Genomic DNA, 57671 nt, shown 5'->3' with positions numbered 1-57671 from the left:
CAGCACCCCACGATCGGCGCCGCGCTGGCCGCGGCCGTCGGTCGCCCCGGAGATCACTGATGTTCATCCGCGACGCCGACAAGGCCGACCTCCCCGCCGTCCTCGCGATCCACAACACCAATATCGCGTCCTCGACCGCGATCTGGGACACCGACGAGGTCGACCTCGACGACCGCCTCATCTGGTTCGCCGATCGCACGGCCGCGGGCATGCCGATCCTGATCGCCGAGATCGACGGCGAGGTCGCCGGGTACGCCTCCTACGGCCAGTGGCGACCGAAAACCGGCTACCGCTTCTCCGTCGAGAATTCCGTCTATGTCGCCGAGCGCTTCCAGCGTCGCGGCGTCGCCACCGCGCTGCTCACCGAACTCATCGCGCGCGCCACCGATTCCGGCCGTGTGCACGCCATGATCGCGGCGATCGAATCGAGCAATACCGGTTCCGTCGCCCTGCACGAGCGCTTCGGCTTCCGCACCGTCGGCGAACTGCCGGAAGTCGGCCACAAGTTCGGCCGCTGGATGGACCTGACCCTGATGCAGCGCACCTTCGCGCTGGACGTCTGACCAGCCGACCCGCGCGTCCCGACCGGTCTTCACCTTCGGTGGCCCGTGGGCGTAACGTCAGGACGGTGAACGACACGCGCCCCACCGCGTCCGCTCGATTCGATTCGACCCCGATCGTGGTCGAGGATCTCGGACTCATCGAATACAACGCCGCCTGGGAGCTGCAACGGCAGATCGCCGACGAGCGCGCCGCAGGCGAAGGTGCCGACAAGCTCTTCCTACTCGAGCACCCGTCGGTCTACACCGCGGGCCGCCGCACCGAGACCGAGGACATGCCGATCGACGGCAGCCCGGTGGTGCAGGTCGACCGCGGCGGCAAGATCACCTGGCACGGCCCTGGCCAGCTCGTCGGCTATCCGATCATCCGGCTGGCCGAGCCCGTCGACGTCGTGCAGTACGTGCGCCGGCTGGAAGAGGCCCTGATCCAGGTGGTCTCCGGGCTCGGGATCGAGTGCGGCCGGGTCGAGGGCCGCTCGGGCGTGTGGCTCCCCGCCACCGAGTGGTTGGCCGAACGCAAGATCGCCGCGATCGGCGTGCGCGTGCAGCGCGGCGTCGCCCTGCACGGCATCTCGCTGAACTGCAACTCCGCGCTCGACGGCTTCCAGGCGATCGTGCCGTGCGGTATCAAGGACGCCGGCGTCACCACGCTGACCCGCGAGCTCGGCCGCGAGGTCACCGTCACCGAGATCAAGCCGCTCGTCGCGGCCGCGATCGTTGCCGCGCTGGACGGCGAAATTCCCGTTCAGCCGCATGACATTGATCGCACCACCACCGCCGCGACCGTCGTCGCCCCGAGCGTAGAGTCGGTGCGGTGAGCTCCGTAGACGCCTCTGCCCCCGCCGGACGCAAGCTGCTGCGCATCGAAGCGCGCAACGCGGAGACCCCGATCGAGCGCAAACCCAAGTGGATTCGCACCCGCGCCACCATGGGCCCGGAGTACACCGAGCTCAAGGGCCTGGTGAAACGCGAAGGCCTGCACACGGTCTGTGAGGAAGCGGGCTGCCCCAACATCTTCGAATGCTGGGAAGACCGCGAGGCCACCTTCCTCATCGGCGGTGAGCAGTGCACCCGTCGCTGCGACTTCTGCCAGATCGACACCGGCAAGCCCGCAGCCCTCGACCGCGACGAGCCCCGCCGTGTCGCCGAGAGCGTCCAGGCCATGGGCCTGCGCTACTCCACCATCACCGGCGTCGCCCGCGACGACCTCGACGACGGCGGCGCCTGGCTCTACGCCGAGACCGTGCGCGCCATCAAGGCGCTCAACCCCGGCACCGGCGTCGAGCTGCTCATCCCCGACTTCAACGCCGACCCCGACCAGCTCGCCGAGGTCTTCTCGACCCGGCCCGAGGTGCTGGCGCACAACTTGGAGACGGTGCCGCGCATCTTCAAGCGCATCCGCCCCGCCTTCCGCTACGAGCGCTCGCTGGCCGTGCTCACCGCCGCCCGCGAGGCCGGCCTGGTGACCAAGTCCAACCTCATCCTCGGCATGGGCGAGACCCCGGAGGAGGTCACCGCCGCGATGCGTGACCTGCACGAGGCGGGCTGCGACATTCTGACCATCACCCAGTACCTGCGCCCGTCCCCGCGCCACCACCCGGTCGATCGCTGGGTGAAGCCGGAGGAGTTCGTCGAGCACTCCAAGGTCGCCGAGGAGCTCGGCTTCGCCGGTGTGATGGCGGGCCCGCTGGTCCGTTCCTCCTACCGCGCCGGCCGCCTCTACGCCCAAGCCATGGCGCACCACGGCCGCGAGATCCCCGAGGCGATGACCCACCTGGCCCAGGAAGGCACCGCCTCCCAGGAAGCCAGCTCGGTCCTGGCCCGCTACGGCAGCTGACGGTGCCGGGCCAGGGCTCGGTGAGCCCTGGCCCCTCAGTAGACTAAGGGTCCCCTCACCCCCTGGAAGGACCCATGTCGAAGTTCGAGAACGTCTCCGTCGTGAAGAAGGCCAACGTCTATTTCGACGGCAAGTGCGTCAGCCACAACATCGAGCTGCCCGACGGCACCTCGAAGTCCGTCGGCGTGATCCTGCCCGCCACCCTGACCTTCACCACCGGCGCCCCCGAGATCATGGAGCTCATCGAGGGCGAGGCGAAGGTGACCCTCCCCGGTGAGTCCGAGCCGAAGGTCTTCCGTGGCGGCGAGTCGTTCTCGGTCCCCGGCAACAGCGCCTTCGATATCGAGGTCGTCGAAACCCTGCACTACGTCTGCCATTTCGGCTGATCGTCGGCACGGCGAAGGGCGGCGGCTTCCCGGAGCCGCCGCCCTTCGCCGTCGGCGCGTTCAGCTCGAGCCGGGAGCCCCGATCTGCGCACGGCACGCACGCCAGAGGGCGACGGCGTCGGCATCGGTGTAGTGGGTGCCGGACCGCAGGTGCAGCGGGCGGATCCGGCGATCGTGCCAGAACTGGCCGGACGGCAGCGTGTTCCGGGTGGCGGCGAGCCAGACCGCCGTGTCGGCACCCTCGGCCGGGGTCCGCAGCAACGGCCGGGTCAGCCGGCGGAACCGGGGCAGCGCGTCCGCGATACCGGGGGTGTCGACCCATCCGGGGTGCACCGCGTGCGCGCCGATCCGGTCCTCGGCCAGCTCGACGGCCAGGAGCGGGGTCAGCGCGACCTGCATCCGTTTCGTCCGCGCGTACGCGACAGCGCCCCGATATTCGCCGCGCCGGTATTCCGGATCATCGACCGCCAAGGGCTGGGCGTACATCCCGCCCGAGGACATGAGCACGACCCTGGCCCCCCGCGCCGCGGCCAGCAGCGGGCGGACCAGCTCGGTCAGCAGCAACGGACCCAGCACATGGGTGGCGAAGGTGAGTTCGTGACCGGTGCTGGTCTCCCGGCGTTCCGGCGACAGCACCCCCGCATTGTGCACGAGGACATCGATCGGCGTCTCGCCGAGCGCGGCGGCGCAGCGCCGCACCGAATCGAATTCGGCGACATCGCATTCGACCACCGTCACCGTGGCGTCGGGGTGCCGTTCGCGCAGCCCGGCCGCCGCGTCCGCTCCCCGCCGCGCGTTCCGGACCGCGAGCACGACCGAGGCGCCCAGCTCGGCCAGTCCGTCGGCGATGGCCAGCCCGATCCCACTGTTGGCGCCGGTGATCACCACGCGCCGTCCCCGCATCGCGTCGGCCGGTGGATCGTCGTCCGGCCAGGCACGTCGGCGCAGGGCGATGCCGAGGCGGCTGTACCCGGGCAACACGGTGCGGTCCAGGAGCGCATCGACGCGCGATGGCTCGAATTTCGCATCGTTACTCACGTCATTAGCGGTCACTCCCCCATGGTACCGCTAGAAACGATGCATAAACGCTTCAATCGGTCCGGGGTGGGGGTTACAGTCGAACTATGGGCATCGACTGTTCGACAGTGGTCTCCGCACCCCGCGACGAGGTCTTCGCCTGGTTCGCCCGGCCCGGTGCGTTCACCCGCCTGGCGCCGCCTTGGCAACCGGTCCGGCTGCTCAGCGAGGCCGACGACCTGGCGCGAGGCGCCGCCGTGCTGGGTCTGCCGGGCGGCCTGCGCTGGGTCGCGCGGCACGATCCCGCCGCCTACGATCCGCCGCGCCGCTTCGCCGACGCCGTCGCGGTCGACGGTTTCGCCTCCGCGCCGGTCGGCCGCCTGCTGCGGTGGCGGCACACCCACGACTTCACCGCCGTCGACGACGAGCACACCCGCGTGGCCGACCACGTCGACACCCCACTCCCCACCCGCCTGCTGCGCCCGATGTTCGACTATCGCTATCGCCAGCTCGCCGACGACCTCGCCGCCCACCGCGGCGCCGCCGAGCGCGGCTTCACCGCGCGCACCATCGCGGTCAGCGGCGCGACCGGCCTGGTCGGCACGGCGCTGTGCGCGTTCCTGTCCACCGGCGGTCACGACGTCGTCCGGCTGGTGCGCCACGCCCCGTCCGACCCCACCGAACGCCGGTGGGACCCCGCCGATCCCGCGCCCGACCTACTCGACAGCGTCGACGCGGTGGTCCATCTGGCGGGTGCGCCGATCGCGGGCCGGTTCACCGAGGAACACCGCCGCGCGATCGCCGACAGCCGCATCGGCCCGACCAGGGCGCTGGCCGAGGCCGCGGCGCGCGGCGGCGTCGGCACGTTCGTCTGCGCCTCCGCCATCGGCTATTACGGCTACGACCGGGGCGACGAGATCCTCACCGAAACCGCCGATCCCGGCGACGGCTTCCTCGCCGAGGTGGTCACCGGCTGGGAAGCGGCGACCGCACCGGCCGCGGCCGCCGGTGGGCGGGTGGTCCAGGTCCGCACCGGCATCGTCCAGTCACCCGCCGGTGGCACATTGCGCTTGCTGCGTCCCCTGTTCGCGGCGGGCCTCGGCGGCCGCATCGGCGACGGCACCCAGTGGCTGTCCTGGATCGGCCTGGACGATCTGCTCGACATCTATCACCGGGCGCTCTGGGATGATTCGCTCGTCGGTCCGGTCAACGCGGTCGCCCCCGATCCGGTCCGCAACAGCGACTACACCGAGGTGCTGGCCCGCGTCCTGCATCGGCCCGCCCTGCTCCCGGTCCCCTCGTTCGGCCCGGCGCTGCTGCTGGGCAAGCAGGGCGCGCGGGAGCTGGCCGCGGCAAGTCAGCGAGTGTCCCCGGCCCGGTTGTCCGAGGTGGGTCACCCCTTCCGCAGCCCCGACCTCGAACAGACCCTACGCCACCTGCTCGGCCGCTGAGCCGAATTCACGCTCGCGCGAGCACGAACTGGCCGACGTCGAGATACCCGGAGCGGAAACCCGCCTCCGAGTACGCCAGATACAGCCGCCACATCCGCACGAAGGTCTCGTCGAACCCGAGCGCGTCGATCTCCGCCCGCGCGTCCTCGAACCGTTCCCGCCACGCGCGCAGGGTGCGCGCGTACTGCGGGCCCATGGAGAACTTCTCGCGCACACGCAGATCCGTACCGCGCGTGACGGATTCCTCGATCGCCCGCACCGACGGCAGGAACCCGCCGGGGAAGATGTACTTCTGGATCCAGGTGTAGGTGTGCCGGGTGGCCAGCATGCGCTCGTGCGGCATGGTGATGGCCTGGATCGCGGCCCGGCCGCCCGGCGCGAGCACCCGGCCGATGGTCGCGAAATACGTGTCGAGGTACTCGTAGCCGACCGCCTCGATCATCTCCACCGACACCACGGCGTCGTAGGTGCCGCGCACCCGGCGGTAGTCGAGCAGGTCCACCCGCACCCGCTCCGCCAGTCCCGCCGCCGCCACCCGGCTCCGGGCCGCCGCCTGCTGTTCCGACGACAGCGTCACGGTGTGCACCCGCGCGCCACGCGCGGCTGCCCGGACCGCGAGTTCGCCCCAGCCGGTACCGATTTCGAGCAGCCGGGTACCGGATCGCACGCCCGCCCGGTCGAGCAGCCGGTCGATCTTCGCGCGCTGGGCGGTGGCGAGATCGTCTGACGGATCGGTGAACAGCGCGGCCGAGTAGGTCATGGTCTCGTCGAGGAACAGCCCGAAGAAGTCGTTGGACAGGTCGTAGTGCCGGGCGATGTTGCCGCGCGTGTTGTCCTCGGAATTGCGTTCGGTGGCTGGATGTCCGGCGACGTAGAGACGGCGCAACCGGGCCAGCGCACGCGGCACCAGCTCGTCGATGTGGGCGGCGAGCACGGTCAGCACGCCGACGAGATCGGGCGCGTCCCAGTCACCGGCCATGTACGACTCGCCGAACCCGATGAGCCCGGCGGCACCGACCCGGGCCGCGAAGTCACCGGGACGGTGCAGGACCAGGCACGGCACCCCGGTGGGCGAGCCGACGACGGTGCCGTCGGGATAGCGCACCGCCAGCGGCAATCGCCGGGTCAGGCGGCGGACCAGCACGTCCACAGCCAGCGCCGACACCCCTGCCCGCAGGCCGCGCGGAACAGCGAGGTCGGGCCACCGGTCGCACTCCGGCAGGGCGGGATTCGCGGTGGTGTCCACGGTCGTCATCGGAGCGCCTCCTCGGGCACGGCCACCGGACGCGGCACGACCGGCAGTCCCCTGGCCCAGAGCAGCACGCCCTGCCACCGGATACGCGCGGCCACGAGCAGTGGCGGAATCGGGTCGGTCAGTACGGCGCGCACGATCGCGCCGGTGGTGGCGGGCACGCATCGGCCCGCCATGGTGGCGACGAAGATCGGCCGGTCGGTCACCAGCGTGATCGACACCCGCAGCGCGGAGTCCGGCTCCGGCACGTGCAGCCGGTATTCGCCCGCCACCGGGTTGAACGGCGAGACGTAGAACTCCTTGCCGACTCGCGCGCGACCGTCACCGTCGGGCCGCAGCAGGTAGCGATGCGCGCCGCCGTAGGTGTTACGGACCTCGGCGATCACACACACCGGCGCGCCGTCACGATCGCGGCACCAGTACAGCGTCAGCGGATCGAAGACGTATCCGAACGCTCGCGCGCCGGCCAGCATGAGCACCCGACCACCCCGCAGATCGATGCCCTGGGTCGCGAGGTATCCGTCGACGGCGGCTCGCAGTGAGCCGCCGCGTTCGCCCAGGTGGTCGCCCGCGTCGAAGCCCGCGAACGGCCGCAGCCACCAAGGCAACCGGGGCAGCCGGTCCAGATCGACCAGCCAGCTGTGCCCGCGATAGCGGAAGGCGTGCCGGATCGGCGCCAGCCGGGTGTGCCGGATGTCGGTGCGGATCAGGCGAGCGGTCACGAGGCCGCCACCAGTCCGGGCATCGGTCCCGTCCAGCGCCCACCCAGCCGCTCGGCGGCGCGCAGTCCCGACAGCGCCCCGTCCTCGTGGAATCCCCACCCGTGGTACGCGCCCGCGAAAGCCGTGCGCGCGCAACCGAGTTCACCGGCGCGGGCGCGCGCGGCCACCGATTCCGGGGTGTAGAGCGGGTGTTCGTAGGTCATGGTGTCCAGCACCGCGCCGGGATCGATCCGGTCGCCGTCGCCCAGGGTCACCAGGAAGCGCCGGTCGCCGGTGTCGTCGAGACGCTGGAGCCGGGTGAGGTCGTAGGTGACCAGGACGCGGTCGGGTTCGGCGGTGCAGGCGGGCAGGCGGTAGTTCCAGGACGCGCGAGCACCGGCGGCCCGCGGTAGGAGACGGGAATCGGTGTGCAGGACCGTGTGATTCACCGAGTACGGCATCGCGGAGAGAATGTCGCGTTCGGCGGCGGTCGGCTCGGCGAGCAGGGCCAGCGCCTCGTGCGGATGGGTCGCGATCACCGCGGCGTCGAAGTCGTCGACGCCGTCGTCGGCGGTGCGGACGGTGACCCCGTCGGGATGGCGGTGCAGCGCCCGGACCGGGGTCGCGACCTGCACCCGGTGCAGGCGTTCGGCGACCGCCGCGACGTAGGTCGCCGATCCCCCGGTGACCGTGCGCCAGGCTGGTGAGCCGAACACCGTCAGCATGCCGTGGTGTTCGAGGAAGGTGAACAGGTAGCGGGCCGGATAGCGCAGCGCGGTGCGCGGATCGCAGGACCAGACCGCCGAGATGAGCGGCGCCAGGAAGTGGGTGCGGAAGTAGTCGGAGAATCCGGCGTCGGCCAGGAACTCGGCCACCGTGCGTTCCGTCGCCCCGATCGTGGCGAGTTCGGCGCGGGCCAGGCGGTGGAATCGCGGCACCTCGGTGAGCAGCCGCAGATACCGTCCCCGGACCAGCTGCCCGGGGCGCGGGAACAGTCCAGGCAGCCCGCGCGCGCCGGCGTATTCGAGCCCGCAGCCGTCGCAGCGCACCGACATGCTCATATCGGTCTCCCCGGTGGCGATGCCGAGTTCGCCGAACAGCCGCTGCAACGTCGGGTACGTGCGGTCGTTGTGCACGATGAACCCGGTGTCCACGCCGAGCGTTTGTCCGTTGCCCGCGATCACGCGGTGCGTATCGGCGTGCCCGCCGAGACGGCCCTGCGCCTCGAACAGCGTGACCTCGGCCGAGCGCGCGAGCACCCAGGCGGCCGTCAGCCCGGCGACGCCGCTGCCGATCACCGCTACCCGTCGATGCCCGTTCGATGCGTTCATGCGATTCCTCCGGTCGTCCCCGGCCAGCGGATGGACGATCCACCCACGGTGAATCAATTATGCATCGTTTGGTGCGCGGCGGCCAGTGGCCCTCAGCGCAACACCTCGACCGCACCCGCGAGCGAGGCGACCCGCGCGACCGCAGGCGGCAGCAACGCCGCGTCCCAGCCCGGGCCGCCGGCGAAGACCTGCGCACCCGCGTCGAGACCGGCCAGCACGGCCGAGGTCAGCGCGGTCGATTCCCGCTGCGACCACAGCAGCAGCGAGGTCGGGCCCGCGGGCCGGGCCAGCGCGCCGACCAGCGCGACGGTCGGCACATCGGCGCCGAGCATCCGGGCGCCCACCCCCTGCTCGGCCAGCGCCGCGCGCAGCACTTCCAGTGGGAGCGAATGGGTCTCACCGCCGGTACAGGCGAGGACGACGGTCCGATCGACGACCACGGGGGGCGCCTGCACCCGCTGCATCACCGCCGCGATCGACCACGACAGCAGGTGCTCGACATCGATGCAGTTCTCCCCCGCACCCTGACGCGCCACGATGTCGGCGAAGGCGGGCCTGCACAGCTCGTCCCAGGTGCGGACCACGCCGTAGGCGCGCACATGCGCCTCGACCAGGTCGACCGAGATCGAGGAGTCCAGCGCGAACGCGGCGTCGAGCAGCTCGGCGCGGCTACCGACCAGCACCGCGGGTCGCCCCCGCGCGGCTGCCGCCGCCCCCGCCGGGCTGGCGCCGTCGCGGATCAGCCTCAGCATGCGTTCGAGCAGGGCGATATCGGCTGCGGTGTAGAGCCGATGCCGACCGGGCCGGTCCTGCGCGGGTCCGATGGCGTAGCGGCGATTCCAGCTGCGCAGGGTCGCGGTCGGGATGCCGAGACGATCCGCGACCGCGCGCACCGTGTATCCGGCCGCGTCGGAGACAGGGGCGGAACCGGCGGGCATCGGTCCATTCTGACTGATGCCGCTCCGCCCGCGCGTCACGGCCGGGCGGCGGCGGGTCGCGACGGCCACCCCAGCGCCGTCGTCCCGGCGCCCAGCAGGCCCCAGACCAGCGGCACCGCGATCGCGGTGCGACGTAGACGGGGATCGACCGCCGTGCCGAGGACCAGCGCGTCGGCGAGATCGGCCGCGATCCGCACCCCCGCGGCGGCCCGGGCGACGCGGGCGTCCGGCGCCAGCGCCATGGCCGCGCCGGAGATCGCGTCCCGGCAGCCGACCATGCGGGCCGACGCCCGGCTGCCCGGCCGGTCGGTCTCCCATCCGCACGGCCGCAGCAGCACCTCGGGCCGGACGGCGACACTCACGCCATAGGCGGCGGTAGCCAGGCCGAGCAGACGGAACGGCCACTGACGTTTCATCGGAGACTCCTCTCGCGAGATGCATCAATTATGCATCATTCACTGGTAGCCTGTCAGTATCACCGATCCGAGGAGTTCCCGTGCGCATCGCCCGTTCCATCGTTTCGCTCCGTCTGCCGCTGCTCGCCTGCGCGGCGGTGGCCGCCGTGGCGCTGGCACCGGCCACCGCCTCCGCCGCGCCCCCGGCCCCGGTACCGTCGCTCGACGTCGAGCGCTATCTGGGTGTCTGGCACCAATTGGCCGCGATCCCGGCCCCGTTCAGCCTCGCCTGCGCGGGCGACACCACCGCCACCTACACCCTCGACGACTCCGGTGACGTCGGCGTCTACAACCGCTGCCGCACCTGGTCGGGCGGCACCAACGAGATCTGGGGCACCGCGACGGTGACCGATCCCGTCACCAACGCCCAGCTGCACGTCTCCTTCCCGGGCGTGCCCGGCCAGGATCAGCGCACCGGCGCTACCAACTACATCGTCACGGCCCTGGGCCCGGACTACTCCTGGGCGGTCGTCACCGACCCCAGCCGGCTGTCCGGCTTTGTCCTGTCCCGCACCCCCGCCGTCGACGCCGCCACCTGGAACGACATCGACGCGGCGATCGTGGCCGCGGGTCAGAACCCCTGCTTCTACCTGACCACCCCGACGACCGGCGGCCGTTCCGACATCACCCCGCTCTGCGCCCGATGACCGTCGCGATCGCGCTGTTCACCCGCGATCTGCGCACCGCCGACAACCCGGTCCTCACCGCCGCGCACCGCGAGAGCGACGCCGTCGTCCCGCTGTTCGTCGTCGACGACCGCATCGTGCCGGACCGCTGTCCCCCCAACCGCGCCGTCTTCCTCGCCACCGCATTGGCGGAACTCGACGAGCGACTGCGCGGCATCGGCGGCCGCCTCGTGGTCCGGCGGGGCGAGGTGACCGAGGTCGTCGCCCGCATCGTCGCCGACACCGGCGCCCGCGCGGTGCATCTCGCCGAGGACGTCAGCGCCTATGCCACCCGCCGCGAACAGGCCCTGCGGGACCGCCTCGCCGGAACGGACTGCGCGGTGCGCACCCACAGTGCGGTCGTCACCGCCGCCGACCCCGCCGTCCTCACCCCCGCCACCGGCCGCGACCACTACGCCGTGTTCACCCCCTACTTCCGCCGCTGGGTCGACGCCCACCAGCGCCACCCGCTCGGGACCCCGCGCGACCTGACCGTTCCCGAGGTCACGAGCGACCCTCTGCCGACCCACCGCGACCTGTCCGCCGGCGACCCGTCCCCGAACTGCCCGCGAGGCGGCGAGACCAGCGGTCGCGTCCTGCTGCACAAGTGGCTCGCGGGCCCGATCGAGGACTACGCCGCCCGCAACGACGACCTCGCCGCCGACGCCACCTCTCACCTCTCACCCCACCTGCATTTCGGCTGCCTCTCCCCCGTCGAGATCGTCCACCGAACCGACCTGTCCGACCCCGGCGGCCACGCTTTCGCCCGCCAGCTCGCCTGGCGCGACTTCCACCACCAGCTCCTGGCGGCCCGCCCCGACACCGCCTGGACCAGCTACCGTCCCGGCCCGTTCGCCGTGCGCGCGGACCCCGACGCCGTGGCCGCCTGGAAAGAAGCCAGAACCGGCTACCCGATCATCGACGCAGCCATGCGCCAGCTCGTCACCGACGGCTGGCTCCCCGGTCGCGCCCGCCTGATCACCGCCTCCTTCTTCGCCAAATCCCTGCGCCTGGACTGGCGCATCGGCGCCGCCCACTTCCTGCACTGGCTCGTCGACGCCGACCTCGCCAACAACCAGCTCAACTGGCAGTGGGCCGCGGGCACCGGCACCGACACCCGCCCCAACCGAGTCCTCAACCCCCTCCGCCAAGCCGACCGCTACGACCCCGACGGCACCTACGTCCGCACCTGGCTCCCCGAACTGGCCCACCTCGACGGCCCCACCATCCACCGCCCCTGGCGCGCCGAGATCCCCCACTCCGTCTATCCCCCACCGCTACTCGACGTCGCGGGCATGTGACCTGCGCGGACATCACTCGCCCCGCCGATGTCGGTGTGCCTTGCTAGTTTTCGCTCGTTCCACACCGCACGAGCTCAGCGAGGATCCATGACGACCGCCGAAACCACCTACCTGGAACTGTCCGACGACACCGGTTCCTCGCACAAGTTCTACGAGGTGATCGTCACCGGCACCCAGGTCAACATCCGCTTCGGCCGGATCGGCGAGCAGGGGCAATCCAAGGCGAGCTCGTTCGCCACCGCGGAGAAGGCGAAGTCGGCCGCGCAGAAGAAGATCGGCGAGAAGGTCCGCAAGGGCTACGCGCCCGCCGTGATGGGTGGACGCCAGCGCCGCGCAGTGACCCGCCGCGTGATCACCAGCCAGCGCTCGACCGCCAAGAGCGCCCCGGTCCTGTGGCGCTTCGACTCCGGCGCGGCCGCGTTCGGCATCTTCGTCGACGAGCAGCGCTGCTGGGTCGGCAACGAGAACGGCGAGGTCTACACCCTCACCCCCGAGGGCGTGGTGACCAACCGCTACCAGCTGCCCGACGGCGTGAAATGCCTGGTGGCCGACGACTTCTGGATCTACGCCGGCTGCGACGACGGCCGCGTCTACGACCTGTCGGGCAAGGTCCCGCGCGCCGCCTACGACGTCTCGGCCACCGACGTCTACTGGCTCGACATCCATGACGGCATCCTCGCCGCCTCCGACGCCGCGGGCGGGCTGACCGTCATCGACCACGAGGAGGAATCCCTGTGGTCGGCGCGCAGCACCGGCAACTCCGGCTGGATGGTGCGCCTCGACGCGACCGGTGTCTACCACGGCCACAGCGCAGGCGTCACCAAGTACCATCTGGAAACCGGTGCCACCCAATGGCATTCGCCCACCCGCGGCTCGGTCCTGTTCGGCTGGCAGGAAGCCTCCGACGTCTACGCGGGCACCGGCGCCAATCGCGTCGAAGAGATCACCAAGCAGGGCGTCACCACCCGGGCCTACCAGTGCGACGCCGCCGTCTTCTCCTGCGCCGCCTCCCCCGACGGCCGCTACGTCTTCGCCGGGGACTCGCACTCCTCGGTCTACTGCTTCGACGCCACCGGCACCCGCCTGTGGAAGCTGGCCACCGGTTGCGGTTCGGCCTACTCCATGCAGTACCACGACGAGAAGCTGTACCTGGTCACCACGTCCGGCGCCCTGGCCTGCCTCGACGTGAGCGAATCCGCCATCCGCGACGCCGACCAGGGCGTGCTCCCCAGCACCGTCTCGGTCAAGGCCCCCGAGATCTCCGCCGTCACCGCCTCCAGCACCCTCGAGGTCACCACCGACGCGGGCACCGGCATCGTCGTCGAATGCGTCGAACACGGCGGCTCCCTGCGCGTGCACGTCGTCAGCCCCGGCTACGAACGCGGCTGGAACGTCCAGTTCCCCCGCGACATCCGCCGGCCCGGCACTCGCTACGTCGTCGACGCCGTCACCGAATCGGCTCGCGGCGGCTTCTACCGCGTCCGCGGCGACATCCGCCGCCTCAGCTGAGCGGCACGCCGGCCGGCGGAACCGTGAGGTTCCGCCGCCACGACTCCGCTCAGAAACTCTTGTGCGGCACCCCGACCGTGAGCCCACCGTCGACGACGAATTCCGCACCGGTCGAATACGACGACTCGTCCGACGCCAGATACGCGACCAGGGCCGACACCTCGTCGGGCTCGGCCGCCCGCTTCACCGGAATCTGCAGGAAGTCCGCCGGGATCCCCTCGGTCATCGGCGTGCTGATGAACCCGGGATGCACCGAATTCACCCGGATCCCCTGCGCCGCCAGTTCCAGGGCCGCCGACTTGGTGAGCCCGCGCACCGCGAACTTCGTCGCGGTGTAACCGTGCAGCCCCGGGCTGCCGCGCATCCCCTCGACCGAGGAGATGTTCACGATCGACCCGCCGTCGGTCATCGCGGGCACCGCGGCCTGCATCCCGAGGAACGTCCCGGTCAGGTTGATGTCGATGATCCGCTGCCACTCGTCCAACGCGAAGTCGACGAGCAGATTCCCGTTGACGATCCCCGCGTTGTTCACCAGCACGTGCAGCCCGCCGAAGGTCTCGACCGCCGCCGCCACGACCGCGGCCCACTGCTCGGGCTCGCGCACGTCCAGGTGCTGGTAGATCGCGGCATCGCCGAGCTCCTTGGCGACGACGGCGCCTTCGTCGTCGAGCACGTCACCGAGCACCACCGACGCGCCCTCGGCGACGAACCGGCGCGCGTGCGCCGCGCCCATCCCCCGCGCTCCGCCGCTGATCACCGCGACCTTGCCGGCCAACCGTCCCATGTCCGCATTCCTCTCACCAGAACTGAGCCACTCTCACCGTAGGAGGGTGGACCCGTTTTAGGTAGGGATATGCCTAAACGAAATGTTGGCGATCAGGCGGCGCACCAGCCGACCGCGAATTCCGGGTGCTCGGGAGCGGATGCCGGTCATCGCCGCCGGGTCTCGCCCCGCACCGAGTTCCGCTCCTGGGCCAATTCGCGAACTACGCCCTCCGGCCGACCGATTCGCCGCGATCAGCAGGTGAGGTTCGCCGCGCCGTACGAGGAGAACGACACGTGCACGTGGTCGTAGTGGTTCTGGGTCGGGCTGCCCCGGTCCTCCATGTAGGACCAGCCGCCGCCGTCGTTGAACTGCTGCTGCCAGATCACGTAGGTGACGCCGAAGCGCGCCTTGTTGGCCAGCACGAACGCGGCGATCGCGTCACCCTGTGCGGGGTTCGAGGTCATGATGTCGAGCGCGAGGCCCGCACCGTGATCACCGTCGAAACGCCCATTGGCACCCCCGATATCGGAGAGCCCGAACATCTTCTGCACCATGTGACTGACCTGCGCGACGTGCGGCTGCGTGCCCTTCCACTCCGTCGAGCACATGTACTTCAGCTTCGAGGCGGACAGCGTCGCCGATTCGTCGTCGGCGGCCACCGGAGCCGGCGCGATGGTCGGTTCGTCGTGGGTCAGCGCGGGCAGGACGTCGACCTCGATCGCCGAGGGTGTGTGCGGCACGACGGCCGCGACCTGCTGCACTTCGGTCCCGCCCGGCCGGAACGCCATCCAGAGCATGCCGGGAACCGTTGCTGCGAGGCTGCACACAGCCAACGACATGCGCCCCGTCGGAGGAGCGGGGGTGCGATGTTGACCAGGCACTTATCAATCACCAGCTACTGTCGAGAACAAGGTCACTGCCAGATTACGAAATGGTCGCGAAAAAGTCACGCTCGTGCGGCGGGTTGCGCACGATCGGACCAGTATCCCTCACCGAACGCGATCATGCGGCCCTTACGTCACCGCGGAGTACGCTCACTTTCATCCGCGTCGGAGTGACGACCTGGAGGTCGGCGATGGACGTACTTCTCGGAATCGGAACGCGCAAGGGATTGTTCCTGGCCCGCAGCTCGGACGGCCGGGCGAGCTGGACGGTGAGCCCGCCACAATTCCCGGTCGCCGATGTCAAAGCCCTGGCCATCGACACCCGACGGACATCGCCACGCCTGCTCGCCGGCGTCCTCAACAGCCACTTCGGCCCGACGCTGGTGGCCAGCGACGATTTCGGCGAGACCTGGACCGAACCCGACGACGCCCCCCTGGCCTTCCCTGACGACACCGACGCCGCGCTCGAGGGCGTCTGGCAGATCACACCGGCCACCGACGCCGAGCCCGAGGTGGTCTACGCGGGCGTCGAACCCTCGGCGCTGTTCCGTTCCACCGACGGCGGAAGGACTTTCACGCTGGTCAGAGGTCTGTGGGACCATCCACACCGGCCGCAGTGGGCCCCGGGCGGCGGCGGTCTCGCGCTGCACACCGTCCTCCCGCATCCCACCGACACCCAGCGCCTGGCCGTGGCCATGTCGACCGGCGGCGTCTACCAAACCGCCGACGGCGGCGCCTCCTGGACACCGACCAACAAGGGCGTCACCGCCGACTTCATGCCCGGCGAGCTGCCCGAATGGGGCCAGTGCGTGCACAAGGTCGCCCGCGACGCCGAAACCCCCAGCACCCTCTACCTGCAGAACCACGGCGGCGTCTTCCGCAGCACCGACGACGGCACCACCTGGCAGTCCATCGACGCCGACCTCCCCCCGTCGAACTTCGGCTTCCCTATCGTCGCCCACCCCCGCCGCCCCGGCGTCATCTACACCTTCCCTCTCGTCGCCGACATGGACCGCTTCCGCTTCCCACCCGACGCCACCTGCGCGGTCTATCGCAGCGACGACGCGGGCCGCACCTGGACCGCGAAAACGAACGGCCTACCGACAGTGCCCTTCTGGACCGCCGTCCTGCGCGACGCCATGACCACCGACAACGCCGACCCCACCGGCATCTACTTCGGCACCCGCAACGGCGAGGTCTACTGCAGCCCCGACGAAGGCGAGCACTGGCATCTCGTCGCCGACAAACTCCCCGACGTCCTCTGCGTCCGCGCCGCCGTCATCGGCTGACCCATGGCCCGCGTCCTGCTCCCCTCCGCCCTACGCCCCTACGCGAACGGCGCACGAGAACTCGCCATCGACGGCCCCACCCTCCGCCAGGTCCTCGACACCCTCCGCGATGAATCCCCCGCCCTGGAACGCAGACTCCGCGACGAACGCGGCACCCTCCGCCGCTACGTCAACTTCTACATAGACGGCGACGAATGCCGCACCTTGAACGGCGTCGACACCCCACTGACCGCCACCACCGAACTGATGATCATCCCGGCCGTCGCGGGCGGATAGCCGCCGCCCGAACACCTCTCGACCGTCACAGCCCGTACTTGCGCACGAAATCCTCGGTGAGATCAACCGCGGGAATCCCCTGATCGGCGCCCCGCGTGTCGATCGTGGTCTCCTCGATCAGCGCCGAAGGCTCCGGCGGAAGCTCCCGCCACCGCGCCCGCGGATCAACTTCCTCATGCTGCTCGGACATCCCAGCTCCCCTCGTCCCCCTCCAGAGTAGCGTCGGACGCTGACAGGAATCGCCGACTGCGGATCAGAACGCTTCCCGCCCTTCGGTGTACCAACCCCGGGGCTTCCGTTTCCCTCTGATCTGTTCAGTTGGACGGTCGCACCAGCGACGCCGACCCTCCAGGCGTGACCGGAACAGCCAACGATAATTTCGGGGCCCGAAACGGTTCGGCGACCGATAACGCACCACGCCGAGTTCGGCAGCCGGACATCGGGTGATCAGCGCCGCACGCACTGACCGAATACGCTGTTCGCCGTGCCGATCGCGGCCGAACAACAGACGAGGGGACATTTTCCGTGGGGGGAAGCAACAGCGCCGACCAAACACGCACCACTGTCGACGATCCGCCCACATCGCTACCAACCCTGGAACGCTCCCTCGGCCGCCTGGCCCGCCCGCGAGCACTCGCCGCGGCCGCCGGCACGGGATTGCTCGCGGGCGGCGTGGTGCTGGCGCTCGTCAGCCGGTTCGGCACCACCACGGTCTCGGTGCGCGCCATCTTCGCCCAGCCAACCCAGTTCGCCGTGGTCGCAACCGTGCTCGGCGGCCTGGCGCTGATCGTCGTCGTCGCCTGCTGGATCGCCGGACGCCGCCGCGCCGTCGATCTGTGGAACCGCCAGCACACCTGGGAACTGTTCGCCACCGGAGCCATCGTGCTCGTGATCGCGATACTGGCCGGACTGTCCTGGCGCGAACACCTGCCGAGCAGCTACGAGACCCTCCGCGCCACCCTGCCCTACTTCACCCAGCTGCCCACCGCCGTCGCAGCGACGATCCTGGTCGGGATCGGGGCGATCCTCGTCCTGCCGCTCACGATTCACACGGGTGTGTCCCGCACGATCGGCCGCGGCGCCACGGCAGGGGCAATCGCCGCCGGGTTGGTCATCTCCGCGACGGCCGGTACCGTCGCGGTCCGCGCCGGCGACGACAATGCCAATGTCGACCACGGCGTAGCCGCCCCGGCCCCGATGCCTGCCATCCCCGGGCGCGTCAGCGCCGAGGCCTATCGACTCCAACTGCCACCGATCAACAACAGGCTCGAAGCGACCGGCCGCCAGGTCATCCCGGCAGGCACCGGCTTCGTGATCGCGGGCGTCGACGGCTTGCGCGCCTACGACGGCGCGACCGGCGAACCGCGCTGGCATTACCTGCGCCGACCGCAGTCGGGAAAGCGAGTTTTCGAACTCGATCGCGGATCCACCATCGTGACCGCCGATCGCTCGGCGATCACGACCCGCTGGAACGGCCCCCGCGACCAGCACCGCCGCATTACCTTCGACGCCGTCACCGGCCAGATCCTGTGGACCTCCGACGACGAGAACGACTTCGCCTCCCACGACGACGACCGCGCCACCCGACTGCTCGACACGCCCGCCGCGGGCACCCTGATCGTCGAAACCACCACGGAGATCAAGGGATACGACGCCCGCACCGCGGCCCAGCGATGGTCGACGGCCCGCTCAGCTGGCGGCTGCCGCCCCACCGACGCACCCACGCAGGTCACCGCGACCGCGATCTACCGTGTGCTCCGATGCGGCCCGGACTGGCGCATCACCGCACTGAGCGCGAGCACCGGCGACACTATCGGCAGCCGTGATCTTCCCGCCGACACCGAACCTCACCTCGAGCTGCTGTCGAACACTCTCCTGGCCGGCTGGGGCGGCCAGGACAGAAAGTACCTCCTCACGGACGCACCGGAACAGCTCGCGAGCGCGCCCGTCCGGACGGACGGCTGGCCTTTCGCCGCGGATCCCGCCGGCCCGGCTGTCCTGGTCGGCTCGGTGGAAGAACCCGCAGCCGCGCTGACGACCATCGGCACCACCGCGAGCACCCCGGTCCCCGGGCTGACCCAATGGACCGAGGGCTCCCTGCACTTCCTCGCCGACGAGATCGTCAACCTGAAGTTCGGTGACTCCCCCACCCTGTCCCGCTGGGAGCGTCGAAACCTCGCCGCCCCAGCATGATCCCCTTCAGCAGCACCTGTCGCCCCAAGCGGGCCACCACGCAGCTGATGCCGGTGTCCTCCGCGGTCCTGGTGGTGTGCCAGAACAACGAGGAGATCGGCGACGCCACCCTCGACATCATCAGCTTCCGATAACAGCCCAGCCCCGGCGTCGACCCCCAACGAACCATCCGACGTCCGACAGTGATCCTCGCCCGCCGAAGAAGCGACGGCGATCCCCCACCGCTATCGTGTAATCGCCACTGCCACAACACTATCGAAGGAGCCCGACGGTGCCGGACCGCCTCGACCAGCTGACCGCGACCCTCGGAGCCCCTCCCCCGGCGGAGTTCGCGACCCTCGACGTCGACGACCTCACCCGCCTCCACGGTCTCACCGAATCGGCACTGGCCGCGCGCAAGGCCGCCATGGACGACGCCCTCGGCGCGGGAATGCACCTGATCCCCCGGCTGGCCCGCCCCGCCGTCCGAAAGGTCCTAGGACTATGAGCAGCATCCGGCACACCATGGCCGAGATCGCGAAACTGGCCCGCGTCCTCGACGTCGACCCCGCCGAACTGGATTTCCTGACAACCCAATCCCCTTCGGCGATCAAGGCTTTCCGCGACCAGGTCAGTGACGAGATGTCCGGCCGCGACGTCCTGCGCATGCAACGCGTCGCCGCCGCGGTGAAACTGGTCCCCAAACCGATCGCCGCACTGGTCGCCGAGAAAGCACTCGGCCCAGCCCTGGCCGCCGCTGTCGCCGGCGCTGTCGAACCGGCCCGCGCGGTCGGGATCGCCGAATCCCTGTCCCCCAAGTTCCTCGCCGACGCCACCGTCCTGCTCGACCCGAAACGCGCCGCCGAAGTCATCGCCCGCGTCCCCGACACCATGGCCGCCGAGGTAGCCGAGGAACTGATCGCCCGCGGCGACTACCTCACCATGGGCCGCCTCGCCGGCGCCATGCCCGACTCCATCCTCTGGGCCGCCCTCCCCCAAGCCACCGACAGCGACATCCTCCAGGTCGGCCTCCACCTGGAAGACAGCTCCCAGGCCGAACGCCTCCTGAACATGGTCACCGACCGCGTCCCCGGCATGGTCACCACCATGTACGCCGAGGAGAAATGGGCCGACGCCATCTCCCTCCTCGACATCATCGGCCCCGAGGAACGCGCCCGCATGGCCGACATCGTCGCCGAACAAGACGACGAAATCCTCGACGGCCTCCTGACCGCCGTCACCGACCTCGACGCCTGGGACGCCCTGCTCCCCGTCGCCGCCGGCATGGCCATCACCGGCCTGCAACGCCTGGCCCAGCGCCCGGTCATGCACGACCCCGCCACCCTGACACGAGTCTCCGACATCTCCCTCGCCCAGGGCCTCTGGCTCGACCTGCTCCCCCTGGTCCCCCACCTCGACCCCACCCAACAGCGCTGCATCGCGAACCGCGTTCTCGCCGAGAACGACACCTCCCTCCGCGACCTGATCATCCTGGCCAGCCCCGAAGCCCCCACCATGCTGCCCTTGGCACTGATCGTCGAAGGCGAACCCCGAACCCGAGTCCTCGCCCTCCTCGACGGCATGACCGAACTCGGCACCCTCGTCGAGCTGCTCGGCGGCGGAGACCACACCGCCTGGGCAACCCTCGTCGCCATCACCGGCGAACTCCCGGACCGTATGCGCAAACTCCTGGTCGTCCAGGCCCGCGCCTGCGGCCTAAACGAAGTCGCCGCGGCATTGTCGAGCGAAGCCTAGACAACACAGGGCTGCCAACCACGCGTTCCGAACTGCTGACCCCACACCCCTCATCAGTCTTCCAGCAAGGGGGCACACGAGCGGTACCGGAAAACTGGACTTGCCTGTCCCTTGTCACCTCCTTCACCACCACCCGACCCAGAAATCTGGAAGTCCTCAACAGCCATCAACTCCGCCCTCCCACGCCGTCTACGCCGCCCTCACGAACCGGACCGTGACCCGACCCGCCCCTGGCTCATCCTGCTCTCCGACGAGTAACACCCGATCATCCTCGGGACAATGATCCCGACCTCCGCTGGGCCCTCTACATCGACATACCGAACCTCGACGAGTCGACAGTCGGCCACCTTCGCTACCGCCTGAACCCTCATCAACGCGAATCTCAGATTCTCGTTCGGCCGATGAATCGGGAAACGTTGCGCGGGTACTACCCCCGGAAACCGCCAACGCGCTCACGAATCGACCTTCGCCGCAGCCCATTCCGAGTCAGAGCGAATCGATCACGCAACACCGGGTCCGCTTCGATACGAGCGACGGTGTCCGCATCGGGTGGGTACGGCCGAGCCCGCACAACCCACTCCCGACGCAACTCCGGAATACACACCTGAATCTCATCGAACTCCCAGGTCTTCCGACCGGACCAATCCATCCGTTCGGGTCCATCCTGAAACCCGGTCGCATAGCCGAGATAGTCATTCCACACCGCGTACGAGGTCGCCAACGCCAACTCAGCGGGTACATCGAGCGTCAGTAGCCACCGACCATGCGCCCATTCATCATCACCGAGCAGCATCGTCGCCGACGTCCGAACGGACCCACGTCGCCATGCACGCCCGGGCCAGCACCACACAGGCGGCGCCCCACCACCCTCGATGCCACGCCGCCGCATCTCCGCCACCATCTCGGCATACGCCCCACGCCAGTTACCGACAACCAGATCCCACTCGGCGCGGTAGACACCGACCTCACGCAACGCCGTCACCACTTCCGGTGCCTGCAACGTCCAAAGCCGCATCTGTGCTCCCGATCACTGCGCCGTGAGCAGCACACCGACCCGCCGCGCAGCGTCGGGGGCCTCCACCGGGACAACTTGGTAACCGTCCTCCTCGAGTCCCGAGTCGCGGTCGTCGTCTCGGCCTTCGACCACGACGACCTTCGCCGTGGGCCAAGCAAGTTCGACCGGCCAGTAATGCCTACCTTCCTCGATGCCGACCTCTGGTTGGGGTACTCCCGCTTCGGCGAGCTCGTCGAGCAATATCCTTACAGCGGCGGATACCTCAACCCACTCGAGGTCTCGGAGCGCCCGAGCCGATCGAGAATCGGCACCGGTAAGGCCGAGTCCGTCAAAGATAGCCAACGCACCTGCCCGAGAGAGCTTGTCGTGGTGGCGCTCGTTGCGAAACGACCGCAAACAGCCGTAGCACGAGGTCTCCGGCCCGCAATCACACTCGGCTACTCGCTGTGCTGCAACACGCAGCACTCGATCGAGTTCGGCCGCGATCTGCTTCGACGCACCTGCGCCGGCCGGAACGGTATCGAACAATACGATGCTGCGCCGCCCATCGACACTCCACGACAGCGTCCCATCGATGTCGTCACGGCTTATCTCGAGCGCTTCGGACGCCCCTTCGAGCAGCGCATACAGCACCGAAAGCCAACGCGCCTCGGCCTCGGGCGTGTAGGCGAACTCCGAGGAAAAAGTGATCTCGGCGACGTCGGTCTCGTAGCGGTGCGCCAGCGAGACCATCTCCAGCGGACCGGAGCACTCGCTTCCCGTCGCGGGACGATGGTGGGACTTGGCCTTGCCCCGGTTCGCACCGATCGGGTCCGCCCAACCACACCACGCGCACAGCACAAAACCTGCGCCCGCCCCTTCGCCGATCACTGCGAGCCTGGCTCGGGTTCCCGAGAGTGCGCGCACCTCGACGCCGGTGCCCGATCGCCACGGCGGGAGTTCGACGGCTTCACCGATGGTCTCCACATAACTGGCGCCGAACCACGCGCGCCGTGGTGGTTCAGATTTCACGTCATCGGGCCTGCGGTCCGCCACGAACCCGAACTCGGGCAGCACACATCGTTTGGTGGGCCCGAACTCGGTACCACAGTTCGGACAGACCGATCCGCCGTCGAGCACGTGGCCGGATTCGAAGTGGTTGCACTCCTTACACACTCGATATTGCAGTGACTCGAGCTCCCGTTTCGGCAGCTTGTGCAGGCCACGTGAGGTCCAGAGCTTGCCACCGGCCACCACCTGGTTGCCGGGCGCGTAGTCGTAGATGGCCTGACCGAGGTCACGGGACAGCTCGAGTCGGGCACCGACAGTGCCCTCGCAGTGCGAGGTACGCAATTCCACGGTGTCCACCGGGAACCCGTACTTCGGCAGCACGTTCTTGTTGGCCAGGTAACCGAGGAGCTGGCGGTCGCTGATGGTGCGGAGCGTCTTCTGCAGTCGCGCACCGAGCTCGAGCCGATCCTCCCGCTTGGCTTGGTCGATCAGCTCTTGAAAAGTAGCTATGTCGGATCGAATATCGTTCTCTGCATCGCCCAGCTGATCGCACAGGTGCTCGACCCACGCGTTGTCCTCGACGCCGATCTCGTGCTGGATCTTGGCCGGGAGCGCGGCTCGCAGTGAGGCCAGGACGGCATCCGGGACCGGGGTGAGGAACCCCCGAACGCGCGCGGCCGCAGAATGCTGCGAGCCCTCCGCGGGAGTGAAGAACTGCCCTGCCGTAGGCCATTCTTCGCCGCCGTGGTCGTAGCAGTGCCGGAAGTACGCCGCCAAGGCAATCGAATGTGCATGACGGCGTCCGATTCTCGCGTTCTCGATGGGAATCCACGGAATCCGCATGCGCCCCGCGATCATGGACTCCGGGTTCTGGAACTTCGACAGGTCGTGTGAGCTGCGTTTGGCGTAGGTCACCACGAGCGCGGCGGAAGCAGCACGACGACCTGCCCGGCCCGCTCGCTGCACGTAGTTCGCGGTCTTGGGCGGCATGTTACGTAGCATCACCGACTGCAGATCGCCCACGTCGACGCCGAGCTCGAAGGTCGTCGAGCACGACAGGACATTCACCTCTCCGGAAATGAATTCACGCTGCACTTCCGCTGCCGCAGTCGCCTCCCACTGCGCGGTATGTTCGCGGGCCGAGAGTGGCAGCATGGCCAGCGTGCGATAGGCCGTGCGATAGTGATTGGTGTCGGCGCCCAGCGGCGGCAACGTGAACGGCATCAAGGTGCCGTCGCAGTTTCCTTGCGGGCAGAGATCGCGGATATTGTGTGTGGTCAGCCGGCGACAGGCATTGCATTGGAACCATGCGCAATCGGCGCCGGGACGAATTCGCAACTGTTCCTGGTCGAGTTGGAAGACCACACCTGCGATCCGGTCATTCTCCTCGACGAGAAACCGGTTCTCCAACAAGAACTTCCAGCAGCCATCGAGTACCAACTCGGCGTCGGCCGACGCACCGACCGCGGCGAGTACCTTGCGCAGGAACAGAATCCGGTTGTTCGTTGTGCCCGGCTTTCCGCCGGGGAGCCAGCTTATGATGCGGCGGTCCCGGTCTGAGCTGCGTGATCGAACCCTGATCCGGCTCGCTCGCGGCTCGAATATCGGCTCCTTGATGTTGACTTCGGGCAGCAGGCTCATCGCACCCTGTAGTCGAATGGTTTTCACGAGCTCGTTGATCAGGCCCCAGAACTCTTCGTCTGCCAGCCCGATCTTGGCGAACCCGCTGGGTATCTTCGCCTTCCGTGGCCGGAACAGCCCTACCGACATCAGCCCGAGTCCTTCGAGGGACAGGCGCTGATCCATCGCCATCAGCTCGGCCATCACCCAGGGATTGACGGCCCGCTTGAGCGTTGTACTCGTAGCCCGCTCGTCGAAATGGTCGGCGCGGACTGCCACGGCCCGCGCACCGTCGGCAAGGTCTTCGGGGGAAAGCAATTCGCCGGAGTTCTCGGATCGGCCCAGCACCTCGGCGAGATATCTGCGCTCGAGCATTCGGCCGTAGGTCTGCTCGAGATAGGGTGCGGCGAACGCCGCCTGCTGGCGCGAGTCGGAGAACATCAGCAACTTGCGTCCGCCACCAACGTTCTCGGCGGTCTCGTCATGGGCTCGTGGGAGGTTTTGATACAGCGCAGTGGTGATCACCGCCGGAGCGGCATTCGTGTCGGTGCGCAACCGCCGTATCACCTGCCGCGAAAGCGCACCGCATTCGGTGCATTTGCTCATGATTCGTTGCGCCACAGGATGTTCACGCACTCGCAGTGTCGGGCCGCCTGGGCAGCCGGCATCGCAGGACCCTGCGCCTCTGTCGAGCCGTCCGCAGCCGGCACACAGTGTCCGGATGCCCGTCCCACGGCCGGGACCACTGTCCTCGTCGAGCGTAGCGTCGTCCTCGTCGATGAGATCGGGCGTCTCGTTGCTGGTGAGAACCAGCCACTTCACCTTGGAATCCCGCTTGGCGGGACGGAAGTATTCACGTGCACCGTCGGATTCGGGTTGTCCGGCGAGGTGAACAGCGCCGCAGCGCTGGCAGGTCCCGAACTCGAACACGGCCCGTCCAGTCACCGGATCGATCTCGTGCCGTCCCAGCAGCACCGTGGGCTCGATGTCGGTGAAACTCACATAGGCGCCTTCGGTGGCCCGGACGAACAGGTGGTAGCGCGCTGACAGCACGGGGTTGCCGTCATGGTCGGTCACTTTGGATCCCAGGGCGACCAATGCCTCGAGTTTGGTCAGGGCCCGAACGTCGTTCGGCCACATCTTCGCCGCAAGATCAGACATGCTCTTGGGCCCCGCCCCGGCATGCTTCTTGAGGTCGGCAGTACGCCGCTCGACATGGAGGGCATCAGCGACGTCGCCCGACGGCACGTTCGCCCCGACCCAGGCCAGGTCCGCATCGGGCTCGGCCAGCAACATCAGCTTGTCGTCGTCGAGTTGCCAGGTAGGTTCGGGCCTTCGCGGCATCCGCGTTGCGGTCACCAGGTCCTGTCTAGCCGGGTTCCCATCGACGAACTCGAACGGTGCGTCGAACAGCTTTTGCGCGAAAGCTGTGGCCTCGGCTCCCTGTTCGCTGTCGGTGCTGCCCGACAACGAGGCCGAAGTCGCGATGCACTGCAACGGGAGTTCACTCGCAACCCTGTCACGCAACCGGCGCAACAGCAGCCCGACTTCACTGCCTTGTGCCCCGTCGTAGACGTGGGCCTCATCCAGCGCGACGAACCGCCAGGTTCCCGAGTGCTTTCCATCGAACAACTCGATGTCGCGCGGACGCAGCAACAGATACTCGAGCATCGCATAGTTGGTGAGCAGGATGTTCGGCGGGGATTGCCACATCTCCTCGCGGCTGAGCTGCTCATTCGGCAGTCGTTCGGCCCCAGGAAACATCGACCGATACGCTGCTTCGGCGTCGGCGCGTCGCTGCTTGGTCTCTCCGGTGTACCGGCCGAAGGTGATGTCCGGCGATGCGGCAAGAAGTTGGCGCAAGCGCTTCAGTTGGTCGTTGGCCAACGCATTCATCGGATACAGCAGCAGCGCACGCACACCCGGGCCGAGCGTGCCGGCGGCCTTCTGCGCTACCAGCTCATTGAGAATCGGCAGCAGGAAGCTCTCCGTCTTGCCAGACCCCGTTCCTGTGCTCACCACCAGGTTCCGGCCGGCGACAGCCTTACGCACCGCGGACTCCTGGTGGCGATACAGCGGGCGGTCCAACGCTATGGTCTCGGCGAACTCGGCAAATCCCGGATGCAGGACACCCTCGGCTATCAGCGATCGCAGCGTCGCCCCCACCGCGTAGGGCGGAGTGAGCTCGAGCAACGGGCCTTTGACCAGTAGGGAAGTCTCGTCCACGGCACGGTCGAAAGCTGCGGCCAGGATCGGATCACGAGGTGCCAGAAGCGTTTTCAGGTATCGCTTGTAACCGGCCTCGATATCTGCGCCGGCCGCGAGGGGGTCGAGCCGCTCGATCACCGTGGTTCTCCGATCTTGTTGATGATGTCTTGGTGCGTGGCGTACGACGCGAGTGCGTCGGCGATGAGCACGTCCGTGCACACCAAGGCAGGGCAGAGTTCAGCCAGGCGCACCCAGGATTCGCGCATCGGTGCAGGCAACGACCAGCCACGGATCATCGATCGCGCGCTCAGCCGGGCCACCGTGGCGAACAGCAGCGACTGCATCGACACCAGCAGCCAAGGGAACCGAGTTGTGTCGGCACCGCTCAGCACCTCGTTGCGGGCCTTGACGACGTCGTAGATCGATGCCGATGACCGGCGTAGCAGTGGCATCAGTTCCGCCGACTGCACAGTCATCGACACCTGCGCAGGGTCGTCCTGCCAGTGATGCCGCTGCGCGAACGCCTCGAATACTGCACTTCGGCGAGTGTCCGCGTCGAGCAGTGCGGCGGGCACGATTTCGCAGGCCTGCTTCAGCGCCGCGAACTGTTCGTCCGGCATGAAGTGCAATGGCACCGTGTCCGCATCGAAGATGTCGGAGTAGGCACAGCGAGAATCACCGGTGAGCAGGTTGAGCAGCTGCTCACCGCCGTAGTTGGCCAGGTCGGCACGCAACTCTTCGCCCGACGCAGCATCGTTGAGATGTAACGCGAAGTAGGGTAGATCGGCAATTGCGACCAGGCATCCGAGCCACGGATCGGTCAGGTTTTCCGCCCGGATCGGGGAGGACAGATCCTGATCGATCAACCCGCTACTGATCAGCAGTGCGGGGACTTCGGTCCGCGGAATGGCGCTGCGGTCGAGTGCTTCGATCGAAGACCGGGGGTCGGCGTGCAGGACCTCGAGTAGTGCGGAACGCGTCACCGACCGAAATCCGTGTCCGCTGCGTGCACTGGCGTACACCGTCCACACCTCCGGCACTGCCGAGCTCGTTGCAGAAAGAGCACCGGCCCCAGCCAGGAACCGGGATAGCTCGACGCGGCCGAGGTCATCGTCGGACATCCAGCCGGGCTGTTCCACGGTGTCGGCCGTCTCGTCCGGATGTTCCGGTGCCGTGATCACCGACCATGGGTCATCGACGAACACCTGCACGGTCAGCGGACCTGCACCAACGAAGTCGGTGGGCAAAGTGGCTCTTCCGTCGACCAGCTCAACTTGTATCGGCGCCTGCCACGGTGCAGTGAGCGGCCAGACGAAAGCCGCCAGATCAGTGTCGGTCGCCCCGTCGAAAACAAGGTCGGCGCCCTCGAGGTGTACGCCGGTGCACAATCTGCGTGGCTGGATCCGCGCCAGGGTGACCTGTGTGGTCGATCCATCGACCGTATCGATGCGCAACACGACCCGCGATCGACGCATCGCCCGTGCTGTATCTGCGAATTCCCGGGTGGTCAGCTGGAAAACATTGTCTCGCGCCACCTTCGGGCAGGCGGTCTGCCGGACATACCCGCGCTCATCGGTCAACACCATGTCGACCTCGACAGATCCCGGTACCCTCGCCGCTACTATCGAGTACTCGGCCATATCGTCCACGGTGAGCACCGGTGCCACGGTGCGCCAGCCCGGCACCGACCCGATCGGGTCTACGCGCAACTCGACCGCAGGCGGACGAATCCCCAGTCGCTCGGAGACCCCGTCCGAGGTCACGACGACGGTGGCTTCACGGTCCACGGCACCGAACTCGATCTCGGTGCGATCGATGCGCAGAGGCGGCGCCGCGATCACGGTCGCACTCGTCGGTGCCAGTCCTTCCTGCACCGGAATACGGAACTCGGCAGCATGCTCGACCTCGAGGCCTTCGGCCAGGAAGACACTGTGCCGGATGTCCTGACCGAGGGGGCCGCTGATCGCGACATCGAACAAACCGAGTATCCCAGCTGCGATCCCATCGAACGGGTCAAGCGACACCGGCTCGGTATCGGATTCCCAGGTCTCCTCGGCCAGCCAGTCGACGGTGCCCGAGCGTCGCACGCGTACTCGCCACTCCACCGGCTCTACCGCGTGCGGCGGCAGGTCTACGGTCGGACGCTCGGCGTAGACGGACAGCCCCGACCGTGTATACACGCCTTCGACAGGTTCGGGCAGGGACAGCCGGGCCGAACCGGTGCGCCGAACCTGCCGCACCGTGCCGGATCGAGAGCCGTCTCGTAGCACCACGGCATCCGTCTCGGTCAGGTCGTACAGCCGCGCGACCCAATCTCGCCAGCCCACCGGTGTCGCCTCCACAGCATGCTCGATCTCTGCTCCCGAGTGAGCATCGAGCAAGGTCGCTCGGGCGGGGTGCACAGCCACCACCTCACCACGGGGCAACGCCACGTGACGGGACAGGTGACGACCCTGCTCGTCGAAGAGCAGCAACGGGTCCGACTTGTCCACGAGGGAGATTCGGTGGTGCTGGCCCGATTCCTGGTGACGCAGTACCACCTCCCTGACCTGCCGCGTCACCGGAACAGGCGTCGGCGGTTGGACATCCTCCGCCGACAGCCCCCAGCCGCGGCGAACCGTCACCGTGGTGGTTTCCCCGTCGAGCGAAACCAGCCATGGAAACTCTGCGCCCGAAACCGGATGGGGCACCTCGACAACGATCTGATCGTCGATTCGGGAGTAGGCGAGAGCTGGTCGACGCGATCGCGGTACCCGGCTCGCTATCGCTGCAACTTCACCGAACGGCCGCTCCTCCCAGCGTTCGATCAAGGCTTCGAGCAACAGGCTAGGGATGCCGGTGGTTGCGGTGTCGAGGTTCAGGTCGTTGGCGAAGTCAGGATGCTCACGGGTGTAGCCGGCGAACTCGATGATCCGATCGACGATGTCGACCGCCACTTCACCGCCGTATTTGAGGAGGTTTCGCACGGGAACGTCGAGTTCGTTCATACGATATTCGAGCCCGGGCTGAGTGAGCCATTCGAAGACCGCGGCTCCACTGGGATCACGCCCCTGCGCGACGTGCTGTTCGATGACGTCGACGAGGTCGCCGAGGCAATGCACCGGAACACCGGCATGGACCGCCATCATCTGGACGTACTGGGTACCGAGATCGGGGAACACCCGCATCTTGAACTTGCGCAGGTACACCGGGAGCCGTGCCCGCAACAGGTTCTCGAACTCTTGCTCCCGTTCCAAATCGAGTTCAGACCAGAAACTTTCCCAGTACTTACCCTGCTCGTAGTCCAGCCCGGCATGTCCGATCAGCGTCGTCAACGTCAACGCGGGAAACCTGTCCAGCAATTGGGGAAGACCCAGCGAGTGCCGGTGTTCGCGGATCACCTGGCCGAGCAAGTCACGGGTGCGCACGATCTCGTCGTAGTCGAGATTGAGTTCTGCGAACAGCGATACCTGCTCGAGTCGCCGCGCTTGCCGGAACTCTTCGTTTCCCGCCTCGTCCCAGACGAACGTGTCCGGCATCGCCCCTCCGCGTCACCCACCCGCTACCCAGTTCGAGTTGCGGCAAACCCACCAATTTCGCCTGCCCATCATTGCACCATCGGGTCCTCCGGGGAGCCCGACTCGATATCCGGGATGACTGCACACGCACCTCACGTCGACGGCCGTGCCGCTACCCTCGGTTCGTGGCCGTGCGGCCGAAGCGGGAAGGTGGTGCAGGGTGGGGAACGAATTGACAGATCTGATCGTCGATCTGCTACGTGCCCAGCCCAACCTGTCCGCCCCGGAGATCGCTGAGGCCTTGGCCGAGCCAGGCGTCAACCGCTCGGTCGTCAACCGTTTGCTGTATGCGGAATGGACCGTCTTCGAGCAGGTCGGCTCGATGTCTCCGCCTCGGTGGGCGCTGAAGACCGCAACTCCTCCTTCCCAGCCGGATTCCAGGGCACCGGCCTCGGCCCCACAGACCGAGACGACACACCCAAACCAGCTGCCCCTCCGCGCCTGGCAACAGCGGGCACTGTCGGAGTGGGCACGAAACGGACGAAAGGGGACTATCGAAGCAGTCGGCGGTACAGGGAAAACCGTCCTGGGTGTCCGGGCGGTCATCGAAGCTGTCGCATCGAGGACGCCGGCAGTGGTCCTCGTTGCCGACGACGCCGTTCGTGATCAATGGCTCGACGAGTTGGCCGAGTACGCACCGGACTGCCGAGTCGCCGGACTCGGCGCCAACCCACGCCAAAGCACCGAACGTAGCTGGCAAGTCGCGATAGTTACGGCGTCGACCATTACGCGCCTGCGGCAAATCGCCTCGCCTACACAGTGTTCGAACGCACTGCTCGTCGTCGACGACCTCGATCGATACGCCGGAGGCGTAATCACCCAGATCCTCACTGACCAGTTCGCCACCCGCCTCGCACTGACCCGCGCACTGGATCATGATGATCAGGGCGTGCGGTCGCGACTGGCCCCCTACTTCGGTCCCGCGATCACCGGATGCGACTACCCGACCGCACACGCGGAAGCCCTGCTCGGGCCGATCACGGTGATCCAGGTCGGCGTCGAGCCGGACGCCAAGGAACGTGCACGGCTGACTCGGCTGGATTCTCTGGTCGATCGCGAATACGAGACCCTGATCGACGGATATGGTGCCCCTGGAAAGCCGGGTGAGTTCCAGTCGTTCGTCGATGTACTGGCCACCAGTCGTGGTTCGGGGGCCCATCACGCCAATCGCTATCTGACTGCGGTCGGCGAACGCGCGACTCTTCTGGCTGAATGCCGGGGGAAGATCGACCTTGCCGGCACGCTGCCTCCCGAGATTATGAGCGCAACGCAAGCAATCATTTTCACCGAGCGACCGGTGTCAGCATCACAGGTGCACCACGCGCTGACCTCCCACGGAATTGCGGCAGCCACCACCGCTACGACGCTCACCGACGCACAGCGGACCGAGATAACCGATCGCCTGCACGACCGGTCGCTCGCCGTTCTCGTCGAGCAACGTGTCCTCGATCCGACAATCCCCGTTCCCGGCGCGGAAATCGCAGTTCTGCTGGCCCGCCACCGCAACCAGACGCAGTTGATCCAGCGGCTCGGCCGCGTCCTTCGCCCCGGAAGTTCCACCCGCACGCCACTCGTTGTCCACGTGTTCGTCTCGGGCTCGGTCGAGGACCCCAGCCGGGACGGCGCAAGCATGCTGACGTCGATCGGCCCCTTGGCCGCCGAGATCGTGCGAACAGATCCCGCCGGGCTGATCGACTTCCTGCGCAGATGGCAGGGTTCGAAGACGCATTCGTCACTACCCAAACCCGGACCTGCACCACGCCCCGAAGTCAGCGTTCTGTCTGCCCGAGCGAGAGGCGAGGACCGTATCGCCGCGCCTCGAGCCGTGGCGAGACCCGCACCGCAGGCAGCGTCGATACCGGAGCCGAAGCCGCAGTCGGTACCACAGCCGCAATCGACAGCCGAGCCGCGGTCCGGGCCGAGCCTGAAGCCCGCAGCGCAGGTCGGCACATCTCGTAGCACCAACCCGGCCGAAAGCCGTACTTCCGAAGTAGGCAACGAGTGTGCCGACCTCCTGACCGAGCTCTCAAACCTCGGTCAGATCGCCACCAGCGAAGAGGTGGGGGACCTGATCGGCTACACCGACCCTGGCGATCTTCGCAATCTTGTGGAGGCCGCGGCCCGCCAGGAACAGCTAGTGTTCGCTGAATTAGGTGGTGACAGTGTCGATTTGCTGCTGCTGGGAACCGCGCCGCACACCGATCTGCCACGAATGCGGGCCGCCGCCAGACGAATCACCCTCTGGGCTGATTCCGCCGTCGACCCTCTCGGAGCCATGTACGAGTTGATGTCGGATCTGGACGGGGTGCGGGTACCTCCTCATCGGCTCGTCCAGATCGCGGCCTTCCTCCGAGGAACTACCCCGAAAGCTCTGCTCTAGCGCGTGCCTTCAGCCCGCTCAGCCTTCGGCAATACGATGGCCATCATCGCGATCATGCGATCGTTCAGTTGTCTCTGCCCCAGCGCTGAAGCAGCATCCTGCATAAGTGCGGCGCGGTCATACCGCCCGGTGGATTCGGCACTGTGGCTGAGGATTCCAGCCAGCTCACGCCCAGGGACATGCTCGATCGCACGGGCGCCGAGCAACCGCAATCGAATCACCGGCTGTGCCGGTGTCCGGTAGCTGACCCATTCCGGGCGTCCGAGCTCGAGGAAGTCGTCGGCGACGAGCAGGCCCTGCGCAACGGCTGCCTCCAGCGCCCGTTCGATGAGCGCGGGGAACCGGTCGCGATCCTCGTCCTCGATTCGGGCCCGGTCGAGGACCGCAGCAAGTCGACCTGCGGTCACCGGCCCTTCCACGTCGATCACGCGCAGCAGGTCCGCCTTGACCGAGGCCACATTGTGTCCAGCCGTGGCCACTGCTAAAGGTTCTGTAAATGCAGAATATTCGGCAATCTCACGCGCGGCAGCCGCCACCCACGCCGTCTCATCCGGACCATGCGCAGCCGAACCGGCTCCGTCCGATACCGATCTTGCAGGCGTGGCCGCCTCAGGGGTGACGTATGCAGCCCCTTCGCCATCGGGATCACCGATGTCCGGCTTGACCCAGTCATAGCTGTCGAGCAGTTCCGGCAGTGGAATCAGTTCGAAAGTGGGAGCTCGCACCGTCACTAGACCTGCCGACATCACCGCCTCTTGCATAGGCACGGGCCCCGTTGCGGGTACAGGCGGAGATGCCGGCGCAGCAGATACCACTGGTTCGTCGACAACTGGCGCCAGGCCGATCGAATCCAGCATCTCCCACAGTGGAGCAAGCGCCTGTTCCGGATCAGCGACAAAGGCCGAACGACGAACGCGGAAGAACGGCCACCCGCACCGCTGCAGGTCCCGCTGCCAGTTCAGCGATTGCTGGTACGACTGAGGCCCGCCCCACCCTTCACCTTCACACAGCACCGCGACGCGCCCGTGCCCGCCGACCACCACCAGGTCGAGCGTGTGCACACCGACGTCGTAGCGAGCGACAACGCGGTACCGCCGCGCCACGATCCGGTTGAACACCTGTTGCTCGAACACGGACTCGAACGGCGACACCAGCCGGTCCTCCCGAACCGGCACAGGCAGTTCGAATTCCTCAGGCGCCGAAGATGCTTCGGCTGACAAGCAATAGTCGAGCAACTGATAGCGCAGGTCGTTGGGGTTGCCGAGCTGGTCAAGAGTCACCGAGTGGAACAGCCACAGCTGGTCAGCAGCACGCGACACAGCCACGTTGTATCGCTGGATCACCGACTCGGCCGATTGAGCCACCAGCCGCGAGTCGGGCCCCGGGGCCTTCACCATCGACAGGAAGACCACATCACGTTCGGCGCCCTGGAAGTCGGCTGCGTCGCCGCACCGCAGCTGCCGGCGGTCGAGTTCCTCCGGCGCGACGACGAGGAGCAACTTGTTCCAGATCAGTTCTGCCTGGGGGGATCCCAACAGTGAGACGACACCGAAGGTCTTCGTCGAATAGCGAGGGTCGGCAAGGCACTCCACCACCCGCGCGACGATCCGGTCGGCTTCGACCTCGTTCAGATTGCTTTTGGTGCTGACGCCGACGGACACGTATTCGGTCCGGATCGGTGGGAGGCGGTCACTGCCATAGACCCGTACCGGAATAAGCGGTTTGGCGTCCTTCGCGTAGGCGATTTTGTTCGAGAACCCGATGATCTCCGGTACACAGCGTCGGTGTTCGACAAGGGTGAGCCGCGAGGAGAACCGCATTCCAGCGTCGTCGAACAGGCTTCGCTTGGTGTCGATCCAGCTCGCGATGTGTGGATTGTCGGCGAGGTATTGCTCCGCCAGCCCGCGCACGGTCTCGATCTTTACGCCGACACCGGACGGCGAAACCTGCCGGTCGTCACCGATGACGACGACGCGTTTGGCCAGGTATTGCAGGAAGACGGCTTCCGCGCCCGCCTGGGAGGCCTCGTCGATCACGACCACATCGAACATGTCCGGCTCGATGTCGAGCTGCTCCACCACCCGGTAGATCGGCATGATCCAGACCGGCACCGCCGACCGGCAGCGCCCCATCGTGTCGCGGATCTCGCGACGCCTGCGGTCGGCGTGCACCCCGGTGCCCTTACCGTAGCGCCGGACCAGCTGGGCGTATTGGCGTAGATCGGTACGAGTTCCCGGCCCGAGCCGTTCGGGTGCAACGGCCTTGTCCCAGGCCTTGGTCACTGCGAGTTGCGTGGCTTCCTCCCGCAGCCCGGCCTCGATGTCGTCGAGCTGATCGAACAGTTCGTTGGCCGGTTCGGTATCGACCCCTTCCAGCCACGCACCGAGCGCCGCCCAGTCCCAGGCCTTTTCGAGTTCCCCGAGGTGCTTGTCCCAGACTTGCGACACTGCAGTAGAGTTCACGGCTTCGCACAGATGAGGCAGAGCTGCCATCCGGATGTCCAGCTCGCTGCGCCGGGCATATCGTGCACGCAGCGAATTCAGCTCGGCCAATCGCGTATGAGCACGCTGATAGGCCTCGATGTCGCGACGTTGTAGCGCCTCGTGCAACGCGTGCAGGTCGGCGGTAGCGCCGGGTTGATAACGAAGTCCGGCCACCCGCGCGGCGACAGAGTCGAACAGTTCGGCCACCGCAGCGCGCTCGTCGATGGCGGCGGCCGCGTCGAACGAAGCGAGAAGGGCCCGGCGCACGGCCTGATCCGACCAATCCGGCTCGGCCATCCCGTATCCGCGGAATTGCTGTCCTGCGGTTACCAGTTCGGTGCCGACGGTGAGCAGCCGGCGCAGTTGCTCGGCATGTTCGTGGTGGTGAGCCAACCGCACCGACACGCTTCCGGGTGCCGCGGCATCTGCTCCCGATCCCGCCCACACTTCATCGAGTTGCTCGACGAGTCGCTCGACCTTCTCGTAGTTGAGGAAGGACCGCAGTTGTTCGGCAGTGACAGGAACCCGGCCGTCTACCCGAACCTGTTCGAACAGCGGCGCAGCATCTTTCACAACTCGGCTCGTTGTGAGACCCACCTTCGGCGCACCGTCCGGACGTAGTTTCAGCGCACCGTTCTTTTCCAGGTGACCGAGTATCGATTCGGCCAGGGCGACAAGCGCGGCACGGTCACCCCCGGACACCCGTATCTGAGCGATGCCGAGTTCGGCCGTCAATGCTTGTGCGGGATCGAGCAGCTCGACCAGCCGCATGCGCCGCCCATGCCAAACGCCTCCTCGGCCCCTGGCAACGTCGGCGACGGCATCACGAACCCAACCGTCCCGGCTGCTTGCCAGCTCGTTGAGCTCTCGATCCACCTTTCGCACCGTGGCCACCAGCTCACTCCGGCTGGCCGGGGTGATACCGCGAATCTGTTCGATCCATGACCGCGCCCCGGTCGCGACCAGCGCATCGACCCGTGTCGTCGCTCCATCCAGGCGAGCGCCCCACTGTGCGATTTGAGCGACAGGTGGCACATCGTGCACGGTGAGCAACTGTGGTGCCGCGACGTCGGAGTCCGCCAGCGCCTCGTCGAGCAGGAGCGCTCGCCATTCGAGGGCCTCGGCGGCAGACACCGGCAGCGCCGCGCCGACACCGACGTCGTCGAGCCCCCGCATCCAGCCGAACCGTGTCGCCTCCGATCGGTGCCGCTGGATCAGTTCGGTCAAAGTGCCCTGGTAGGAACCGACTTGGTGACGAGTCACCTCCTGCTCGCGCCGACGGAGCAGCTGCTCGCCGACGTGGGCGCGAGCCGCCCGCAGCTGGGCGACGCGGATATTACACGCTTCGATTCTCTGGCGAGCGCCTGGGGAATCGTGATCATCGGCTGCCGCAGCGATCCGCTCCATCGACAGCTTCAAGTCGTCGAAATTATCCCGGCTGGCCCCGGCGACAGAGACGCAAAGGTCACGCATCTGGTGAGGCAGCTTCCCTCGAACCTCCGCCAGCGCCCGGTCGGTATGGGCGGTGACGAGCACCCGCTTGCCCTGAGCGAGCAGGTGCGTGATCAAAGCGGCAGCTGTGTGTGTCTTACCTGTACCGGGAGGTCCCTGCACGATCGTGTGGGCGTGGCAGTCCACGTGCTGCAGGATCGCCAGCTGGACTGCATTGAGAGGCAGGGGCAAGAAAGTGTCGGGCCCGTCGTGCACCATCGCGCCGTTGTCCGAGGGCAGTTCCGCGGTAGCGGTGTAGGCAGGGTCGACCAGGTTGCGCAATCCGGCCGGCACCCGGCGCTGGTCGTGAATCCGGTCGGCGATGGTGTCGAGGACCCGGGTCAACCCGCGCTTGCCACGGGATCGGACGATCAGCGCAGGCGCGTAGTAGCCAACGGGGTCCGACGTCGCGGCAGCCGGCATCATCTCGTCGCGGAAGTCCGAGTCCGGTCCGAGGCTGTGCAGCAACCTCCGCATGAGCGCGGCAATCGCATCGCGGTCGAATGGGTCTACACCATCGAGAAACTCACGTTCGACGGTGCGCAGCAACGCTGGATCGATGATCTCGCCTGGATCGAGAAAATCCGAGAACTCCATCGTCGAGCGACCTGTATCGAGATCGAGACGTGCGGTCAAAGTGCCTGACTCGGTGTCGAACTCGAACTTCACGGGCATGGTCAGCGCATGCCGGCGAACCGTCCCTGCTCCGGGCCGCCGCCAAGCGACGCACCCCAGCGCCAGCACGGCTTCCTTGGATTCCGCAGAGGCGTTCACGTCGGAGTACATACGGTAGATCGCCCGATACCAGCGATGGGCAGGCTCTTCGATCCGCGTGCGCTCCGCCCACGCCCGCCACCGCCGTAGCCAGCTGTCGAACGCCACCGCGATCTCGGGATACCCGGCGAGCCGTTCCGTCACACCATTACTGTTGACCCGTTCGGCGCGTAATGCAGGCTCGGCGGTGTGGTCGTCCAGCTGCCCGGGAACAAGCCAACTCCGGACCTCCGCTGGAGGCGGATCGATCGCCGGGGACACAGGCACCTTGTCCAACCGCAGAAACGGCTTGTCCTCCGACCCCGGCGTGAACCGGACCGCCTCACTCGGCGGTAGCTCGCCGAGCCACTCCACTGCCCCGAGGTCCTCGGCGTCGAGGATCGCGTGACCACCGACCCCCTGGACGCGCGCCAGAAATCGGAACAACCGCGATGCCCGATCCGCCAGATCGGCTTCCTGCACGGACCCCGACTCCGCCATCGCGACTTCTCCTCACCACCTGCAAGCCAACCCGCCCACGGTATCGCCAGCTCACGGGCCCACGCTACAGATACGCAGAGAAGGCGCCCGCAATCGCTATCGGTTCGTTAGCGATACCGAAGCATGCACTGCGACCGGAATGGGTAATCAAGTGTTCCGCTATCTGGATCCAGCCCGGATCTGGGTGATCATTTCCCCCAGCTGCACTACTCGCGGATCGTTCTCCCCGTGCCAGGCGGCCAATTGCGCGTGCAGTTTGCGAAGCCGGGTCAGCGCTGCCCGCACCTGGCCGCTGTGCACCTGACAGACGGCGAGCTGTCGCTGGCAGAACATCACCTGATCGTCGTAGGGTCCGCGCTCCGCGGTGAGGTCGTCGATCAGCTCGCTGTACAGCGCACCGGCCTGGATGTAGTCCCCGGATTCGAGACAGAGATCGGCCAGCCGGATTCTGGTGTCCACGACGTCGGCATCACGGGCACCGAGGTGCGGGACGGCGACTTCGAGCAGGTCCCGCAGTTCCCCGACTGCGGGGACATACTTGGATTCGTCGGCGAGATCACGCGCATGACGAACTGCCCGATCAATGTCGCCGCGGGTGAACTCTTGCACGGCAGCAGAGTCGGCTCCCTGATGCAGCTGGGTCGGCGCCGTTCGCGTCGCTGCGGATGCCCCGACCGCCGTGGCGTAGAGCCGAGCGGGGCTCACCGGATCCGCCCGATCCATCAACCCGTCGAGAGCTCCGATGTAGCGCATCAGAACGGCATGCACCGACGCCGCATCAGCCGGCCGATCGAGCGGCTCCTTGGCCAGCATGTCCGAGACCAGTACCGCCAATTCTTCGGGCACGTCGTGACGCTCCTGACTGAGATCCGGCGCCGCGGCATTGACCTGGTTGATCATGGTGTCGATCTCCGAGCCGCCGAGCATGGCCCTGACCCCGGTGAGCAGTTCATAGATCACCAGACCCAGCGAATAGAGATCGGTTTGCGGCACCACCGTCTTACCCCGAACCTGTTCAGGCGCCATGTATTCCGGCGTACCGATCCCCGACCCTGTTCGGGTCAGCCGCGGCTGGCCCGCATCGAGCGCTACGGCGATGCCGAAATCGAGCACCCGAACTGTGCCATCAGCGCACAGCATCAGATTCGACGGCTTCAGATCCCGGTGAAAGATGCTGTGCCCGTGCGCCTCCGCTAGTACCGCCGCTGTTTGCGCGGCGATTCCCGCTACGGCACCGACTGGCAGGCTCCCACGCCTGGCGAGAATGCTGTCGAGGGTCACACCGTCGATGTATTCCATGACCAGAAACGGCTGTTCGGGCGGGCCAGGGTCGATGCCGGCGTCGAAAACCGTGGCCATTCCGGGATGGCTCATGCGGGCCATCAGCTCCGCTTCGCGCACGAAACGACGTTCCCACTCCTCGTTCTCAGCGAGGCGGGGGTGGATGAATTTCACCGCGACCCGGCGCTTGAGCCTGCGATCGAAACCTCGATACACCTGCCCCATCCCACCGCGCCCGATCACCTCGATCAGCTCGTAGCGCTGCGCCACGATCCGCGGAGTCACCTCATTCCCCCGAATCTCCCGCCCCGGACGGGGCGCGCAACATGCCAGAAACCAGACCCGCCACGCCTTCATCGACCAATCGCTCCACTGCGAGCCGCTGAGCTCGCCAAGCATCCTCGACGTCGATCAAGCGCGCGATCGCCGCGCCGGCATCCCGCTGCCCGGCGAGCGGCAACCGCGGGAAATTCACCGTGAACACATCGACCGGCTTGCCTGCAGCCACCTCTCCTGCTGCCCGAACGACACCCGAGAGGAAATCCACATCGACCACGTTCGGATTGCCGCGCAGCACCGCTACTCCCGGCGCAACCAACACCTCGTCACCGCAGACCCGAGCAACAACCGGTCCACCTACCGCGACCACCACGTCACCCGGCTGGGCGGTAACTGCCCCTGGCGTGTGCGGGTCGCAGTGCTTCGAGGCCGCACGCCCGAGCCGAACGTCCTTCGCGGTCAACATGTCCGACCCCGTGTCTGTTGCCATCAGTGTCGGCGGCGATTCCAGCACAGCGAGGGCACCAGCGTCGACCAGTTCACCGAGCGTCACGGTCGGAAACAATCCCTCCCCCGGCTCGAGTTCCGGCACATCCGGCGCGCGAAAGGCCGTGGCGCCCTCCCGCAGTTCACCATAGGAAGAGATGCCTCGGGGCGGCCTATCACGAGCCGTCAGCTCGGTCGGCGCCCCCGCCGCGTCTGCCACCACCCAAACCTCCCCACCTACCTAAGCCCTGGTGACGACCACGGTAACTCACGGCGCCCCAGGTTCGCCCAATCCAGCAAGCGTTGATTGACATTGTTTTCACGGCAATTTATGCTGGGGCGGGCAATCGCATGCAACACCCTAGGCCCGATCGCCGATCTCCACCCTGCCATGCCCGCAGATCTAAACATGCAGATTCCCGAATGAATGCCGTTTCGGCACTACATTGGATCACTCTGCGTCGACCATCAGGAGTGCAGCCGATGACCCAAGCCATCGAGCCACGCGAGCTCAATGTCGCCCCCGGCTCGATCGTCGTGGTCCGCGACGAAGAATGGCTGGTCACGTCGGCCGAGCAGGGTGCCGACGGCTGGCTACTCCGTGTCCGAGGTCTATCGGAACTGGTCGCCGACACCACGGCAACGTTCTACGACAGCCTCGACCGCATCGAGGTGCTCGATCCTGCCCGCGCCCAAGTGGTCCCGGACGGCTCGTCCGGCTACCGCGATTCCCGGCTCTGGCTCGAAGCGCTCCTGCGCAAGACCCCGTTCCCCTACGGCGACCAGACGCTCACCGTCTCCACCCGCATGCTCGCCGACTCCCTCGGCTACCAGCGTGCCGCCGTCGCCAAAGCCCTTGACCCACAGCACATCCGGCCCCGTATTCTGCTTGCCGACGCGGTCGGTCTCGGCAAGACCCTCGAGATCGGCATGATCCTGTCCGAACTGGTCCGCCGCGGCCGGGGCGAACGCATCCTGATCGTCACCCCCAAGCATGTCCTCGAGCAGATGCAGCATGAACTGTGGTGCCGCTTCGCGCTGCCGTTCGTGCGCCTGGACTCGGCCGGTATCCAGAAGGTCCGCCAGAAGCTGCCCGCTACCCGCAACCCGTTCACGTACTACAAGCGCGCGATCATCTCGATCGACACACTCAAAAGCCCCCGCTACAAAGCCCATCTGGAGCGCCAGCATTGGGACGCGGTGGTAATCGACGAATCCCACAACCTCACCAACGTCGGCACCCAGAACAACGAACTCGCCCGGGTCCTGGCCCCCAACACCGAGGCCCTGATCCTTGCGTCGGCCACCCCGCACAACGGTCGCGAGGAATCCTTCGCCGAGCTGCTGCGCCTGCTCGATCCCACCGCTGTCGCCGCTGATGGTTCTTTCACCAAGCAAGACGTGCAGTCCCTGCTGATCCGCAGGCATCGTCACCACGACGAGGTCGCCGCGGAGGTCGGCAGCGACTGGGCCGAGCGTGCCGAGCCCGTCCACCGGCTGGTCAAGGCCTCGGGTCCCGAAGATGCTGTCGCCCAGGAACTCTCGCGGGTCTGGCTGCACCCCGAGTCCGGCCGATCTCCGTACTCCGGCGAAACCCAGGGCTTGTTCCCGTGGACTCTCGCCAAAGCCTTCCTCTCTTCGCCGGCGGCTCTCCGTGAATCGATCGATCAGCGTAGAGCCAAGTTGTGCGAGAAGGGCGGCCCGCACACGCCCGAGCAGCACACCGAGCTGGCCGCACTGACCAATCTCGCTGACCTGAACGACAAATCATTCACCGAGACCGCGGGCAAACAAGCCGCGCTCATCACCCGGCTCCGTGAGATCGGTGTCGGCCCGAAGTCGTCGACCCGTGCCGTCGTCTTCGCTGAGCGCGTCGCCACCCTGAAGTGGCTCGAAGAACTCCTGCCCAGCGCTCTCGGCCTGAAGCCGGACAATATCGCGATGCTGCACGGCGGCCTGTCGGATGTGGAACAGCAAGAGATCGTCGAGAGCTTCAAGCTCGAGACCTCCCCGATCCGCGTCTTGGTCACCGGCGACGTCGCGTCCGAAGGTGTGAACCTGCACGCCCAATGCCACCACCTGATCCACTACGACATCCCGTGGTCGCTGATCCGCATCGAACAGCGCAACGGCCGCGTCGACCGGTATGGCCAGAAGTACCCCCCGGTCATCTCCTCGCTGATCCTGGAACCGTCGGATTCCGAATTCTCCGGCGACCTGCGCGTGCTGTCCCGCCTGCTCGAACGCGAGAACCAGGCTCACACCACCCTCGGCGACGTCGCCTCCCTGATGGGCAAACACAGTGTCAGCGAGGAGGAGTCGGCGATCCGCGATGTGCTGGCCCGCAAAACCAAACTCGACGACCAGGTCAAGGCGGTCGAAGATGTCCTCGACGGCGACGATTTCGACGCCTTCTTCGCCCAGCTGGACCAGGACCCGCCTGCCGCTCTCCCCGAGCTCCCCCGCCAGAGCCTCTACCCCACCGACATCGACTACCTCGACGAGGCCCTGCGCGCCGCCTTCAACGACGTCCCCCACGCCGCCCCCGACAACGGCGGAGTCGGCTGGACGGTCCATGCCAATCACGGTATCGCCGAACTGATCCCGCCCCGCGACCTCCGCCAGCGCCTGGCCCACCTGCCCCAGAACTACCGCGACAAGGGCCAGATCGACCAACGCCTCAAGCTCGCGACCTCCCGCCAGGTCGGCGACGCCCAGCTGCGCGCAGCCCGTCAGGGCAAAGGCATCAACGACACCACCTGGCCCGAAGCCCACTACCTCGGCCCCCTGCATCCGGTCCTCGACTGGGCTAGCGACCGCGCCCTGTCAGCCCTCGGCCGCAACCAGATCTTCGCCATCCGCGGCGATGTCGACGCAGTGACCGTCGTCCTCATGGGCACCCTGATGAACCGCCGCGGCCAGCTCGTCTCCCGTGTCTTCTCCACCGTCGAATTCCCCGACCCCGACCGCCCCACCTTCGCGATGCCCCGCCCGCTGGAAAGCCTCGACTTCCTGCTCACCGAAACAGGCCTGAAGCCCGACACCGCCAACCCCGGCCCGATCCCCGACCCGGAACGCTTCCAACAGCTGATCCCCGTCGCCGTCGACCAGGCCACCAAGTCGATGAAACTCGTCCTCGACCACCAGGAACGCTCCGCAGTCGCGCGCCTCGACCAGTGGCGCCGCCGCGCCGACCGCTGGCACTCCGGCGCCGAACAACTCGAACTGTTCGGCAGCCAGAAGAAGAAGGTCGACAAGTACGCCCGCCGCATCGCCGAGGAACAGCGCCTCGCCGAATCCCTCGCCCCCACCCAGCAACTGGTGCGCCCGCTGCTGGTGATCGTCCCCGAAAAGGACCAGTAATCATGGCCTCTTTCGATTCCATCATCGTCGGCGAGGACTGGATCAGCGAACACTACTTCACCACCGATTCGGTGAAGGAGTCGTTCCACGGCAAGGTCATGGAACTGCGCAAGGCCTGGGACGCCGAGGCCAAGGAAGGTCGCAAGACGGTTCGCAGCAGTCTCCTGTCGGCCGCCGGGCGACCTGCACACCATCTTGGGCTCCCTCGCCGAAAACCCCGAAGCCGCACCCAAGGCGCACGCCATGGTCCGCGAGGCTTTCGGCTACAAGGGCGAACTGACCCCCTTCACCGCCGAACGCGCAGGCTCCGAGCTGGTAATCCCCAACGCCCAGCTCGTCGACACCCCAAATGTGCTGTTCCTCCAGGCAAACCCGGTCGAGTCCATCGAAGACTTCCTAGGCGAAGGCACCCTGATCACCCCCGCCATCGAGGACAACAAACCCCTCGAATCAGCATCGAAAGCAGTCTCGGCCGCCTACCGCTCCGACACCCCACCCACCTTCGTAGTAGTCCAGGCCGGCCGCTGGCTCCTGCTCACCGAAGCCGAGCGCTGGGCCGAAGGCCGCTACCTCGCCCTGGACCTCCTCGTCGTCGCCGAACGCCGCCACGACGCCCGCGGCGGCGAAATCGACCGCGCTGCAGCCATCTTCGGCCACCAATCCCTGCGCCCCGACGCTGACGGCAACATCTGGTGGACCGGTGTCCTCGAAGACTCGGTGAAACACACCGTGGGCGTCTCCAAGGACCTCCGCGAGGGCATCCGCCTCTCCATCGAAATCATCGCCAACGAAGTGGTCCGTCGCCGCCGCACCCGCGACCTGTCCATGGACGGCATCGACGGCAACGAGCTCGCCAAGCACTCCCTGCGTTTCCTGTACCGAATCCTGTTTCTGCTCTATGCCGAAGCGTCCCCGGAAATGCAGGTACTCCCCACCGGCGCAGCCGAATACGAGGAGGGCTACGGCCTCGACCGCCTCCGCGAACTCACCCTCACCGAACTCGTCTCCAACCACGCCCGCACCGGCACCCACCTGTACGAGTCACTGAAGCGCCTCTTCGACCTGGTCGACCAGGGCCACAAGCCAGCCGTTCGCGAGAACGTCACCGACGATCCCGCACCGGGCCTCGAATTCAACCCCTTGCGTGCAGACCTGTTCTCCCCCAAGGCAACCGCCTTGATCGACGAGGTAGGCCTCGGCAACGAGGCCACCCAACAGGTCCTCGCCCACCTCCTGCTCACCAAGGAATCCAAGTCCCGCAAGGGCGCCGACCGCGGCTTCATCAGCTACGCCGAACTCGGCATCAACCAGCTCGGCGCGGTCTACGAGGGCCTGATGTCCTACACCGGCTTCTTCGCCGAGGAAGACCTCTACGAAGTAGCCAAGGACGGCAACCCGGAGAAGGGCTCCTGGGTGGTTCCGGTGCACCGCGCCGACCATCTGTCCGAATCCGATTTCGTCCGCGCCGTCGACCCGATCACCGGCGAAGAGAAGCCCGTACTCCATGCCAAGGGCACCTTCGTCTTCCGCCTCGCCGGCCGCGAACGGCAGCAGTCGGCGTCGTACTACACCCCCGAAGTTCTCACGAAATTCGTTGTCTCGCAGGCACTCGAGGAACTCCTGGACCAGGACGGCGTGCGCACCGCCCCCGACGACATCCTCTCCCTCACCATCTGCGAGCCCGCCCTCGGTTCGGGCGCGTTCGCCATCGAGGCCGTCCGCCAGCTCGCCGCCGAATACCTCAAGCGCAAACAGGAAGACACCGGCAAGCTCATCGACGCCGACCAATACACCGTCGAGCTCCAAAAGGTGAAGGCCCACATCGCCCTCCACCAGGTCTATGGCGTCGACCTCAACGCCACTGCCGTCGAACTGGCCGAGATCTCGCTGTGGCTCGACACCATGGTCGCGGGCCTGCAGGCCCCCTGGTTCGGCCTGCACCTGCGCCGCGGCAACTCGTTGATCGGCGCACGCCGCGCGGTGTACACAACCAGCGAACTCGCCAAGAAGGCCTGGCTCAAGACCGTCCCCAAAGACGTCCCGCTCGGCACCGACATCGGCACCGGCGTCCACCACTTCCTCCTCCCCGCCGAAGGCTGGGGCGCCGTCGTCGACACCGCCGAAGCCAAGACATACGCCCCAGACCAGCATGAACAACTCCGCCTGTGGCGCAACGACATCCGCAAATCCCCCACCAAGCCGATGGTCAAACGCCTGGAATCCCTCGCCCACCGCGTAGAAACCCTCTGGGAATTCACCCTCCGCCGCCTCACCATCGCCGAATCCGAAATCCGCCGCGACCTCCATCTCTGGCGCAGTGCCCCCATCGACCATGTCCCCGCCGTCACCCGCGAACAGATCGAAGCGGTCCTGAACGACCAGAACGGCTCCTACCAGCGCTTGCGCCGCGTCATGGACGCCTGGTGCGCTCTCTGGTCATGGCCGGTGACCGGTGACATCACCCCACCAGATTGGGACCAGTGGATCGGCGGCCTCGAAGCGATCCTCGGCACCACCGCAAAGGCAGGCAAGTACGAAAAGTACGGCCAAACGAGCTTCGCCTCTGACCTGGACTGGTCCGAACTCGACGTCGCCGAGGACAACGACCGAGTCTTCACCCAAGCCAAACCAATCTCCGCCGCCATCGCTGAATTCCCCTGGTTAGCGGTTGCTTCTCGGGTATCCCAAGCACAGGGCTTCCATCATTGGGAGTTGGATTTCGCACCAGTCTTCGCCCAACGCGGGTTCGATCTGCAGATCGGTAATCCGCCATGGGTTCGTCCCGACTGGGACGAGTCCGGGGTGTTGGCTGAGTTCGATCCGTGGTGGCGGTTGGCGCACAGGCCATCTGAGCCGGACAAACGTGCCAAAGTGCAGACTGCCATGGAATCTCCCGCGATCCGCACGGTGCTGCTCGACGAACGCGCCGTCCAAGCCGCGCAAAGCGCAAACCTCGCTTCCAGTGTCGATCGACCCGCGCTTGCCGGGCTACAGCCGGACCTCTATCGCTGCTTCATGGAACGAACATGGCGATCCGCAGCGCGTTCGGGAGTAGTTGCCCTGATACACCCGGAGAGCCACTTCACAGAACTACGCGCAAAGCGCCTTCGGCATGACACGTATCGGCGCCTACGGCGTCACTGGCACTTTAGAAATGAGCTCAAGCTTTTCGAAATTGACCATCACATCTTCTTCGGTGTGCATATCTACGGGCCAGATTCCGACGTCGACTTCTTGAGCGCATCGTCGATGTACCATCCAGAAACCGTGAATCGATCGATCCGCCATGATGGAACCGGACCGACGCCGGGAATCAAGGATGAGCGTGGACGTTGGGATTTGAGACCCCACGCACAGCGTCTTGTTGCAGTCACAGCCGCCACGCTTGCAACCTGGGCTAAATTGATCGACGAGCCTGGCACTCCAATCTCCGAGGCTCGCCTCCTATACCCGGTCAACAAAGCTAGCGCGGAGGTGCTCGACAAGGTCGCTGCGTCGCCACGAATCGGTGACAACGATTTTGAATGGACGGCAGGTTGGCATGAGTCGGCCGACCGCAGGCTCGGCTTCTTCGAGTCCCGCTCAGGTATCCCGGAAACCTGGGAGGAAACGATTCTCCAGGGACCGCACCTCACCGTCGCCACCCCGATCTACCAGCAGGGTAACCCGACGATGCGCAACAACCTCGACTACTCCGCGATCGACCTTGAGACGATCCCGGAGACCTTCATCCCGAGAACCAACTACCAGGTTGCCCGCCCGCTCCCTGAATACCAGTCCGCATACCCGAGCTGGGGCAGCCAACCAAGCTCAGCCTACTTTCGCCTGGCTTGGCGCCGGATGGCCGACTCCGCAACTGTCCGTACTCTTCATTCCGCCATCGTCCCACCTGGGCCAGCATTCGTTGGGACCGTGCTGACAGCCAAGCTGCCGTCATCGGCCGACCTGGCGGTTGCCTCCGGAATCTGGTCATCGATCCCAGCCGACTTTCTCATCAAGGCAAGCGGCGCAAGCGAACTAAAACACGGTTTGATGCGCAGGCTCCCCCACATCCGCGGCCATGTTCTCGAACCCGCTCTAATACTGCGCACGATGAGGCTCAACTCGTTGGTCTCGGCGTTCACTTCGCTCTGGTCTGAGCTGTACGATTCCGATTGGAAAAAGGACCACTGGGTTCCCGGCCTTCGCATCGGTCACGGCACGACATCAGACCTCGGCGCGATAGAACCCAGCTGGACCCGGGACTCCCCCCTCCGCACTGGCACTGACCGCCGCCAAGCCCTGATCGAAATCGACGCCATCGTTGCGGTAATGCTCAACATCACCGCCGAAGAACTCCTAACCATCTACCGCACCCAATTCCCCGTCCTCCAAAAATACGAACGCGAAGCCCTCTACGACGCCAACGGCCGCCAACTCCCCACCAAACTCGCCTCCGAATACCGCAAGAAGGGCTCCATCGCGGCGTCCGAACTCACAGTCGAAGGAATCACTTACGTCGAGCCCTTCACCGGTGTCGACCGCGAACGAGACATGCTCCTCGCCCACGAACACTTCTCCCGCCTCGCCGAGGGGCAGGCCAAGTAAGGAAGGTCCTTCACCATGCCAGATAGCCCGATCTCACATGGCCTCGGCGTCGGCCACGGAAGCTTGATCGAGTATCCAGACGGGAGTGTCGAGTACCGAGCGACAGGAAAGCTCCTGCCCGCGTTCAGAGTTCGCGTGCGAGATGTCGTCGGCTTCTCGGTGCGCAAGGTAACGCGCGACGACAAGAAGCGCCTCAAGGCTTCATCACTCCAGCAGATACTTTCCGTGCAGGGGTCTGGTACCACGCTCGCCGAAGTCGCCATCAACCACGGCACGGCTCAGAGAATCGAGGACTGGTTCCACGCTCGCCAAGACTTCGGCGGCGCACAATCACCGGCTCCCGCATCCCAGAGCTCACAGCCCATCGCGACGAGCTCGGTAGCAGACGAACTGATGAAGCTCGCGCAGCTCCGCGACGCTGGAGTCCTCACACCTGCCGAGTTCGAAGCGCAGAAGGCCAAGCTCCTCGGCTGAACCACACGACCACGAGCACTGGCCACCGCCCGACTCGGACAGGAGATGAACATCGGTATCTATGGTCGACAGTCGCTCAACGCCGGACCTTTCCGGTTCAATCTGTCCCGGTCAGGAATCGGCATCAGTGCCGGAGTCCCCGGATTCCGGGTCGGCAGCGGACCGCGCGGTAACTACGTACACGCGGGCGCGCACGGCGTGTACTACGGGCATCGTTGGGTGGCGCACGCCCATCGACCACGAATCAGCGAACAATCTCGCCCCGGCCGAGTTCAACTCCCATCCCCATGGCCGATCTCACCGGCGCGGACGCTACTCAGCTTCTGCCCACCAGACCAGGCGATCTGATCGAACAGCTCAACGCTGCCGCCGGCAAGGGTCGAACAGCACCGTGGGCCGGCGGCATACTCGGCGTACTCGTTCTGGCGACCTTGCCGTTCGGCTTGCTCCTGCTGATGCTCGCGGTTCCGCTGGTCTGGTGGTTGGCCCTGCACGACCAAGCCAAGCGCAATGTTGTCGTCTTCTACGAAGTCGCCGATCACCCCGCGGCATGGTTCGGGGCGCTCAACGAGGCTTTGATGGAATATGCGGCGTCGCAAGGAAAGTGGCGGATCAACGCGCAAGGTGGCCTGGCGACGGTTCATCAACGGAAGATCAACGGCAACGCCAGCAGCCTTCTCGAACGCATCACTGTCACAGTCAGTTTCGACCACCCGAAGCACCCTGGTCACCAACGTCGCCGTCCCGACCATCACCAGCGGGGCACGACGCGCTCCACTTCCTCCCCGACCGCCTACTCGTCCGCACCGGCAAGCGTTACAGCGACGTAAGCTACGGAATCCACTCCGTACAGCCGTCCAGACGCCGATTCATCGAATCCGGAACCGTACCGACCGATACCATCCAAGTCGACACGACCTGGCAATTCGCCAACGTGAACGGCAGCCCCGACCGCCGGTTCAAGAACAACAGGATGCTCCCGATCATGCAATACGGCAACGTACAGCTGATGAGCCCCACTGGACTGAACTGGGACCTGCAATCCTCCAGAATCAACTCATTCGATCGCGCCACCCATACTCTGCAACACCCCCCGAACCTCCCCGATATCTCGAGTGGCATGCACAGCTGAAGCCTTCGCAACCGGGTATCACCAGACAAGGAGGAGTTCAGTAGCGGCCGTCGTGCGGGGCTCCCGGCCGCCACCGGAAGCTGGCTACATGTTGCGAGGGCCGGATCCGCAACACGAAAGACTGCGCGGCTGCCTGGGCCGCCCGCAGCCTGAGATGCGCCTGTCGCTGATCCAGCTGGCTACATCGGGTACGTTTCCTCCAATGAGGGAGTATCCCGCAGCCACCGTGACGCTGACCTGTAGATGGGACCGCACTCGATATGAGTTGCTGGACCAGCGTTCCGCAGTCCTGAGGTCGATCGACGATGCCGGACTGTTGAGCCGGTTCCGCCCACTCGGGACGACAGGCCTCCGGGTCGACTTCGGCGGCTGGGGGCAAGCACAGATCGACCTCGAAGGTATTTCCATCTACGCATTCACGACGGATGAGACTCAGCCCGCCGCTCGGCCCAGCGTGGAGCACGTAGCTGTCACAATCGCGGGGATCTTGGGGGTCGAGAGCATATCGGTGACGGCCGCATTCCAACATGTAGTTGGATGGGAGATCAGTGAACCTGAGCATGAGATCGAAGAGCTGACAGTCAGAGCCCAGCTGCGCGGTTCCGCAGCGATGATCGCTGGAGCGGCAGACCTCGGGGTAACCGACTTCGCCCTGCTGATTGACGGCGCCGTCGAGGAAGGGTGGTCATACCAGGCTGAAGTCGGCGTGGTTGCCGAAGCCGATGTCCGCCCTCGACTTACCCGTTCAGTGGGTCGCAGTGCGGCCTTCGCACCGCTCGAGCTCACCTCCGAGACCCCGTTGCCGACCTATCCGACGATCGCAACATTCGTGGACTCGACCTGGACGAACGCTGAGCCATGGGTCCCTCTTGAACAAGCAACAGATCAGGTGGCCACCGCGAGCGGACACGCGAGCAGACTTGCCGAGAAGATCCACTACACCGTCAGTCAAAGTTTGTGATAAACATCACAGCATGATCTAGCCGACGGCGGTCTAGTTGCCAAGGTGATATCAAGATATCAAAGGCCAGGAGCCCAATGAGCACAACATCCTGGCATCCTTGGATAGCGGCTTTGATTCAGACGTCATTGGCCCCCTGAACGATGAGGTTGGATGTCATGACTACAGCTGGTCTTCTGCCTCGAACGCAGAGCCACACCACGCATGCCGATGACGAGTACATCGACGTGCGTCATCCCAATCCAAGGACTAGCGGAAACCAAGAGACCGCCCGTCGGCGCGCAGCCTATGAGGCCATCCGGCAAGCGCAGCGGTCACAGCCCCTCCATCACCCCGATCAAGAGGGCATAGTCGGTCGGAGCTCGTCCGAGCAGTCGACGAAGCGCTACGTCGCCGCCGCTGCCGGTTCGATTCGGCCGCAGCGACCGCGGCGGTAGAGTCGGGCGGTGCCGCTTCCCCAATACGATGTCCATGGTGCGGTTTTCGATGCCAATGTATGCATAGACATGGCAAGACGCCTTGGGGAACCGGCGACGTGGGAACGCTTCGATGCCATGGGCGCCCAACTCTGGCAGAAGCGACAGGGACACACCCTCGCTCGCCCATTCTTCGATCGCAGCGTAGACAGCTTGCTGTCGATGTGGCATGCAAAGGGCGGCATGTTTGCCGGCAAGGATCCGTTGAGAGTATTCACCAGCAACCACATCGACAACCTCGTCATCGACAAGTTGCAGTCGGTTTATGGTTGGAGTGAGGATTCAGCGATGGACGTCGTCTACGACGTCGTCCATGAGCTTGTCTTTGCGCAAACCTCCGGTGCCACGTTCGGCGATCAGCCCAATTTCAGCAACTTCCATCCACCGCTGGATTGGGAGGATGGCCGCGTGTATCAGTTGAGCTGCGGCGTCGGTGACGACTGCCACCGCAAGTACTGCATCACCAATGATCGAGAGTTCCGGCTTGCTTCGCTCAGAGGCAGCGCCGAGGTGCTGTACCCACACGAGTGGATGTACCGGGTTCGACAGGCGCGCGCAGCGTTTCGTCCGATCCGACCGCCCCAATAGGGCCGGGCAAGGTCCAAAACGCCGCGAGATTATGTAGACCCTTTCAGACCTGGGGCGGTTCACCTTCTGACCGACACGGATTCGTACTGCCATGCCTCTCATTGGGCGGATCCGATGATTCATCCGAGGTAAGGAGCTGCTCTGCCATCCTCGAAGTGGGCGATGCGCAACCGAACGGTCGGGTGCACCGGGAGATCCGCCAGCTCGTCCACCCCGACAAACCGCACCTCAGTCGACTCACTACTCACCGAGATCTCGCCGCCCACAACCCGGCCGAGGTAAGTAACGGCGAACTCCTGCCGCACCTCTCCGTCCCCGTACTCGATGACGTGCTCCGGATCGGTGTAGATACCCAACAACCCCGTGATCTCGACGTCGAGCCCGGTCTCTTCCTTCGCCTCGCGAACCGCGCACTGTTCGAGGGTTTCCCCGATTTCCATGACTCCCCCCGGCAACGACCAGTTGCCCGAATCGCCCCTGCGCTGCATCAGGATTCGGCCCGCGCTGTCCGTGACCAGAACCGAGGCACCTGGCACCAGACTGTTGGCCTTCGGAGCATTCGGATCCCCGTAGTAGTCACGCCGTGAGCCCATGCGAAAGTCCTTGCGTGTAGGGGGTCACCGAGCCCCAGATCTGTTCGAACTGCTCGGCGAACGAGGAGTAGATCCCGTGCGGCGATAATTTCCGCAGGTGGAGCGCTGGGTGTTGATATCCGCGCGCCCGGAGGAGGTACGGCGTGACGATCATCTGGTCGTCGAACCGGAACACTGAGTTGTAGAGGTGGCTCGAGTGCAGTCCGATGTCGCAACCTGGCGTATCAGTCAGCGGTCCCAACATGCTGAGCGCGTTGCGAATTCGGCCCGCGAGGGTACCGTTCATCTGCTCCAACGCATCACGCTCAGCCACATGAGGACAGTTCGGGTCTGCGAACGCCAACCGGATGCGAGTTCCATTGCGGCACTTATCCGCGAGGATGTCCGTCGCGTCGGGCAGCAGTTCCAACACGAATGGATACGCGTATCCGGCGATGTCGATCTGCTCGCCTGCCCCGAGGAGCAGCGAGGTCCACAGCTCATTGGGAATGTCTGCCCGATGCGCGTAGGCACCCTGCACCTCGGCTGTCGCTGCCCCTCCCGCTGCAAGATCAGGGCGCGTCTGCGGCCACAGCAGATCTTCAGTCTCACCCAGCACCCGCGCGACAACCGCCCGTGTTCGCCGATGCGGGACGCGACCCGCCAGCCACCGATTGACGGTCTTCACGTCGACGCCAACAGCCTCAGCCAACGCAACCGAACCAGTCGCGCACGAAGCATCGCCGATTCCAAGCGGTGGGACATGCTCAAACCATACGGCCCATTTCCAGGACATACCAGCACCTTTGAAATGTCCGGTGAAGTGTCCCGAACGTAGTTCAGGTGCCCGTCTCGGATCAATACCTTCAGATCACCGTGCATGACCAGCAGCGAAGGGGGCAACGTGATCTACGGGCAAACTGCTCGCGCGCATTCGAGATCAAGCCTGGCCGACGGGAGCCGTCGATGACCGCAACGCTCGACCAAGCACGCGTCCTCCGTGTCCTGCAACCCGGAGGACAACTCACCGCGGGCCAGATCGCCGCCGACACTGGACTCTCCATCAGGCGAACAAGACGCGCCCTGCGAGCCCTCCACCACACCGGGTTCGTCCGGCAGTCACCGCACCGGCAGGCGTGGGAGCTATCGATGTCTGGCCACGCCTACACGAAGACACCCTCCGGACAGGCCATGCTCGATGTGCCTCGATCGGTGGTCAAAGGATGAAACCCATCGCTCTCGACTACCTCCGGTCCGACCTGTCCGGCGCGGCACAGAACTGGGATGAGATCCGCATACGATCGCTGGCGAAGCGGTACGGCTACGACCTTGCCAAGACCATCGTATTCACCGCTCGAACGGCCGACCCCCTCACCGGACTCATCACCATCGTCCGGCGAATCAACGCCGAAGCGGTCTTCGTACCTCTGACGGGACCCCATGGCTCGGTCCACCGAGTGTGAGAGCCGGTTATCGGTGGATGCAGGTTGCAGCGTATCCGGCTGGGGTGTTGTAGCCCAGGGCGGAATGTCTTCGGCGGTGGTTGTATTCGTCCTTCCAGTCGCTGATCACGACGCGGGCATGGGTCAATGACCAGAAGCTGTTGATGTTGAGGCATTCGTCTCGCAGGCGGCCGTTGAACGATTCGATGTAGCCGTTGCGCCAGGGCTGACCGGCTGGAACGAATGCCAAACCGACGCGTTCCCCGGCCCAGTCGGCCATCGCCTGGCAAGCGAATTCTGGCCCGTTGTCGCAACGCAGCGTGGCCGGGTAGCCGCGGTCGAGGGCGATCCGGTCCAGCTCGTCGATGAGCCGGTCGGCAGTGATCGACCTATCCACCAGCCCACCCAGGCATTCGCGAGTGTGCTCGTCGACGATGGAGACGATCTTGACCAGCCGTCCGTCGTCGGTGGCGTCGAACTGGAAATCCACTGTCCATACCCGGTTCGGTGCGGTCGCTTCCGCCGTCGCGGTGGTGGAGGTGCCCAGGCGTTTTCGGCGGCGCCGTTGCGGCACTCGCAGTCCCTCGTCGCGCCAGAGGCGTTGGATCTTCTTGTGATTGACCGTCCAGCCCTCGCCGCGGGCGTCGTGGTAGGCGCGGCGAAATCCCTGCCTCGGATGGGTCCTCGCCCAGCCACGCAGCCATTCACGCAACGCGGCATCGGGATCTGCGCTGGTTGCGGCGGCAGGCAGGCGCCGTTGAGTGCTTCGATGTTGCCCGGTCACCCGGCAGGCGAACCGTTCGCTGACCGTCAGCACTCGCATCAGGTGCGCTACGGCCGCCCGCCGGCGTTCCGGGTCTAGAAGTTTCCCTTGGCGATCTCCTTCAACGCGGCCTTCTCCAGCGCGGCCTCGGCGAGAAGTCTTTTCAGCGTAGAGTTTTCGCGTTCGAGGTCTTTCAACCGTTTGGCGTCGTCCGCTTTCAGGCCGCCGAACTGGTTGCGCCACCGGTAGTAGGTGGCTTCGGTGATTTGCAGGGTCCGGCACACGTCGGCGACGTCTTTGCCCTCGCCCAGCAGTCGGTCAGCCTCGCTCAGCTTCCGCACGACCTGTTCAGGGGTGTGCCTCTTGCGTGTCGCCATGGTCATCGAGCCTTCCTGCCCACTACGTGGGCCGCAAGGCTCTCACAGTCGCCGGACCGAGCACATGGAGTCAGGTCACTTGAGCCGTTGCCACATGACACCGTCGCACGTACCTATCCACACCGCCCCCAAGGTCGACAGACGCAGCCCTGTCGACCTTGTTGCACGCCATCGACTCTGCGGTACGCTGTTCGCCGAATGCACGGGTCGGGTCCGGAAGGCGGGGGAAGTGAAGCCCAGCTCAGATGAGATAGACGAGATCAACAGGCAGCTCGCCAACTTGCGGGGCACCTCGCGAGCTGCGGATGGCACCGTCATCATCGAGACCGATCCCACTGGCCGGATCACATATCTGTATATTGCAGATTACGCGATGGATAGAGGACCCGATCAACTTTCGCGCACGATCACGGATCGCCACCGGGCAGCAATGAATGATGTTGAGACCAAGGTTGTCGCGCTTTTCGAGTCGTTGCCGAAGCCATCGAACTCCGCGTATACCGCCCCGACGGCCCCGCCGAGAGCGCCACTCGATGAAGAGGCTGGATTCTCCTACGTACCCTCGCACCTGAGGCGGTAGCCGATGTCTCTAGATATCAACCCTGCTAGGCTGCGGGAGATGGCCAATGACGTTCGCCGAAATGCGGATGCCATTGAAGCCATCACTCCCATTGTTAGCGAACAGCGCGCAAATGCCCGGCGATACATGGACGGGTCCGACCTCGCCGTCAAGCTGGAAGAGACGCTCGAGGCCCTCGACCTGGTGACCAAATACCACGCCACAATGGTGCGCAATTTCTGTACGGACACCGACTATATCGCTACCGTACAAGAGGAGCTCGACAAAGCGATCGGAGCCGCTATCAGCGAGGCAGGGGCGCCTCGGTAATGCCCGGAGTAAAACCGCTTACCGTTCCTCAGGTAATCGAATGGCAGATGACACATCTCGAACAGGCCGTCGTGAACATGACGCAGTGCTCGACAATTTTGGAGTCAGAGGCGAATTCATTCGAGAACAAGGTCGCCCGCTCCATCGACTACTACAAAGGTGATGCAGGCGAGGCTGCTCGCATACGCGCAAAGACCGACCAAGGGCAAATTATTGCGACAGCTGGCGTGCTGACACAGATCACCACGAAGACCTCGTCACTTGTCGAGGATATCAAGACGAACATTTCGACAATTAAGTCCGGGATCACCAGCGCGGAAGAGTCTCGATGGGACCTCTACGTGCAAGATGACGGTACAGTTCGATCACGAAAGTCCAATGCCGAGACGGCCAAGGACTACTGGCCCGCCGGTGTTCCAGCGATCGCCGCGAAAGAAATTGAGACCAGCCGCCTCAGCAGTGCGATAACCAATGCCCTCCAGGCTATAGAGCGCGCAGATCGCGAAGGTGCTCAACAGGTAGCAACGTTTCTCGAGCAGCTCCCCAACTCGGTCAAGGAAGCGCTGGCAAAGTCGCTCGAGACAGGCGACCCGAAACTGGACGCCATACTGCGTGACTACCAGGTAGATAATACCGATTCCGGATCCAGGTTATGGCCGACAGGTGCAGAACTTGCCTTGATACGCACCAAATTTCCGGACTTCAACCCATCAATGATGACAGAAGAGGAGATCGCCGCAATGAACGATCTACTCATCAGCGTCGATGGACCTCGTGCCGTGTGGGACTACAAGAACATAACCGAGGATGCCGAGAAGACCGCCGCACAACTCTACCCCGATTCACAATTTGAGGGACAAGGCGATGCATTTAGGCACGCCTACTGGAACGCTCTCATGACGCAGCGATTCGGCGAGGAATGGACCACGGAGATGACAACCGCCCACGAGAAGTCGGGCGGAAACATCGCACAACGCGAAGCGATGGACCTCTACAACAACTCGCGAGGCCGTGAGATCGGACTCGCGAATCCTGACGCCAGCCCCGCGGAGCTTCAGCAAATTATCCAAGCTGAAATAAACAATGGCAATTTGGTGGTCGTCGAAACCAAAAACTCCACCGGCGCAGAACATGCACCGAAGCTCGCGAACAGCAATATTGACCAGGGTCGAACCGGACAACTTCCCGGCGTCGGACTCCCACTTCCCGGAAAGTAGTCGCATCGTGATCAGAAGCGGTATCGCAACTTCGGCAATCATCGCTGTCGCGGCCGTGTTGGGCACCGGCTGCCAGGCGGTCGAATCTTCCGACAGCAGCGCTCAGAGCTCGACGTGCACCACCAAGTTCCGCTTCGGAACTGCCGAGCCACTCGGTCAGATCAGCCGGTTCGCCGACCAGGCAAACTCTGCCGCCAGCGCCGGTAGCGCCACAACGATGCGAAGCATCGCAGCCAGTGCCGGATGGAACGACGGTTGGGACCGCGTGGTCGAAGTGCCCCAGGGGATCACGATCGACGAGCTCAACCGACGGACCGGCGCAGATTCTGTTTGCTGGACCAACACGCCGGAAGGGTCGGGTTCCGACGCTCCACAGAAGGGCTACTACCTGTTCCTCAATGGAAGTCAGCCAGTTCAATCAACATCCTGGTCCGGCAAGCATGATCGAGCGTTCGACTTCACCGGCATCGACCAAATCCTCGCGGACACACCGCTGATCGGTACCGGGCAGGGCACCCTTCGGCCTTCCTGACACACCAGCCTCGGTGGTCTTCAGAGCTTGGCCGCAGGCTAGCGGAGCCACGTCGACAACCTGCACCCCTGCCCGACCCGGGGTGAGCGCTAGCTGTTGCGGGTCATGAGGTTGTTGACGCCCGCGTGGGGGTGAGTTGAAGGGGACGAATCTTTCGGCGGCAGGATGGAAAACACCACATCCTCCACCCGCTCGACCGGAAGATCCGTCCGTGCTCCACCGTAACGCCCCGCTGTCCGTCGAGGGCCGTCGCCGCCTGGTCCAACCCTGCCAACACCGTCCGATCGCCCACGTCGCCGCCGAGATGGGGATCTCCCGCCAATGCGCGTCGAAGTGGGTGAACCGGTGGCGCCGCCACGGCGAGCTCGGCTTGCTGGACCGGTCATCGACACCGCATTGGCAACCGCGAGCCACCCCGGCACCGGTCGTGGCCAGGATCGAGTGCCTGCGCAGGGACAACAAGTGGTCGGCGCGGCGGATCGCGTTCGAACTCGATCGTGAAGGCACCGCGATCGCGGTCCGGACGGTGACCCGCCAGCTGGCGCACCTGGGTGTGAACCGGCGCCGCTTCCTCGACCCCACCGGCGAGAACAACCGGACACCACGCCGGATCGTGGCCCGCTGGCCAGGACATATGGTGCATGTCGATGTGAAGAAGGTCGGTCGGATCCCCGACGGCGGTGGCTGGCGGGTCCACGGCGCCGGCTCC

General features: G+C 66.1%; 48 protein-coding genes (2 of these 48 cut by a window edge). 30 read left to right on the top strand and 18 right to left on the bottom strand.

Annotated features, from left to right (window positions below; genetic code table 11):
- The 5 genes from NV348_RS27670 to ppnP form a co-directional block, all read left to right on the top strand.
- A protein-coding gene (locus tag NV348_RS27670; protein WP_447149473.1) for a TIGR01777 family oxidoreductase crosses the window boundary here: on the top strand, positions 1 to 60 show its final stretch. Its footprint begins 846 nt before the window's first position; only the last 60 of its 906 coding nucleotides appear in the window; its start codon lies off the left edge, out of view; it ends in the stop codon at positions 58 to 60.
- Positions 60 to 563, top strand: a complete 504-nt coding sequence (locus NV348_RS27665; protein ID WP_447149472.1) for a GNAT family N-acetyltransferase — start codon at positions 60 to 62, stop codon at positions 561 to 563. The genes NV348_RS27670 and NV348_RS27665 overlap by 1 nt, the downstream gene beginning before the upstream one ends.
- 65 nt (positions 564 to 628) lie before the next feature.
- On the top strand, positions 629 to 1378 hold the full coding sequence (gene lipB, locus NV348_RS27660; RefSeq protein ID WP_447149471.1) for a lipoyl(octanoyl) transferase LipB: 750 nt from the start codon (positions 629 to 631) through the stop codon (positions 1376 to 1378).
- On the top strand, positions 1375 to 2397 hold the full coding sequence (lipA, locus tag NV348_RS27655; RefSeq protein WP_447149470.1) for a lipoyl synthase: 1023 nt from the start codon (positions 1375 to 1377) through the stop codon (positions 2395 to 2397). Before lipB ends, lipA begins: the two co-directional genes overlap by 4 nt.
- A 74-nt stretch (positions 2398 to 2471) precedes the next feature.
- Positions 2472 to 2783 (top strand): pyrimidine/purine nucleoside phosphorylase, encoded by a 312-nt coding sequence (gene ppnP, locus NV348_RS27650; RefSeq protein WP_447149469.1) that lies wholly within the window; start codon positions 2472 to 2474, stop codon positions 2781 to 2783.
- Between the two features lie 60 nt (positions 2784 to 2843).
- Here the strand turns inward: ppnP and NV348_RS27645 are convergent, their stop codons facing one another.
- Positions 2844 to 3836, bottom strand: coding sequence for an SDR family NAD(P)-dependent oxidoreductase (locus NV348_RS27645; RefSeq protein ID WP_447149468.1), 993 nt, complete (start codon positions 3834 to 3836; stop codon positions 2844 to 2846).
- Between the two features lie 71 nt (positions 3837 to 3907).
- On the opposite strand from NV348_RS27645, the gene NV348_RS27640 reads away from it, so the two are divergent.
- The gene (locus NV348_RS27640; protein WP_447149467.1) at positions 3908 to 5251 is read left to right on the top strand and encodes a TIGR01777 family oxidoreductase; all 1344 of its coding nucleotides are present in this window, start codon (positions 3908 to 3910) and stop codon (positions 5249 to 5251) included.
- A gap of 7 nt (positions 5252 to 5258) precedes the next feature.
- Here NV348_RS27640 and NV348_RS27635 read toward each other — a convergent pair whose 3' ends face one another.
- The 5 genes from NV348_RS27635 to NV348_RS27615 form a co-directional block, all read right to left on the bottom strand.
- Complete coding sequence (locus tag NV348_RS27635; protein ID WP_447149466.1) at positions 5259 to 6506, bottom strand: class I SAM-dependent methyltransferase; 1248 nt, start codon at positions 6504 to 6506, stop codon at positions 5259 to 5261.
- The gene (locus tag NV348_RS27630; RefSeq protein WP_447149465.1) at positions 6503 to 7225 is read right to left on the bottom strand and encodes a DUF1365 domain-containing protein; all 723 of its coding nucleotides are present in this window, start codon (positions 7223 to 7225) and stop codon (positions 6503 to 6505) included. The genes NV348_RS27635 and NV348_RS27630 overlap by 4 nt, the downstream gene beginning before the upstream one ends.
- Positions 7222 to 8535, bottom strand: a complete 1314-nt coding sequence (locus NV348_RS27625) for an NAD(P)/FAD-dependent oxidoreductase (RefSeq protein WP_447149464.1) — start codon at positions 8533 to 8535, stop codon at positions 7222 to 7224. The genes NV348_RS27630 and NV348_RS27625 overlap by 4 nt, the downstream gene beginning before the upstream one ends.
- 92 nt (positions 8536 to 8627) lie before the next feature.
- Positions 8628 to 9473 carry a MerR family transcriptional regulator gene (locus NV348_RS27620; protein ID WP_447149463.1) on the bottom strand — a complete coding sequence of 282 codons (846 nt, stop codon included), beginning with the start codon at positions 9471 to 9473 and terminating at the stop codon, positions 8628 to 8630.
- A gap of 35 nt (positions 9474 to 9508) precedes the next feature.
- Entirely contained in the window at positions 9509 to 9889 is a 381-nt protein-coding gene (locus NV348_RS27615) for a hypothetical protein (protein ID WP_447149462.1), read from the bottom strand.
- 80 nt (positions 9890 to 9969) lie between these two features.
- On the opposite strand from NV348_RS27615, the gene NV348_RS27610 reads away from it, so the two are divergent.
- The 3 genes from NV348_RS27610 (at position 9970) to NV348_RS27600 (ending at position 13403) form a co-directional block, all read left to right on the top strand.
- Positions 9970 to 10575, top strand: coding sequence for a lipocalin family protein (locus NV348_RS27610; RefSeq protein WP_447149461.1), 606 nt, complete (start codon positions 9970 to 9972; stop codon positions 10573 to 10575).
- On the top strand, positions 10572 to 11894 hold the full coding sequence (locus tag NV348_RS27605) for a cryptochrome/photolyase family protein (protein WP_447149460.1): 1323 nt from the start codon (positions 10572 to 10574) through the stop codon (positions 11892 to 11894). The genes NV348_RS27610 and NV348_RS27605 overlap by 4 nt, the downstream gene beginning before the upstream one ends.
- Before the next feature lie 87 nt (positions 11895 to 11981).
- Positions 11982 to 13403, top strand: coding sequence for a WGR domain-containing protein (locus tag NV348_RS27600; protein ID WP_447149459.1), 1422 nt, complete (start codon positions 11982 to 11984; stop codon positions 13401 to 13403).
- Positions 13404 to 13452: 49 nt separating this feature from the next.
- On the opposite strand, the gene NV348_RS27595 is transcribed toward NV348_RS27600, so the two are convergent.
- Together NV348_RS27595 and NV348_RS27590 are read right to left on the bottom strand one after the other, a co-directional pair.
- Positions 13453 to 14187, bottom strand: a complete 735-nt coding sequence (locus tag NV348_RS27595) for a glucose 1-dehydrogenase (RefSeq protein ID WP_447149458.1) — start codon at positions 14185 to 14187, stop codon at positions 13453 to 13455.
- Between the two features lie 233 nt (positions 14188 to 14420).
- Positions 14421 to 14966 (bottom strand): VldE C-terminal domain-containing protein, encoded by a 546-nt coding sequence (locus NV348_RS27590; protein WP_447149457.1) that lies wholly within the window; start codon positions 14964 to 14966, stop codon positions 14421 to 14423.
- A gap of 278 nt (positions 14967 to 15244) precedes the next feature.
- Here NV348_RS27590 and NV348_RS27585 point away from each other — a divergent pair, with 278 nt between their 5' ends.
- Together NV348_RS27585 and NV348_RS27580 are read left to right on the top strand one after the other, a co-directional pair.
- On the top strand, positions 15245 to 16342 hold the full coding sequence (locus tag NV348_RS27585) for a WD40/YVTN/BNR-like repeat-containing protein (RefSeq protein ID WP_447149456.1): 1098 nt from the start codon (positions 15245 to 15247) through the stop codon (positions 16340 to 16342).
- 3 nt (positions 16343 to 16345) lie between these two features.
- Positions 16346 to 16618, top strand: a complete 273-nt coding sequence (locus NV348_RS27580; protein WP_447149455.1) for a MoaD/ThiS family protein — start codon at positions 16346 to 16348, stop codon at positions 16616 to 16618.
- Between the two features lie 25 nt (positions 16619 to 16643).
- Here NV348_RS27580 and NV348_RS27575 read toward each other — a convergent pair whose 3' ends face one another.
- A complete protein-coding gene (locus NV348_RS27575) occupies positions 16644 to 16808 on the bottom strand; it encodes a hypothetical protein (RefSeq protein ID WP_447149454.1) in 165 nt (54 codons plus the stop codon).
- Between the two features lie 335 nt (positions 16809 to 17143).
- Between NV348_RS27575 and NV348_RS27570 the strand changes: the two genes are divergently transcribed.
- The 4 genes from NV348_RS27570 to NV348_RS27555 all read left to right on the top strand — a co-directional run bounded on the left by NV348_RS27570 (position 17144) and on the right by NV348_RS27555 (position 20545).
- Entirely contained in the window at positions 17144 to 18811 is a 1668-nt protein-coding gene (locus tag NV348_RS27570) for an outer membrane protein assembly factor BamB family protein (protein WP_447149453.1), read from the top strand.
- Positions 18808 to 18945: a hypothetical protein gene (locus NV348_RS27565; RefSeq protein WP_447149452.1), complete on the top strand. Its 138-nt coding sequence runs from the start codon at positions 18808 to 18810 to the stop codon at positions 18943 to 18945. The genes NV348_RS27570 and NV348_RS27565 overlap by 4 nt, the downstream gene beginning before the upstream one ends.
- A gap of 137 nt (positions 18946 to 19082) precedes the next feature.
- On the top strand, positions 19083 to 19298 hold the full coding sequence (locus NV348_RS27560) for a hypothetical protein (protein WP_447149451.1): 216 nt from the start codon (positions 19083 to 19085) through the stop codon (positions 19296 to 19298).
- Positions 19295 to 20545, top strand: coding sequence for a hypothetical protein (locus NV348_RS27555; RefSeq protein WP_447149450.1), 1251 nt, complete (start codon positions 19295 to 19297; stop codon positions 20543 to 20545). The genes NV348_RS27560 and NV348_RS27555 overlap by 4 nt, the downstream gene beginning before the upstream one ends.
- 427 nt (positions 20546 to 20972) lie before the next feature.
- On the opposite strand, the gene NV348_RS27550 is transcribed toward NV348_RS27555, so the two are convergent.
- Genes NV348_RS27550 through NV348_RS27540 form a run of 3 tightly spaced genes read right to left on the bottom strand, consistent with a single transcriptional unit; the run spans position 20973 to position 29896 of the window.
- Positions 20973 to 21560, bottom strand: coding sequence for a hypothetical protein (locus NV348_RS27550; RefSeq protein ID WP_447149449.1), 588 nt, complete (start codon positions 21558 to 21560; stop codon positions 20973 to 20975).
- 12 nt (positions 21561 to 21572) lie between these two features.
- Entirely contained in the window at positions 21573 to 26516 is a 4944-nt protein-coding gene (locus NV348_RS27545) for a DEAD/DEAH box helicase (RefSeq protein ID WP_447149448.1), read from the bottom strand.
- Positions 26513 to 29896, bottom strand: coding sequence for a hypothetical protein (locus tag NV348_RS27540; RefSeq protein ID WP_447149447.1), 3384 nt, complete (start codon positions 29894 to 29896; stop codon positions 26513 to 26515). Before NV348_RS27540 ends, NV348_RS27545 begins: the two co-directional genes overlap by 4 nt.
- 199 nt (positions 29897 to 30095) lie before the next feature.
- On the opposite strand from NV348_RS27540, the gene NV348_RS27535 reads away from it, so the two are divergent.
- On the top strand, positions 30096 to 32315 hold the full coding sequence (locus NV348_RS27535; RefSeq protein ID WP_447149446.1) for a DEAD/DEAH box helicase: 2220 nt from the start codon (positions 30096 to 30098) through the stop codon (positions 32313 to 32315).
- Here the strand turns inward: NV348_RS27535 and NV348_RS27530 are convergent.
- From NV348_RS27530 to NV348_RS27520, 3 genes are all read right to left on the bottom strand, one after another.
- Positions 32312 to 37543 carry a PDDEXK-like endonuclease domain-containing protein gene (locus NV348_RS27530; RefSeq protein ID WP_447149445.1) on the bottom strand — a complete coding sequence of 1744 codons (5232 nt, stop codon included), beginning with the start codon at positions 37541 to 37543 and terminating at the stop codon, positions 32312 to 32314. The genes NV348_RS27535 and NV348_RS27530 overlap by 4 nt on opposite strands.
- 159 nt (positions 37544 to 37702) lie before the next feature.
- Positions 37703 to 39094, bottom strand: a complete 1392-nt coding sequence (locus tag NV348_RS27525) for a protein kinase domain-containing protein (RefSeq protein WP_447149444.1) — start codon at positions 39092 to 39094, stop codon at positions 37703 to 37705.
- A gap of 16 nt (positions 39095 to 39110) precedes the next feature.
- Positions 39111 to 39809, bottom strand: a complete 699-nt coding sequence (locus NV348_RS27520) for a hypothetical protein (protein ID WP_447149443.1) — start codon at positions 39807 to 39809, stop codon at positions 39111 to 39113.
- 263 nt (positions 39810 to 40072) lie between these two features.
- Between NV348_RS27520 and NV348_RS27515 the strand changes: the two genes are divergently transcribed.
- From NV348_RS27515 to NV348_RS27485, 7 genes are all read left to right on the top strand, one after another.
- Positions 40073 to 42952: a helicase-related protein gene (locus NV348_RS27515; RefSeq protein WP_447149442.1), complete on the top strand. Its 2880-nt coding sequence runs from the start codon at positions 40073 to 40075 to the stop codon at positions 42950 to 42952.
- Between the two features lie 243 nt (positions 42953 to 43195).
- Entirely contained in the window at positions 43196 to 47539 is a 4344-nt protein-coding gene (locus tag NV348_RS27510; RefSeq protein ID WP_447149441.1) for an Eco57I restriction-modification methylase domain-containing protein, read from the top strand.
- A 15-nt stretch (positions 47540 to 47554) separates the two neighbouring features.
- On the top strand, positions 47555 to 48013 hold the full coding sequence (locus NV348_RS27505; protein ID WP_447149440.1) for an SHOCT domain-containing protein: 459 nt from the start codon (positions 47555 to 47557) through the stop codon (positions 48011 to 48013).
- A gap of 45 nt (positions 48014 to 48058) precedes the next feature.
- The gene (locus NV348_RS27500; RefSeq protein WP_447149439.1) at positions 48059 to 48361 is read left to right on the top strand and encodes a DUF4236 domain-containing protein; all 303 of its coding nucleotides are present in this window, start codon (positions 48059 to 48061) and stop codon (positions 48359 to 48361) included.
- A complete protein-coding gene (locus tag NV348_RS27495) occupies positions 48301 to 48843 on the top strand; it encodes a hypothetical protein (RefSeq protein ID WP_447149438.1) in 543 nt (180 codons plus the stop codon). Before NV348_RS27500 ends, NV348_RS27495 begins: the two co-directional genes overlap by 61 nt.
- Before the next feature lie 504 nt (positions 48844 to 49347).
- The gene (locus tag NV348_RS27490; protein WP_447149437.1) at positions 49348 to 50106 is read left to right on the top strand and encodes a hypothetical protein; all 759 of its coding nucleotides are present in this window, start codon (positions 49348 to 49350) and stop codon (positions 50104 to 50106) included.
- A 446-nt stretch (positions 50107 to 50552) separates the two neighbouring features.
- Complete coding sequence (locus tag NV348_RS27485) at positions 50553 to 51170, top strand: hypothetical protein (RefSeq protein WP_447149436.1); 618 nt, start codon at positions 50553 to 50555, stop codon at positions 51168 to 51170.
- Positions 51171 to 51289: 119 nt separating this feature from the next.
- On the opposite strand, the gene NV348_RS27480 is transcribed toward NV348_RS27485, so the two are convergent.
- Entirely contained in the window at positions 51290 to 51763 is a 474-nt protein-coding gene (locus NV348_RS27480; RefSeq protein WP_447149435.1) for an NUDIX domain-containing protein, read from the bottom strand.
- On the bottom strand, positions 51747 to 52538 hold the full coding sequence (locus tag NV348_RS27475; protein WP_447149434.1) for a DUF5919 domain-containing protein: 792 nt from the start codon (positions 52536 to 52538) through the stop codon (positions 51747 to 51749). Before NV348_RS27475 ends, NV348_RS27480 begins: the two co-directional genes overlap by 17 nt.
- 170 nt (positions 52539 to 52708) lie before the next feature.
- On the opposite strand from NV348_RS27475, the gene NV348_RS27470 reads away from it, so the two are divergent.
- Together NV348_RS27470 and NV348_RS27465 are read left to right on the top strand one after the other, a co-directional pair.
- Positions 52709 to 52969, top strand: a complete 261-nt coding sequence (locus tag NV348_RS27470; protein ID WP_447149433.1) for a helix-turn-helix domain-containing protein — start codon at positions 52709 to 52711, stop codon at positions 52967 to 52969.
- Positions 52966 to 53205: a hypothetical protein gene (locus tag NV348_RS27465; RefSeq protein ID WP_447149432.1), complete on the top strand. Its 240-nt coding sequence runs from the start codon at positions 52966 to 52968 to the stop codon at positions 53203 to 53205. The genes NV348_RS27470 and NV348_RS27465 overlap by 4 nt, the downstream gene beginning before the upstream one ends.
- 7 nt (positions 53206 to 53212) lie before the next feature.
- On the opposite strand, the gene NV348_RS27460 is transcribed toward NV348_RS27465, so the two are convergent.
- Positions 53213 to 54324 (bottom strand): IS3 family transposase gene (locus NV348_RS27460; protein WP_447151153.1). Its coding sequence is split into 2 segments (ribosomal slippage): positions 53213 to 54057 and positions 54057 to 54324, totalling 1113 coding nucleotides; the frame shifts between segments, so codons are not numbered across the junction.
- Between NV348_RS27460 and NV348_RS36515 the strand changes: the two genes are divergently transcribed.
- From NV348_RS36515 to NV348_RS27440, 5 genes are all read left to right on the top strand, one after another.
- Positions 54323 to 54904, top strand: a complete 582-nt coding sequence (locus NV348_RS36515; RefSeq protein WP_495885075.1) for a YbaB/EbfC family nucleoid-associated protein — start codon at positions 54323 to 54325, stop codon at positions 54902 to 54904. The two genes, NV348_RS27460 and NV348_RS36515, sit on opposite strands and share 2 nt — an antisense overlap.
- A gap of 39 nt (positions 54905 to 54943) precedes the next feature.
- Entirely contained in the window at positions 54944 to 55213 is a 270-nt protein-coding gene (locus NV348_RS27455) for a hypothetical protein (RefSeq protein ID WP_447149431.1), read from the top strand.
- A 47-nt stretch (positions 55214 to 55260) separates the two neighbouring features.
- Positions 55261 to 56430 carry a DUF6973 domain-containing protein gene (locus NV348_RS27450; protein WP_447149430.1) on the top strand — a complete coding sequence of 390 codons (1170 nt, stop codon included), beginning with the start codon at positions 55261 to 55263 and terminating at the stop codon, positions 56428 to 56430.
- A gap of 7 nt (positions 56431 to 56437) precedes the next feature.
- Positions 56438 to 56962, top strand: coding sequence for a hypothetical protein (locus NV348_RS27445; RefSeq protein WP_447149429.1), 525 nt, complete (start codon positions 56438 to 56440; stop codon positions 56960 to 56962).
- Positions 56963 to 57173: 211 nt separating this feature from the next.
- Positions 57174 to 57671, top strand: the 5' end (the start) of a protein-coding gene (locus tag NV348_RS27440; protein WP_447149428.1) for an IS481 family transposase. It continues 504 nt past the right edge of the window; 498 of the gene's 1002 nt are visible here — the first part of the coding sequence; the start codon lies at positions 57174 to 57176; the stop codon falls past the right edge of the window.

This window comes from Nocardia fodinahabitans (assembly GCF_052983615.1).
The sequence above is the reverse complement of the archived record's forward strand: the minus strand, read 5'-3'. Positions and strand labels throughout refer to the sequence as shown.

What these genes read in the sequence shown, in the direction of transcription:
- ppnP (WP_447149469.1), top strand. Translation starts at nt 2,472, where the DNA reads ATGTCGAAGTTCGAGAACGTCTCCGTCGTGAAGAAGGCCAACGTCTAT.
- NV348_RS27605 (WP_447149460.1), top strand. Translation starts at nt 10,572, where the DNA reads ATGACCGTCGCGATCGCGCTGTTCACCCGCGATCTGCGCACCGCCGAC.
- NV348_RS27585 (WP_447149456.1), top strand. Translation starts at nt 15,245, where the DNA reads ATGGACGTACTTCTCGGAATCGGAACGCGCAAGGGATTGTTCCTGGCC.
- NV348_RS27595 (WP_447149458.1), bottom strand. Translation starts at nt 14,187, where the DNA reads ATGGGACGGTTGGCCGGCAAGGTCGCGGTGATCAGCGGCGGAGCGCGG.
- NV348_RS27555 (WP_447149450.1), top strand. Translation starts at nt 19,295, where the DNA reads ATGAGCAGCATCCGGCACACCATGGCCGAGATCGCGAAACTGGCCCGC.
- NV348_RS27500 (WP_447149439.1), top strand. Translation starts at nt 48,059, where the DNA reads ATGAACATCGGTATCTATGGTCGACAGTCGCTCAACGCCGGACCTTTC.
- NV348_RS27480 (WP_447149435.1), bottom strand. Translation starts at nt 51,763, where the DNA reads ATGGGCTCACGGCGTGACTACTACGGGGATCCGAATGCTCCGAAGGCC.
- NV348_RS27550 (WP_447149449.1), bottom strand. Translation starts at nt 21,560, where the DNA reads ATGCGGCTTTGGACGTTGCAGGCACCGGAAGTGGTGACGGCGTTGCGT.
- NV348_RS27455 (WP_447149431.1), top strand. Translation starts at nt 54,944, where the DNA reads ATGGCCAATGACGTTCGCCGAAATGCGGATGCCATTGAAGCCATCACT.
- NV348_RS27505 (WP_447149440.1), top strand. Translation starts at nt 47,555, where the DNA reads ATGCCAGATAGCCCGATCTCACATGGCCTCGGCGTCGGCCACGGAAGC.
- NV348_RS27575 (WP_447149454.1), bottom strand. Translation starts at nt 16,808, where the DNA reads ATGTCCGAGCAGCATGAGGAAGTTGATCCGCGGGCGCGGTGGCGGGAG.
- NV348_RS27615 (WP_447149462.1), bottom strand. Translation starts at nt 9,889, where the DNA reads ATGAAACGTCAGTGGCCGTTCCGTCTGCTCGGCCTGGCTACCGCCGCC.
- NV348_RS27565 (WP_447149452.1), top strand. Translation starts at nt 18,808, where the DNA reads ATGATCCCCTTCAGCAGCACCTGTCGCCCCAAGCGGGCCACCACGCAG.
- NV348_RS27465 (WP_447149432.1), top strand. Translation starts at nt 52,966, where the DNA reads ATGAAACCCATCGCTCTCGACTACCTCCGGTCCGACCTGTCCGGCGCG.
- NV348_RS27635 (WP_447149466.1), bottom strand. Translation starts at nt 6,506, where the DNA reads ATGACGACCGTGGACACCACCGCGAATCCCGCCCTGCCGGAGTGCGAC.
- NV348_RS27625 (WP_447149464.1), bottom strand. Translation starts at nt 8,535, where the DNA reads ATGAACGCATCGAACGGGCATCGACGGGTAGCGGTGATCGGCAGCGGC.
- NV348_RS27515 (WP_447149442.1), top strand. Translation starts at nt 40,073, where the DNA reads ATGACCCAAGCCATCGAGCCACGCGAGCTCAATGTCGCCCCCGGCTCG.
- NV348_RS27600 (WP_447149459.1), top strand. Translation starts at nt 11,982, where the DNA reads ATGACGACCGCCGAAACCACCTACCTGGAACTGTCCGACGACACCGGT.
- NV348_RS27475 (WP_447149434.1), bottom strand. Translation starts at nt 52,538, where the DNA reads ATGTCCTGGAAATGGGCCGTATGGTTTGAGCATGTCCCACCGCTTGGA.
- NV348_RS27510 (WP_447149441.1), top strand. Translation starts at nt 43,196, where the DNA reads ATGGTCCGCGAGGCTTTCGGCTACAAGGGCGAACTGACCCCCTTCACC.
- NV348_RS27470 (WP_447149433.1), top strand. Translation starts at nt 52,709, where the DNA reads ATGACCGCAACGCTCGACCAAGCACGCGTCCTCCGTGTCCTGCAACCC.
- NV348_RS27590 (WP_447149457.1), bottom strand. Translation starts at nt 14,966, where the DNA reads ATGCTCTGGATGGCGTTCCGGCCGGGCGGGACCGAAGTGCAGCAGGTC.
- NV348_RS27530 (WP_447149445.1), bottom strand. Translation starts at nt 37,543, where the DNA reads ATGGCGGAGTCGGGGTCCGTGCAGGAAGCCGATCTGGCGGATCGGGCA.
- NV348_RS27540 (WP_447149447.1), bottom strand. Translation starts at nt 29,896, where the DNA reads ATGCCGGACACGTTCGTCTGGGACGAGGCGGGAAACGAAGAGTTCCGG.
- NV348_RS27490 (WP_447149437.1), top strand. Translation starts at nt 49,348, where the DNA reads ATGAGGGAGTATCCCGCAGCCACCGTGACGCTGACCTGTAGATGGGAC.
- NV348_RS36515 (WP_495885075.1), top strand. Translation starts at nt 54,323, where the DNA reads ATGGTCATCGAGCCTTCCTGCCCACTACGTGGGCCGCAAGGCTCTCAC.
- NV348_RS27580 (WP_447149455.1), top strand. Translation starts at nt 16,346, where the DNA reads ATGGCCCGCGTCCTGCTCCCCTCCGCCCTACGCCCCTACGCGAACGGC.
- NV348_RS27640 (WP_447149467.1), top strand. Translation starts at nt 3,908, where the DNA reads ATGGGCATCGACTGTTCGACAGTGGTCTCCGCACCCCGCGACGAGGTC.
- NV348_RS27620 (WP_447149463.1), bottom strand. Translation starts at nt 9,473, where the DNA reads ATGCCCGCCGGTTCCGCCCCTGTCTCCGACGCGGCCGGATACACGGTG.
- NV348_RS27450 (WP_447149430.1), top strand. Translation starts at nt 55,261, where the DNA reads ATGACACATCTCGAACAGGCCGTCGTGAACATGACGCAGTGCTCGACA.
- NV348_RS27665 (WP_447149472.1), top strand. Translation starts at nt 60, where the DNA reads ATGTTCATCCGCGACGCCGACAAGGCCGACCTCCCCGCCGTCCTCGCG.
- NV348_RS27495 (WP_447149438.1), top strand. Translation starts at nt 48,301, where the DNA reads ATGGCCGATCTCACCGGCGCGGACGCTACTCAGCTTCTGCCCACCAGA.